Consider the following 46743-nt stretch of genomic DNA (forward strand, 5'->3'; position numbering starts at 1 on the left):
GCGAGCGGGAGATGCCGAGCCGGCCGATGCGATGGGTGCCGCCGAAACGGTCCTTGAACTCGAAGATCGTCGGCACGGCGGTGAGCGTGCGGCGGTCACCGCCGCGATCGACCACGACCGCGAGCGAGGCCCCCGCACTGGACCCGACGATGCGCTGCATATCGGAGAAGCTCTCGATCTCGCGACCATTGATGGTCAGCACGAGGTCGCCGGGCTGGAAACCCGCCTGTTCGGCGGCGCTGCCGGCAACGATTGTCTCAACCCGGGGTGAGGTGATCGGCTTGCCGAAGATGGTGAAAACGCCAGCGAAAATGATGATGGCCAGGATGAAATTGGCGATGGGGCCGGCCGCGACGATGGCGGCGCGCTGACCGAGCGTCTTGTGGAAGAAGCTCTGAGAGCGCTGGTCCTCCGTCATGGCATTGGCCGTGTCGAAATCCGGCGTCGAAGCGGCGTCCGCGTCACCATAGAACTTGACGTATCCGCCTAGCGGAATGGCGCAGAGCTTCCAGCGGGTGCCGTGGCGATCGTTGAAGCCGACGAGTTCGCGCCCGAAGCCGATGGAGAAGGCTTCCACACGCACGCCGTTGCGTCGCGCCACCCAGAAATGGCCGAGTTCGTGGACAAAAACCACGATCGTCAGAACGAAAAGAAACGGAATGATGGTCCAGATCAGGGTCTGGCCCCATCCGCCGAGTGCGGCAGCAGCGTTCATCGATCTGTCCCATGGGCACGGGCCCGGACGCGTCCGGACTCATACCCTCCCGATTTTCAAGATGCCGCAGCGGGCGCGTTAAGCATAGTGGCACGCGCCCGCTCTCTCGCGGCATGGTCAATCAACCATAAATCGTCCAATGTGGCCGGAGCGGGGCCATTGCCCTCGGCCTCGAGGACCGCCTCCACCACACCCGCAATCGCACCGAAACCGATGCGACGGGCGAGGAAAGCCTCAACCGCCACCTCGTTGGCTGCGTTGAGCACGGTGGGCGCCCTGCCGCCTGCCGCCATCGCGGCGATGGCGAGACGCAGGCAGGGAAACCGCACGAGATCCGGCTCCTCGAAGGTCAGCGAGCCAATGTCCGCGAGGTTCAGCCGCTTCGACGGCCCGTCGATCCGCTCGGGGAAGCCGAGGCAATGGGCGATGGGCACCCGCATGTCGGCAGCGCCCAGCTGGGCGACGATCGAGCCGTCACGGTAGGCCACCATGCCATGGACGACCTGCTGGGGATGGACCACGGCCTTCAGCCTGTCGGCCGGCAGGCCGAAGAGGTGGAAGGCCTCGATCAGCTCCAGCCCCTTGTTCATGAGGCCTGCCGAATCCACCGTCACCTTGGCGCCCATGGCGTAATTCGGGTGCTTGAGCGCGTCCTCGGGCCGCGCTGCGGCGATGGCGGCGGCGTCCCATGTGCGGAACGGGCCGCCCGAGGCGGTGATCCAGACGGTTTCGACGTCATCGAGGCGCGAGCCGGCAAGCGCCTGGAAGACGGCATTGTGCTCGGAATCCATCGGCAGGATGGTGACGCCGCGGCGCTTGGCCGCGCCCATCACCATGTCGCCGGCAGCCACCAGGCTCTCCTTGTTGGCAAGGGCGATACAGGTCCCCTGCCCGATCGCCGCCAGAACCGGCTCGACGCCGGCCGCCCCGGTGATGGCGCCGACGACGAGGTCGGCGGGGCGCGCAGCAGCTTCGGCGACCGCAGCGGGCCCGGCCGCCACCGCGATACCGGTGCCGGCGAGCAGGTCCTTCAGCCGACCATAGGCGGCGGGATCGGCAACAACCGCGAGCCGCGCGCCGTGCCCGCGGGCAATTGTCGCGAGCTTTTCAGCATCGGCATTGGCGGTGACCGCCTCGATACGGAATCGGTCGCGGTGCCGGCCGACGATGTCGAGCGTGCTCGTGCCGATGGAGCCGGTGGCCCCGAGCAGGGTCAGGGCGCGCATCGGCTCACCACAGCAGCAGGCCGGCGGCGGGATTGGCGGCACCGCCGCGCAGGAGGCCGAGCGCTGCCGCAGCGACGGCGGCGACGAGGAACCCGTCGAGGCGGTCCATCACACCGCCATGGCCGGGGATGATGGAACCGGCATCCTTGGCGGCAAAGCGGCGCTTGACCGAGGATTCGAAGAGGTCGCCGGCCTGGCTGAGCGCCGCGATGGCGAAGGTCGCAAGCGCAAGGCCGAGGGTTGGCTGGATGCCCACCACGCGGACGACGGCAAGGGCGATGGCGGTGCCGACGAGGGTGCCACCGATGAAGCCGGCCCAGGTCTTCTTCGGCGAGAGCTGCGGCCACAGCTTCGGGCCGCCGATCGAACGGCCAGCGAAATAGGCGGCCACATCCGTGCCCCAGACCACCGCGAAGAGCCAGAGGATGGCGGCAAAGCCGAGCGAATTGTCGTCGCGCAGGATCGTCGGCCCCAGCACGACGGCCGCCGCATAGAGAAGGCCAGCAATGGCCCATCGGCTGTGGCCGGCAGGGCTGAGCCGGATGGCGACGAGCGTCCCCACGCCCAGGGCGATGAGCGCGAAACCCGGATTGACGAAGGTGCGCTCGAAGGCGAGCGCCGCGACGAGGCAGGCGACCTCGGCCCAGTAGAGCGCCCGCGGCTGCTCCGGCAGGACGAGCCGGTTCCATTCGAGAAGGACGAGGCAGGCGCCCAGCAGCCAGAGCAGCGCGAAGGGCCAGTCGCCGAGCCAGGCGGTAAAGATCGCCACGGGAATGAGAATGAGCGCCGAGACGACGCGTTTTTTCAGATCCGGGTCGGAGAACGCCCCTGCGGGCTTCAGGTCTGGATCCATGTCAGCGGCCCGCGGCGAGGCCGCCATAGCGGCGCTCGCGGCGTCCATATTCGGCCAGCGCCTCCTCGAGCGCCTCGCGGCCGTAATCGGGCCAGAGGACCGGCTGGAAGATGAGCTCGGCATAGGCCGCCTGCCACATCAGGAAGTTCGACAGGCGCATCTCGCCGGAAGTGCGGATGACGAGGTCGGGATCCGGAATGCCTGCGGTGTTGAGCCGCGCCTCGATCGCCTCGGGCGTGATGCTCTGCGGCGTCCGCTCGCCGCGGGCGACCTCCTCGGCAAGCGTCCGCGCGGCGGCGGCGATCTCCTGGCGGGAGCCGTAGTTGAAGGCGACAATAAGGGTCTGACCAAGGTTCCGGGCGGTGAGTGCCTCGGCCTCGACGAGAAGGGCGCGGATCTCCGGATCGAGGGCCGTGCGGTCACCGGCGATCAGCACGCGAACATTGGCCTCGTGCAGTTCGGCGAGATCGTTGCGGATGAAGCGCTTCAGCAGGCCCATCAGGGCCGAGACCTCCGCCGGCGGCCGCGACCAGTTTTCCGAGGAGAACGAATAGACCGTGACGATCTCGATGCCGATGTCGCGGGCCGCCTTGAGCGTGCGGCGCAGCGCCTCGACGCCGCGCCGATGGCCCTCGACGCGCGGCAGGCCTCGCTGGGTGGCCCAGCGCCCGTTGCCGTCCATGATGATGGCGATATGGCGCGGCAGGGCGGCGGGCGCCGCTGCGGCCGCTGCCCCGGTGTTCTGCGCCAGTCCTTGTCGGTCCGCCATCGTCATGACCGGCCCGGGGCTCAAACCGTCATGATTTCTTTTTCCTTCTGCGCGACGAGCTGATCGACCTCGGCGATGTGCTTGTCGGTCTCCTTCTGGACCTGGTCCGAGGCGCGGACATGCTCGTCCTCGCTCATCGAATGGTCCTTCTCCTTGGCCTTCAGGATGTCCATGCCGTCGCGGCGGATGTGACGGATCGCGACGCGCGCGCCCTCCGCATATTTGTGCGCGACCTTCACCATCTCCTTGCGGCGATCCTGGGTGAGCTCGGGGATGCGCAGGCGGATGACCTGGCCCTCGGTCTGCGGATTGAGGCCAAGGCTCGACTCGCGGATGGCCTTCTCGACCGGGCCGACCATGGAGCGGTCCCAGACCTGAACCGACAGAAGCCGCGGCTCCGGCACGCTCACGGTCGCCACCTGGTTGACATGCATGGTCTGGCCATAGGCCTCGACCTGGATCGGATCGAGCAGGTTCGGCGAGGCGCGGCCGGTGCGCAGCGTGCCGAGTTCGTGCTTGAACGATGCGATGGAGCTCTGCATCCGCCGCGTGATGTCGGCGAGTTCGAAGGTTGGGGACGCGGCCATGGGGTACGCCTCTTGGGTCTTGCGCGGGGTTCCGCGGGAAAGAAGGGTCGCCGTCAGGCGGTGACGAGGGTGCAGCGGGCCTCGCCGGCCAGCACCGAAGCCACGGCGCCGGGGGCGTCGAGGGAGAAGACGATTATCGGAAGTCGGTTCTCCCGGGCAAGCGCGAAGGCGGCGGTATCCATGACCTTGAGGTCGCGGGCGATCGCCTCGTCGGCGGTCAGCGCATCATAGCGCACCGCCGAGGCGTCCTTCTTGGGGTCCGCCGAATAAATGCCGTCGACATTGGTGCCCTTGAGCACGACGTCGCAGCCGAGCTCGACCGCCCGCATGGTGGCGGTCGTGTCGGTCGTCAGAAGCGGCACTCCGATACCGCCGCCGAGGACGAGGATGCGTCCCGCGGCGATGTGGGCCAGCGCGTGGCGCACCGTGTAGACGTCAAGCGCCTCCGGCACCGGCTCGGCCGACATCGCGACCGCCGGATGACCGAGGGCGTTGATCTGGCCGGCCAGCGCGATGGCGTTCATGACCGTCGCCAGTCGCCCGATGGCATCGGCATCGACGCGGCCGAGGCCGATCCCGGCAATCTGCTTGCCGCGGAAGATGTTGCCGCCACCGACCACCACGACGATTTCAGTGCCGGCCTTCGCCGCGGCGATGAGGTCCTCGGCCACGGCACGGACGGTCTTCGGATCGAAGCCGAATTCCTGGTCCCCTGCGAGCGCCTCGCCGGACACCTTGACCAGCGCGCGCCTGTAGCCTCGGCCGGCCATGGCGTCCTCCCGATTCGTAGGGCCCCGCGGGGGCATTGCGGCAGCCCGTTTAGCGCAATGTCCCGCCTGCGCAAATGGGCGCGCCCGCTGGAACCGCCAATGTCCCCTGCCCGTCCCCTCCAATGGCCGATCTTGGCATAGTGCAGATACACGACATAGGCTTCCGATCCGCCGAGGAGGCCTGCATGCCCAAGACCCCCGCCACCGTCGCCATCATCGGAGCGGGCGACCATATTGGCGCCGCCATTGCCCGACGTTTCGCCGCCGGCGGATACACCGTCGTCCTCGGCCGTCGCAACGGCGACAGGCTCGCGCCCCTCGTCGAGGAGATCACGACGGCCGGAGGGCGGGCCATCGGCCACGCGCTCGATGCGCGGCGCGAGGACGAGGTCGCGGCCTTCCTCGACGCGGCCGATGCCGAGGCGCCGCTGGCCGCCTGCATCTTCAATGTCGGCGGCAATGTCCGCTTCCCCATCCGCGACACGACCGAACGGGTCTTCCGCAAGGTCTGGGAGATGGCCTGCTATGCCGGATTCCTCACGGGGCGAGAGGCGGCGCGCATCATGGTGCCACGCGGCGCCGGCTCGATCTTCTTCACCGGCGCAACGGCCAGCCTGCGCGGCGGATCGGGATTTGCCGCCTTCGCCAGCGCCAAGGCGGGCCTGAGGGCCGTGGCGCAGAGCATGGCGCGGGAACTCGGGCCGCAGAACATCCACGTTGCCCATCTCGTCATCGACGCCGGGGTCGACACTGCCTTCGTCCGCGAACTGAGGCGCCAGCGCACAGGCTCCGACGAGGTCGCCCCGGACGAGCTGATGAACCCGGCCTCCATCGCCGAGACCTATTGGCAACTCCACGCCCAGCCGCGCGATGCGTGGACCCACGAACTCGACATTCGGCCCTACAGGGAGACATGGTGATGCAGCCCATGACACAGGACGACGTGACGATGCCCCTGAGCGGACCGAAGGTCGTCGAGTTCCATTTCGATTTCGGCAGCCCGAATGCCTATTTCGCCCACAAGGTCCTGCCCGGGATCGTAGCGCGGACGGGGGGCAGCATCCGCTATGTGCCGGTGCTGCTGGGCGGCATCTTCAAAGCGACCAACAACCGTTCGCCCTTCGAGGCCTTTTCGGGGGTCAAGAACAAGCTCGCCTATGAGCGGCTGGAAATCGCCCGCTTCATCGCCAAGCACAAGCTCAACCGCTTCACGATGAACCCGTTCTTTCCCGTCAACACGCTGCTGCTGATGCGCGGCGCGGTCGCCATGGAGAAGGAGGGGCGGCTCGCCCCTTACGTCGAGGCGGGCTTCCACCACATGTGGGAGGAGCCGAAGAAGATGGATGACCCGGCAGTGTTCAAGGCGGCGATGGACGCGTCGGGTTTCGACGGTGCAGCCATCCTGGAAGCGACACAGGCCGCCGACGTGAAGGCGGGCCTCATGGCAAATACCGAGGCGTCGGTCGGCCGCGGCAGCTTTGGTGCGCCGACCTTCTTCGTCGGGCGCGAGATCTTTTTCGGCAAGGACCGGCTGCGCGACGTCGAGGACGCCCTCGCCGCCTGACCGCACGTAACAAAAAGGGGCGGTCGCCCGCCCCTTTTCAAAATCCCTGTGACGGAAGGCCTCAGGCCTTGATACCGGCCTGGGCGGCGACCTCGGCGGCGAAGTCGTTCTCCGCCTTCTCGATGCCCTCGCCGAGCGCGAAGCGGGTGAAGGCCGTCAGCTTGATCGGCGCGCCGACCTTGCCCTCGGCCTCCTTGACGGCCTGGGCAACGGTCTTGCCGCCGTCATGGATGTAGAGCTGGTCGAGGAGGCAGACCTCCTTGGCGTAGGTCTTGATGCCCGACTCGACGATCTTGGCGATGACGTTCTCGGGCTTGCCGGCGTTCTTCTCGGCGAGGATCGCCTTCTCACGGGCAACGACGGCCGGATCGAGGCCGGCAGCGTCGAGGGCGAGCGGGCTCGCGGCGGCGACATGCATCGCCACCATGCGGCCGAGAGCGGCGAGCTCGGCCTTGTCGCCGGTCGACTCGAGCGCCACCAGCACGCCGATCTTGCCGAGGCCCGGATCGATGGCGTTGTGGACGTAGCTGCCGACGACGCCGTCGGTCACCGACAGCACCGAGGCGCGACGCAGTGACTGGTTCTCACCGATCGTGGCGATCGACGACGCGATGGCATCTGCCACCGTGCCGCCGGAGGTGGCGGGCGCGGCGAGGATCGCGTCGACATTGTCGCCGGTCTTCAGCGCCACATGGGCGATGAGCTTCACCAGGCCCTGGAAGTGGTCGTTGCGGGCAACGAAGTCGGTCTCCGAGTTGACCTCGACCACGGCGGCCTTGGTGCCCTCGGTGAAGATGCCGACGAGGCCCTCAGCGGCGACGCGGCCGGCCTTCTTGGCGGCCTTGGAGAGGCCCTTCTTGCGCAGCAGGTCGACGGCCGCCTCGATGTCGCCGTTGGTCTCGTTCAGGGCCGACTTGCAGTCCATCATGCCTGCGCCGGTCATCTCGCGCAGTTCCTTGACCATCTGGGCGGTGATGTTCGCCATGGGTCCGTCCTCGAATTGAAAGTGGGGATGGGAAACGGCCGGTCCGCGGGAGCGAACCGGCCGGAACTCAAAAACCGATCCCTGCCGGACACGTCTTTCGTGTCAGGCAGATGACGCGGGGTGGCCGATCAGGCGGCTTCGGCGTCGACCAGGGTCTTGGCCTGGTCGATCCAGCCCTGGACGCGGCCCGGCAGGCCAACGCTGTCGCCGATCTCGGCGGCGTCCGACGGGGTGAAGGCCGCAACCTGCCAGAAGTGGAAGATGCCGAGGTCGTTGAGCTGCTTCTCGATGTCCGGCGACACGCCGGTCAGCTTGATGAGCTCGTCGGCCGGGCCGCGCGGGCCGGCGAGACGCTCGACGCCGGCGGGGGAGGCAGCCACCGGCAGCTCCTCGATCATCGGCTTCTCGGAGGCGCCGAGGTCCATGCCCGACGAACCCTGGGCGCGGCCGATGCCGTCGATGGCGGCGCGGGCGATCAGGTCGCAATAGAGGGTGATGGCGCGGCCGGCATCGTCATTGCCCGGGATCGGATAGGTGATGCCATCCGGATCGCAGTTGGTGTCGACGATGGCGACGACCGGGATGCCGAGGCGACGGGCCTCAAGGATGGCGATAGCCTCCTTGTTGGTGTCGATCACGAACATCAGGTCGGGAACGCCGCCCATGTCCTTGATGCCGCCAAGGGCGCGCTCGAGCTTGTCCTTCTCACGAGCGAGCGTGAGGGCTTCCTTCTTGGTGTAGCCGGCGCCGCCCGAACCCAGGGCCTCGTCCAGCTTACGCAGGCGCGAGATCGAGCCCGAAACGGTCTTCCAGTTGGTCAGCGTGCCGCCGAGCCAGCGGGAGTTCACATAGTACTGGGCGCACTGCTTGGCACCCGCGGCGATCGACTCCTGCGCCTGGCGCTTGGTGCCGACGAAGAGCACGCGGCCGCCCTTGGCCACCGTGTCGGACACGGCGACGAGCGCGCGGTGCAGCATCGGCACGGTCTGGGCGAGGTCGAGGATGTGAATGTTGTTGCGGACGCCGAAGATGTACTGGTTCATCTTCGGGTTCCAGCGATGGGCCTGATGGCCAAAGTGGCAGCCAGCTTCCAAAAGCTGACGCATGCTGAAATCGGGCAGCGCCATAAGTCTTCTCCGGTTGTGCCTCCGCGGACAATGGCCGACCCCGATGGGGATCCGTCACCACCGGAGCGGCAAAGGACAATCGTCCTCAGCCGCGGGTCCGCGTGTGGAATGGGCGGGGCACTACACGATCAGACGGGCGAGCGCAAGCCGCGGCGGGGTTCGCCAGGCTCAGGCGACGAGCCGCGCAACCTCGCCCGCCAGCTCCTGCGGCCGCGCGCACAGCACGCTTGCGCCGGCCTCCGTCAGCTCCTCCGCCCCACCATAGCCCCAGGTAACCCCGATGGAGGCCATAGCGTGCCGGCGGGCGGCGAGGATGTCGTGCTTGCGGTCGCCGATCATCACGCTGCGGGCGGGATCGACGCCGCGCTCGGCGATGATCTTGGCGATGATGTCCGCCTTGTCGTCGAGGCTGCCGTCCAGCGCCGCCCCATAGATACCGTCGAAGAAGCCGGCGAGGCCGAAGCGTTCGAGGATCGGCACGGCGTAAGGCTCGGGCTTGGCGGTGCAGACGAACATGCGGTCCGCGTGGTCGCGGAGGGTCGCCAGTGCCTCGACCATGCCGTCATAGACGGTGAGGTCATACATGCCGCCGGCGCCATAGTGGACGCGGTAGCGCGCGACCGCCGCTTCCGGATCCGCGCCCTCCCCCATCACCCGCGGGAAGGACAGGCGCAGGGCCGGGCCGATGATCCAGCCAAGGCTGTCGAAAGGCGGTGGCTCATGGCCGAGATCGACCAGCGCCTTGCGGAAGGAGCCGATGATCCCCGGTGCGGGATCGGTCATGGTGCCGTCGAGGTCGATGAGCAGGGTCGGGCGCATCCGGCCGTCCTAGGGCGTGGCGTCGCTCCCGTCCACGTCTGCCAGCGCAGATGCGCCGCGCAGGTCGCCGGCCGTGACAGGCTGCCCCGCCTCCGGCAGAAGGGCGGCAAGGGAGGACGCCCATGGCCCGCGTGATCTCGGTCAGCCTCGACCGTCGCCACCGCTTCTCCAAGGAAACGACGGAGCGCATTCGCCTCATCGCCGGCGAAGGGGTCGAGGGGGACGCCCATCGCGGTGTCACGGTGAAGCACCGCTCCCGCGCCCGCTTCAACCCGACCCTGCCCAATCTCCGCCAGGTCCACCTCATCCACGCCGAGCTCTTCGATGAACTGGCCGCCAAAGGCTTCACCGTCCGCCCCGGCGAACTTGGCGAGAACGTCACAACATCAGGCATCGACCTTCTCGGCCTGCCGACCGGCGCGCACCTCGCCATCGGCGGCGCGTTGATCGAACTGACCGGCCTGCGCAATCCCTGCATCCAGATGGACCGCTTCCAGGACGGCCTGATGCAGGCGACCCTCGACCGCGACAGCGAGGGCAACCTCATCCGCAAGGCCGGGGTCATGGGTATCGTGCTGGAGGGCGGCGACATCACGGTCGGCGATGCCATCGTCGTGACGCTGCCCGAGGGACCGCATCGCCCGCTGGAAAAGGTCTGACCCCGTCAGTCCCGCGGTCCAAGAAGGATCACCGCCGCGCCCACGAGGCAAATGGCGGCGCCCGTCACGTCCCAGCGGTCGGGCCGCTGGCCTTCGACCAGCCAGAGCCAGGCGAGCGAGGCGGCGATGTAGATGCCGCCATAGGTGGCATAGGCTCGGCCGGCGGCGCTCGCCTCGGCCAGCGTCAGCAGCCAGGCGAAGAGCGCCAGCGCGGCGAGCCCCGGTATGAGCCAGACGACCGGCCGTCCCAGCCGCACCACCGACCAGACGGCGAAGCAACCGGCAATTTCGGCCACGGCGGCAAGGGCGAACACGAGGGGCGAAGCGAGGATCGTCGGCATGGGCTCACCCTGCCACGGCCTCCGCCTGCGCGCGAGGGATCGCGCGCCTCCCCCGCAGTCCTGCCCCTTCCCCGCAGTGGCGCCGGTGATCTAGAACCCGGGGACAGCTGAACGAAGGAGATCATCATGGGCGCACTTGACGGCAAGGTCGCGATCATCACCGGCGCCGGACGCGGCATCGGCAAGGCCATTGCCCAGCGCTTCGCCGCCGAGGGCGCGAGCGTGGTGCTCTCCGACATCGACGCGGCCATGGGTGCGGCCACCACTGCCGAGATCGCCAGGACCGGCAAGGCCGCCTTCGTTCAGGCCGATGTCGGCGATGCCGCCTCGGTGGCGAACCTCATCGAGGGCGCCCGCAAGGCCTTTGGCGGCGACATTGACGTGCTGATCAACAATGCCGGCATCGTCCATTCCGCCGAGTTCCTCGACCTCGCCGAGGCCGATTTCGACAAGGTACTGCGGGTGAACCTGAAGGGTTCCTTCCTCGTCGGACAGGCGGTGGCGAAGCGCATGGTCGAGCAGGTGAAGGCCGGCAAGGCGCCGGGCGCCATTGTCAACATGAGCTCGGTCAATGCCCGGCTCGCCATCATCAACCAGATCCCCTACTGCGTCTCGAAGGGCGGCGTCAGCCAGCTCACCAATGTCATGGCGCTGGGCCTCTCCGAGCACGGCATCCGCGTCAACGCCATCGGACCGGGCTCCATCGCGACCGAGATGCTGGCCAGCGTCAACACCGACAAGGCCGCCCGCCACCGGCTGTTCTCTCGCACGCCGCTGCGCCGCCTTGGCGATCCCGACGAGATCGCCAAGGTCGCGGTGTTCCTCGCCTCGGACGCGTCGAGCTACATCACCGGCCAGACCATCTATGCCGATGGCGGCCGGCTCGGCCTCAACTACACGGTGCCGGTGCAGGATTGAGCCCGGCCCTCCCGCCAGCCCTGCGCGCCGCCCTCGAGGATCTCGCCGGGCGTTTTCCCGGCCGTGACCTCGCGGCGGCAAGCCGGCGGCTGACGGAGGACTACAAGGCCGGGCGGGGCTCGCGCCTGCCCTCGCCCGTCGATGTCGCGGCCTATGCCACGGCACGGATGCCGGCGACCTACGCGGCCTGCGCCAGCGCCCTCGCGCAGGCGCGCGAGCGGACCGACGCGATGCCACACACGCTTCTCGACATCGGCTGCGGGCCCGGCACCGCCGCCTGGGCCGTGACCGAAGCCTTTCCGGAGCTCGGCGCCGTCACGCTGATCGACGCCCATCCCGGCATGATTGCGCTCGGCCGCGACCTCGCCCGCTCGGGCCCTCCTGCCCTCGTGGCCGCGGATTGGCGCCGGGGCGGCTTCGCAGACGTCACCGCCGCGGCCGATATCGTCATCGCGAGCTATGCCCTGAACGAGGTCATCCCCGCCGAGGCGGCGAGGACCGCGGCGCGCCTCTATGGCCTCGCCGGCCAGCTTCTCGTGCTTGTCGAGCCCGGGACGCCGAACGGGTTCGCCGGCCTCGCGGCGGCCCGGTCGGCGCTGGTGAGCGCCGGTGCCCGCATCGCCGCCCCCTGCCCCGGCGAAAGCACGTGCCCGGCCATCGCGCCGGACTGGTGCCATTTCTCGGTGCGGCTACCGCGGCTTCGCGCCCACAAGGCGGCCAAGGGCGCCGATGTGCCCTTCGAGGACGAGCCATTCAGCTATCTCGTCGTGGCGAAACCCGGCGTCGCCGTCACGCCGGCCGGGGCACGGATCCTGCGGCCACCGCGCACCGGCAAGGCCGGGACCGACTTCGCTCTCTGCACGCCTCGTGGCGCGCTTGGCACAACCGTGCCGAGCCGTGACCGCGAAACCCACCGCTTGACGCGAAGGCTCGGCTGGGGCGATGCCTTTCCGCTCAGCCCGGAGGATCAGCCATGACCCGCCTGCTCGCCGCCTTTGTCATCGCCGCATGCGCCAGTTCTCCTTCTGCTGCCCAGAACGAGAACCTCTCCTTCTCGCAGCGGATGAGCATCTACCGCGCCTGCAAGCCCGACCTCGACGCCAAGTGCCCCAATGCGGGCACCGATTCGGCGCGCGTCTCGGCCTGCCTGCGTACCAACCAGTCACAGCTGTCGGACGGCTGCGTCACCGCCATCCGCCAGGCCGGCGTGCGCTGAGCCCGACAGCCCAGACCTGCAAGGCCGCCGATTGACCCATCGCCGCTCCCCGTCCCAATAGCGGGACACCGGGAGGGGACCGATGCTCGTCATGCCCTGGCTCTGGGCGGTCTTCACCGTCATCGCCGCCGCCGCGCAGACCGCGCGCAACGCCATGCAGCGCAGCCTGACCGAGCGGCTCGGCACGATCGGGGCCACCCATGTGCGCTTTCTCTATGGCCTGCCCTTCGCCATAGTCTTCCTTGGCCTTGTCCACGCCACCGTCCCGGCCCCGGCGCCGTCCATCTCCGGCACCTTCCTGGCATGGACCCTGTTCGGCGCCCTCTCCCAAATCGGCGCGACCGCGCTGATGCTGGCCGCGATGCGCGAGCGGTCCTTCGTCGTCACCACCGCCTACACCAAGACCGAGCCGGTCCTCGTGGCCCTGTTCGGCGTTGTGCTGCTCGGCGACCACCTCAGTCTCACCGCCTGGCTCGCCATCCTCGTCGCCACATCGGGCATCCTGCTGATGTCGTGGAAGCCCGGGACGCAGCAGTCGCTGCGCCCGGCCCTCCTCGGCCTCGTATCGGCGGCGCTGTTCGGCATGGCGGCGGTGGGCTTTCGCGGCGGCATCCGCACGCTCGACACGCCGAGCTTCGTCATGGCCGCGACGACGACGCTCGCTGTCGGCCTCGCCCTGCAGACGGCGGTGCTGACCGCCTATCTGGCGGTGGCGGACCGCGCCGGCCTCCTCGCGATCCTGAAGGCCTGGCGGCCGTCGCTGGTCGCCGGCTTCCTCGGCGCCTTCGCCTCGCAGTTCTGGTTCCTCGCCTTCGCGCTGGAGACGGTGGCGAAGGTCCGCACCCTCGCGCTGGTCGAGGTGATCTTCGCCGGCCTGGTCTCGGGCGCGATCATCAAGCAGGCGACCAGTCCGCGCGACGGCCTCGCCATCGCGCTCATCGTCGTGGGCGTCGCGATCCTGCTCAGCTTCGGCTGAGCGGCGACAGGCGCGTCAGGTGGCCCATCTTGCGGCCGTCGCGCTGGTCGCGCTTGCCGTAGAGATGGAGCACCGCGCCTTCTTCCGCCGCGATCCGCCGCCAGTCCTCGACATCGGCGCCGATGAGATTGTGCATCACCGCATCGGAATGCCGGAGCGTCGAGCCGAGCGGCAGGCCGGCAACTGCCCGCATGTGGTTCTCGAATTGCGAGCAATGGCAGGCCGCTTCCGTCCAGTGTCCGGAATTGTGGACGCGCGGCGCCATCTCGTTGAGCAGCAGCCGGCCGTCTGCGGTGACGAAGAGCTCCACCGCCAGCACACCGACATAATCGAGCTTCTGGGCGAGGACCGTGCCGACCAGCGCAGCCTTGGCAGCAAGAGACACGTCGATGGAAGCCGGCACCGTCGAGGTGCGCAAGATCCCGGCGCGGTGGACGTTCTCGACCGGGTCGTAATGGCGGATCTCGCCATCATGGCCGCGGACGATGAGGATGGAGATTTCGCGCTCGAAGGGCACGAAGGCTTCGAGAATGGCGGGCTGATTGCCGATAGCAGCGAGAGCCTTCGCGGGATCATCACCCTCGCGCATCACCACCTGGCCCTTGCCGTCATAGCCGAAGCGGCGGGTCTTCAGCACTGCCGACAGGCCGATCCGCTGGAGCGCCGCAGCGAGGTCCGCCACGCTGTCGATGGCGGCGAAATCCGGCACGTCGATGCCGCAGTCGCGCGCGAAGCTCTTCTCGATCACCCGGTCCTGCGACACGGTCAGCGCCATCGGGCCGGGCCGCACCGACAGGCGGCTCGATAGGAAATCGGCGGCCTTGGCCGGGACGTTCTCGAACTCGTAGGTGACGATGTCGACGTCCTCGGCAAAGCGCGCCAGCGCCATCTCGTCGGAATAGTCGGCCTCGGTGATGCGGCGGACGACGTCGAAGGCCGGGCTTTCCGGCTCCGGCGCATAGATCTGGCAGCGTAGGCCGAGCCGGGCGCCAGCAAGCGCCAGCATGCGCCCGAGCTGTCCGCCACCGAGAATGCCGATGATCTGGTCCGGCCCGACCGAACGATCAGATATCGTCACGGGGATGCTCCGCGATCGCCGCCGTCTGGCGGGCGCGATAGGCGTCGAGGCGGTCGGCGAGCGCCGGATCGTTCAGCGCCAGCACGGCGGCCGCCAGCAGCGCGGCATTGATCGCGCCCGGCTTGCCGATGGCGAGCGTGCCGACGGGAATGCCGCCCGGCATCTGGACGATGGAATGGAGCGAATCGACGCCAGAGAGCGCCTTGCTCTCCACCGGCACGCCGAAGACCGGCAGCGGCGTTAGCGCCGCCGCCATGCCGGGCAGATGGGCGGCGCCACCGGCACCGGCGATGATGATCTTGAACCCGTTGTCGCGTGCCGATTTGGCGAAGCTGTAGAGCCGGTCGGGAGTGCGATGGGCCGAGACGATCCGCGCCTCGAAGCCGACGCCGAGCCCGTCGAGAACCTCGGCGGCATGGCGCATGGTCGCCCAGTCGGACTGCGAGCCCATGATGATGGCGACGGGCTTCATCCCGTTCGCGGCCGTTCCCGGCATCGACGCCTCCCCCGCGCGTCGGGGACCGACGGCATCCAGAAAGAAGCGCCGGAGAATAGGCAGACCCGGCGCGGCGGGCAAGATGGCCCGGCTGCGACCTTGGTGGAGGGGTTTGGGGCCTGCCTGACCACCCGCCTCAGGCGATGATGTCGGGGGTCAGCAGGTCTTCGAGATAGGCGATCCGGTCGCGCAGAACGAGCTTGCGCTTCTTCAGCCGCTGGATCTGCAGGCGGTCGGCGACCTGCATCCGGGCGAGCGCGTCGATGGCGGCGTCGAGATCACGGTGCTCCTGCCTCAGCCGGTCAAGCTCGCTGAGGACCTCGCTCTCGTCGATTTCGCCGGATGCCATGATCGTGACCGCATGCTCTGCCGACGGCCAGGGACCCCGTCGCCTCGCACCATTATGCCGCCCGCGGGCGTGGATCGGCAAGGCGGTGCCAAACTCTGCCGGCCGTAACACAGCGTGATTTTACTTTGCCGTCGACAGGTCCACACTCGACTTCCGTCCGATGCGTTTCGGACTTTTTCCGAGGCTGTCGGCGTTCTCTGTCAGAAGGAGGAGTGGATGAGCCTGCAGTCGCATCTCGCGGAACTCGTGAAGCGCCACGAAGCGCTCGACCGGGAACTGGCGGCCATTGTCGCCCGACCGTCGGCAGCGGATGAGGAAATCGCTGCGTTGAAGCGCCGGAAGCTGCTTCTCAAGGACCAGATCGAGCGTCTGAAGGGGTCCTCGGTCCACTGAGGCCAGCAGTCAGGAAATGAATTCAGGTGGCGGGTCCGACGCGTGTATCGCCGGGCCCGCCATTGCCTTTTCAGGGCTTCTCAGCCCCACATTCGCCGGAACACGCCGTCCTTGATGACGACGAGGTGCATCAGCGCGGCGCCGACATGCACCAGCACGAGGGCGCTCATCAGCAGTGCCCCGCCGAGATGAACCTTGTAGATCGCGCTGCAGGTCGCCTCCGCACCGCGGAAGGGCAGCGTCACGTCGATCGTCCAGAACAGGTTGACCGGCCCGTAGCACATCGAGGTCGGCAGCCAGCCGGTGAACGGCACGAGGAAGATCAAGAGGTAGAGCAGGTGGTGGACGGCCGCCGAGGCCGCGCGCTGGAACCGCGTCAGGCTCGCCTCAGGCGGCGGCGTCCCCTGCGTGACCTTGAGGGCTACGCGCGCGATCGCCAGCAGCAGCACGATGAGGCCGAAGGACTTGTGCCACTCGTAGAGGCTGTCCTTCAGCGCCGGATTGGCGCCGGGATTGGGTGGATAGGGAATGCTCGCCATGAACATCCCCACCGGCACGAGTCCGATGATCAGGGCGGCGGTGATCCAGTGGACGATGCGATGCGGCGTGGAATAGACGTCGGACTGCGCCATGGCGACCTCCTGCCGGTGGGGCGGATCATGGGCGGCTGGCGCCGGCCTCGCAAGGGGCGGCTTGCGGCGGCCACGATCCGGTAACCTCCCAAGATCGGACGAGGAGACATCCGGCCCGATTGCTGCCACGATGAAGTCGGACGATTTTTTAGGCTCGCCTGATCCAAAAGGGCGAGATGGTACATACATGGATCGTGTCGTCGGCCGAATGCACGGCCTGTCGCGAACCAGGGCATGAGAGGCCCAATCTGACAATGGTAACTTCCGGAATTCTCGGCAGCGACGCCGATATCGTCCGGGCCCAGGTCGAGCGGGCCATTTCCGAGATGCGGGCGAGCCGCCCCGTCGTCGTCCGGCATGGTGACCGCGCGGTCATCGCCTACGGCGTCGACGGCATCGATATCGCTTCTGCCGAAGCCGCCGTCGCGCTCGGCACGGCCATGCCGCATCTTCTCCTTCCGGCCGCGCGCCTCCGCCGCCTCGGTCTCGATCGTACCCAGCCCGCGCGTGTCGCGCTGCCGCAGATCGCTGCTGCCCGTATCGAAGCCCTCGCCCTGACGATCGAGTCCCGCATCGACGCGCCGGTTTCCCCCGTCGACGACATCGACGAGGCAGCGCTTGAACTCGCCCGTCTCGCGCTGGTCGTCCCGGCTGTCGTGATGGTCCCGGTGCCGGCCGATGCCGTGCCGGCCCACCTGCTTGCCGTCGATGTCGACGGCGTCATGGCCTACCGCCGTCTCGAGGCGAAGGCGATCCGCATCGTCGGCCGCGCGCCGGTGCCGCTGGAAGGCGCGCCGGAGACCGATTTCGTCGTTTTCCGCGGTGGCGAGGGCCTGCGCGACCAGGTCGCCATTGTCATCGGCAAGGTCGATCCGGCCAAGCCCGTGCCGGTGCGTCTGCACTCGGCCTGCCTCACCGGTGACCTTTTCGGGTCGCTGAAGTGCGATTGCGGCGACCAGCTGCGCGACACCGTCCAGTGGATGGCGCGCAACGGCTCCGGCATCCTGCTCTATCTGGACCAGGAAGGCCGCGGCAACGGCATCGCCAACAAGATGCGGGCCTATCGCCTGCAGTCGCAGGGCTGGGACACCTATGACGCCGACGAGGTCCTCGGCTTCGACCTCGACCAGCGCCGCTTCGACTTCGCCGCCGAGATGCTGAAGCAGCTCGGCATTCGCTCGATCGACGTGATGACCAACAATCCCGTGAAGATCGCCGCCATGACCGAGGCGGGGATCGAGGTTCATGCGGAGCGCCGCGTCATCGGCCGCGCGACCGACGAGAACGTGCGTTATCTGACTTCGAAGCGGGACCGCGCCGGTCACGCCATCGACGCCGACGCGCTTCTGGCGAGCCTCGTCTCGCGCAAGTGACCGCCGGGACCTGATGTCTCGAAGACTGGCGGCGCCGGGGAGGCTGGGCTAAGACCCTGTCTCACCCACCGGCGCCGTCCATGCCCCTTGCCCCGCCCGCGCCCTTTCGCCTCACCGCCGCCCTGCTGCTCTTCGCGGCCGGCTGGCTGGTCCTCGGCTGGCCCTGGCTCTCCGGCGCCGTGACAATCCCCTGGGACGCCAAGGCCCACTGGTATCCGCATCTCGTCTTCGCGGCGCGCGCCATCCATGGTGGCCTTGGGGTGTCCTGGACACCGAACATTTTCGTGGGCTCGCCCGAGATCGCGGATCCCCAATCAGTCCTGTTCATTGCGCCGCTGATGGCGGTGGCCGCGCTTCTGCCACGGCCCGGCCTCCAGGCGATGGATATCGCCGTCTTCGCCATGCTCTTCGCCGGTGGCACGGGCCTTATCCTGCTCTTCCGTGACCGCGGCTGGCACTGGGGTGGCGCGGTCATTGCCGCGCTCGCCTTCGCCTTCGGCGCAGCGGCGAGCTGGCGCATCCAGCATCTCAGCCAACTCTTCTCCCTGTGCTGGTGGCCGATCGCCTGGTGGCTGCTCGACCGCGCCCTGCGCCGTAGCTCCATGTCCTACGGCCTTGCGGCGGGCCTCGTCGCCGGCCTCATGGTCCTCGGCCGCGACCAGGTGGCGATGCTGATCGCCTATCTCCTTAGCGCGACGGTCGTCGTCCATTGGGTGTCGGCCGAGAACAAGCTGCGGACCTTCGCGAAGAGCCTCGGCCCGCTGATCGCCGCCACGCTGGTCGGCACCGCCGTCGTCGCCATCCCCGTGCTCATGTCGGCGCTGTGGGGGGCGGAATCGAACCGCGTGGTCATCGACGAGATCGGCGCGGGCCGCGGCTCGCTCCACCCAGCCTCGCTGCTCACCTGGGCCGTGGGCAATCTCTACGGCGCCGCCGGACCGCTCATGGAGCACTGGGGTCCACCAAGCCCGACCTGGGGCGATACCGGCCTCTTCTTCGCCCGCAACATGGGCGTGCTCTATGCGGGCGCCCTGCCGCTCCTCCTGGCTCTCGGCCTCATCCGCACCGGCGCGGCCTTCGACCGCGAGATTCGTTTCGTCACGCTCGCCCTCGCGGTGATGCTGCTCTATGCGCTCGGCTGGTACACGCCGGCCTTTCGCGGCTTCTGGCATCTGCCGGGCGTCGATCTCTTCCGCCGTCCCGCCGATGCGGTCTTCGTCATCGGCGGCCTCTTCGCCATCCTCGCCGGCTATGGCGCGCACCGGCTCCTCACCGGCACGCTCGCCACGACGTGGCGGTGGGAGGCTCTCGCATCAGCAGGGCTCGTCACGGCGGCAAGCGCGCTGATCGTCGCCAAGGGTGCGCCAGCCTCGGCATGGGTGGCCCTCGCCACAGCCGCAGCCTCCATTGGCGTGAGCCTGCTTCTGCTCGGGCTCGCCCGGCGGATTCCACCTGTCGCCGTGACGGCGCTGCTCGCCATCGTGCTCACAGCAGACCTGCGCCTCACCAATGGCCCGAGCGAATCCACGGCCCTGCCCCCGGCGAGCTACGCCATCCTCACCCACGGCGCCGACGATCCGGCCCTCGCCCTCATCCGCCGTCTCACCGTGCGTGACGGCGAGCGGCGTGACCGCGTCGAGCTCATCGGGCTTGGCTATGAATGGCAGAACGCCGCGTTGTCTCACGACCTCGAAGACATGCTCGGCTTCAATCCCGTGCGCTCGGCGGCCTACGCCAATCTCGTCGGCGCCGAGGACATCGCGGCCTTGCCGAACCAGCGTCGCTTCCCGCCCGCTTTCCCGTCCTATCGCTCTGATCTCGCCGACATTCTCGGCCTGCGCTTCATCGTGACCCGCGGCCCGTTGAGCGCGGTGGATCATCGCGCGCGCGAGGCCGATTTCCCGCTCGCCGGCAGCGCCGGCGACATCCGCGTCTACGAGAACCGGCGCGCCCTGCCCCGTGTCTGGATCGCGCCGACCGCGATGGAGACCCCCGCCGACCTCGCGACATCAGGCGTTTCGGCCGGGCTCGACCCGCGCCGCACCGTGCTGCTGGAAGGACCCGTGCCGCGACCGCGCTCGGCCGGCGGCACGGCGCGCATCCTCGCCTATGGCAACGATACCGTCCGGATCGAGGCGCGCAGCACCGAAGGCGGCGTCCTTGTCCTCGCCGATGCCTGGCATCCCTGGTGGACCGCGACCGTGAACGGCCGCGAGGTACCGATCCGCCGCGCCTTCGGCATTGTTCGTGCGGTCGAGGTGCCGGCGGGTCTCGCCGAGGTCACCTTCACCTTCGAGCCGCTCGGCGGTCTCGTCCGGCAGATTCGCGAGCGCCTGGGCGCCCGCACTACCCCTCAGGCGCCGTAGACCTTCGCGCCCTTCGGCGTGACCAGCCCCTCGGCGACATCCTTCTCGACGGCCTTGCGGTCGCGCTTCACCGGATCGCCGATGCCGCCGCCGCCGGGCGTCATCACCACCAGACGGTCGTCGGGCGGAATGAGCTGGAAACCCTTGCCCTTCAGCACCTTCCCGGATTTCAGCGCCACCGCGCCGGCCGCGCCGTTCTTGCCGCCGTCGCGGCCGCGCGGCGGATGGTCGATGCGGTCATAGGCAGCGAGCAGATCAAAGGGCTTGCCGATGCGGCTACCAACCTCGATGACCTGGCCAAGGCCGCCGCGCGTCGTGCCGGCGCCGCCGGAATCGACACGGAATTCCTTGCGCCAGAAGATCAGCGGCGTGATGGATTCGGCGATCTCCACCGGCGTGCCCTTGACGCCTGAAGGGTAGGCGGTGGCCGACAGCCCGTCCTTCATCGGCCGGGCGCCGGTGCCCCCGTTCGAGGTCACCGCCATCATGAACCCGTAATTGCCGAGCCCCTCCTCGTCGGTCTGGCCGCGCACATTGAGGTTCCACAGGCAGGACGTGCCTTCAGCCGGCACCCGCTCGGGGATGGCCTGGCGCAGCGCGCCGAAGACCACGTCCGGGAGCATCTGGCCGATGATGTGGCGGGAGGCGACCGGCTTGGGTTTGAGCGCGTTGACGATCGTGTCGGGCGGTGCCGAGACGGTGAGCGGGCTCAAGGACCCCGCATTGTTCGGGATCTCCTTGCCGACGATACAGGCGAGGCCGAAGACGGTGTAGGCGGTGGTGTAGGCGAGCGGCACGTTGATGCCGCGCTTCGAGGCGGCGCCCGTGCCGGTATAGTCGACATGGATGCCGGCCTTGGTCACCTCCACGGTGCAGGCCAGCGTCACCGGCTCGTCGTAGCCGTCCACCGTCATGCTGTTGGACCACCTGCCCTTCGGCAGGCCGGCAATCGCCTCGAGCACCGCCGCCTTGGAGCGCGACAGGATATGCTTCGATAGAACGTCGAGGTCCTTCAGTCCGAACTCCTCCATCATCTCCGAGAGGCGCTGGCAACCGACATCGTTGCAGGCGGCGAGCGAATAGACATCGCCCTCCGTGTCGATGGGCAGGCGCGTATTGGCGCGGATCATCGCCATCAGCGTCTCGTTGAGCTTGCCCTGGTCGGCAAGCTTCAGCAGGGGGATGTAGAGCCCTTCCATGAAGACGTCGGTGCCATCAGGCCCGAAGCCGATGCCGCCGATGTCCATGATGTGGCTGGTGCAGGAGAACAGGCCCACGAGCTTACCGCGGTGGAAGGCCGGCGTTGTCAGCACGAAGTCGTTGAGGTGGCCGGTGCCCATCCAGGGGTCGTTGGTGACGTAGATGTCGCCCGGCTTCATCGACTCGACGGGGAAGGCCTTGATGAAGTGCTTGACGCTCTCGGCCATAGAATTGACGTGGCCGGGCGTGCCGGTCACCGCCTGCGCCAGCATGTTGCCCTCGCGGTCGAAGACACCGGCGGAGAGGTCGCCCGCCTCGCGCACGATGGGCGAGAAGGCGGTGCGCAGCAGCACCTGCGCCTGTTCCTCCACCACCGCGATGAGGCGGTTCCACATGACCTGCAGTTCGATCTCGGTCAGCTTGGCCATGGGTCAGGCTCCCTTCGCGGCGGAGCGCTTGGCCGGCGTGGCGGCCTTGCGGGCGGTGAGGACGAGGCCGAGCCCGGCATCAATGGAGGCATCGAAGCTCGCGGTGACGAAGGTGGACGTGCCGGCCTCGACGATGATGGCGGGTCCTTCGACGGATGCACCCGGCGCCATGGCGAGGCGGTCGTACATCGGCACCTTCACGGTCTTGCGGGCCTTGGCGTCATAGACCGGGCGGGTGCCGATCGGCTTCGGCGCGGCGTGCTTCTTCGGCTTGGGGAGAGACGGCGGCCTCGCCGTATCGGTCGTCACCAGCAACGACCAGGACAGGATCTCGATGGCGGCGCCGGGAATATGCCGGGCAAAGAGTTGCCGATAGCCCGCCTCGAAGCTCTCGCGCATGGCCGCGAGGTCCTTGGTTGTCAGCGCCCGGTTCGGCAGCGCCACCGCAATCTCGTGGCCCTGGCCGGCATAGCGCATGAAGGCGGTGCGGGTTTCCGTGAGCTTGCGGGAACCGGCGGCGGCCTTGGCAAGACCGGTCGCCTCGCCGCTCATCGCGGCAAGCAACGCGTTGGCCTCTTTCAGGTCGAAGCGATCGAGTCGCATGAACTTCGAATGGACGAGTTCATAGGCCGCCGGCGCCCTGAGGAACCCGACCGCCGAGCCGACACCGGCATCGGCCGGCACGACGACGCGGGCGATGCCGAGCTTCTCGGCAAGGCGCGCGGCGTGAAGCGGCGCGGCGCCGCCAAAGGCCACCATGGTGTGGTCGGCCACCACAACGCCGCGCTCCACCGAATGGACGCGGGCGGCGTTGGCCATGTTCTCGTCGACGATCTCGGCGACACCGTGGGCGGCCATGGCCGTGGACAGCGACAGTGGCGCGCCGACGCTGGCGTCGAGCGCCGCATCCGCCTTCTCCGGATAGAGCGTGATGGCGCCGCCGGCGAAACGTGCGGGCTCGATCTTGCCCAGCGCCACATCGGCATCGGTGACGGTCGGCAGCGCGCCGCCCCGACCGTAGCAGGCCGGTCCCGGAACGGAGGCCGCCGAATCTGGCCCGACGGTGATGCGCTTGAGGCTGTCGACGCGGGCGATGGAACCGCCCCCCGCGCCGATCTCCACCATCTCGATGACGGGAATGCGCACCGGCAGGCCCGAGCCCTTCATGAAGCGCGACTGGCGGTCGACCTCGAAGGTGCGCGCCTTGTAGGGCGTGGCGTCGTGAATGAGGCAGATCTTGGCGGTGGTGCCGCCCATGTCGAAGGAGAGAACCTTCGCCTCGCCGCGCTCGGCCGCGACGTGGGCCGCGAGAATGGCACCGCCCGCAGGCCCGGATTCGACGAGGCGGATGGGGAAGCGCGCGGCGGTCTCCAGCGTCGCGAGCGATCCGCCTGACGTCATGAGGTGGATGGGCTTCGCATAGCCCTCGGCGGCGAAGCGCGCCTTGAGGCGGCCGAGATAGCCGGCCATGAGCGGCTGGACATAGGCATTGGCCACTGCCGTGGAGGTGCGCTCGTATTCGCGCATTTCCGGGCAGACCTCCGACGACAGCGTCACGGCCAATCCGGGCGCCTCCTTCGCGAGGATCTCGCGCACCCGCTCCTCGTGGACGCCGTTGGCGTAGGAATGGATGAAGGCGACGGCGACAGCCTCGACCTTCTCCGCCTTCATCTGCTTCGCGACCTTGGCAACCGCCGCCTCGTCGAGGGCGATCCACACCTTGCCAGTGACGTCGATGCGCTCCGGCACGGTGAAGCGCAGCTGCCGCGGCACCAGCTGGCGCGGCTTGTCGATGAAGATGTCGTACTGGTCGTAACGCCCCTCGTCGGCAATCTCGATGACATCGCGGAAGCCGTCCGTGGCAATCAGCGCGGTCTTGGCGCCCTTGCGCTCGATCACCGCGTTCGTCGCCAGCGTCGTGCCGTGGACGAAGACATCGAGATCGGCAAAGCCAATGCCGGCCTGATCCAGCACCAGCCGCGTGCCCTCGACCACGGCCTCTTCAGGCGCGTGCGGTGTCGTCAGCACCTTGGTGGTGAAACGCGTCTCGCCGCGCTCCAGCACGATGTCGGTGAAAGTGCCGCCGATGTCGGTGGCAAGGCGCGTGATGGTTCGCTGCTGGGCCATGAATGCCGATCCGATCCCCTCTGCGCGCGGTCGCCGCCCCTCTGCGTGACCGTCGCCGTCGACACGGCTCTCGCCGACGCCGTGTTTGTCGCATGGCGCGGCACCTGCCGCGATCCCCAAGCGCGCCGGACCTGACATTCCGTGGGACCAATCCCCATGTCAACAATTCATCGACATTTCGTCTGCGAATTGGAGGCATGCACGCTGCACAGGCAGCCGGGATCGACCAGGGCGTGACGGGCTGCCACCATGCCCACCCCAGAGGAGAGAGCCCATGGCCGCGCCATCCGCCCCGACCGTCGAATGGACGAAGCTCACCGCGCCCGAACTCAATGCCCTCGCCGCGCTGGAGGCGACCGTTCTCCTGCCGGTCGCCTCGACGGAACAGCACGGTCCCCATCTCGGCACCGGCGTCGACACGACACTCTGCGGCGCTGTGTGCCGCATCGCTGCCGAAAAGGCGATGGCGCAACGGCCCGTGGTCGTCGCCCCGACGCTCTGGGTGGGGATGGCCGAGCATCACATGGCCCATGGCGGCACCTTCACCCTGGACATCCCGACCTATCGGGCTGTGCTGATCTGCCTCGTCCGCTCGCTGGCGCGCCACGGCTTCCGGCGGGTGCTGATCGTCAACGGTCATGGCGGCAACATGACCGCGCTCAATGCCTTCCTGCCCGACATCGAGCGCGAGACCGGCCTCGTTGTGGCCGCGACAACCTATTTCGAGCTGGCCCAGCCGGCCTTTGCGCCGATCCTCGAGGATCAGACGAGCGTGCTCCACGCCTGCGAGGCCGAGACGGCCATGATGATGGCCGTGGCACCGGAGGCGGTGCGGGAGGGCAAGCTCGCCGAGGCCGTTGGACCGCATTTCGGCGATCCGCGGGCGGTGCTGGCGCCGCCCGCCCAGCGTTTTCGGTCCTTCGCCACCCTGACGCCCTCGGGCGTGCTGGGAGACGCCCGGAAGGCGACGCGCGCAAAAGGCGAGCGCCTCTTGGCCGCCGCCACCGATGCCCTCGCCGACCTCATCGTCCACGGCGAACCCTGGGAGTGAGGCTCAGCGGATCTTCGCCAGCCACTTCTTGTCGAGCATGACGTGGATGCCCTTGTTGCCGTTGACGACCTGCGTCACGCGCACGTCGGCCACCAGCGACATCAGCGCGAAGGCCTCCTCGCGATCGAGACCGGACCGGGAAGACAGCAGGTCGATCATCGAGCGCAGCGCGATCTGCACCGCCGTATCGAGATCTGGATCGAAGGCCATGGTGAGGACGTGGGTCGGGGTCTCCGCCATGGGCCAGGCAAGGCTCATATCGTCACGAACGGTGAGCTTGAACGTACCGATGAGGCCGGTCTCGACGGCGGTGATGCAGACCTCGCCGTCCCCCTGCGCGCCATGGGCATCGCCGACCGAGAAATTGGCGCCGTCGACGAAGATGGGCAGGTAGAGGGTCGTGCCCGCCACCAGCTCCTTGTTGTCGAGATTGCCGCCGTTGCGGCGGGGCGGCAGTGTGTTGACGCGGCCCCATTCGGCGGGAGGCGCGACCGCCATGACGCCGAAGAACGGCCGGTCGAGAGAAACCTCGTGGCCCCAGGGCAGCTTTGCCACCTTCCGGGCGCGGTCGATGCGCGAATGGAAGACGCGCTTGGCCTTGAAGTCGTCGGGCAGCGCGCCGACCAGCGGGGCGACGAAGGTGTAGCCCCAGTCGTAATGCAGCTCGATCGCCTCGATATCGACCTGCAGGACCTGGCCAACCTTGGCGCCGGCGACCGCCACGGGGCCGGTGCAGATGTGACCGGGCAGGGTCGGCCCGCCGAAGCGGCGTTGGATGTCGAGAAGTCCGGGCGGATGGCCCCAATCCGCCGGCGGCAGCATCTCCGGTCCGCCCGAGACGGTGGAGATGGTGATGCGCTCGCCCGAGGCGATCGTGGCGCGGGGGGCGAGCGTCGCGTCGAAATAGCCCCAATGGGCAGTGTCGGCGCCAGCGTCGAGGCGGTGGGTCATGATGTGGTCCTTCAGCTCCGCAGACGAGTGTAGCGCCGCGGCGCGCCCTGCCTAGCCGCAGGCGCCGCAGGGCCCGCGATCAATTTCGCCGGCCCTGCATCCGATTGGGACGGATTTGCCGTATGATCCCTCAGAAGCGCAGGAGCCCCGCCATGCCGACCCGTCGCAGCCTCCTTTCCGCCGCAGCCGCCCTCCCCGTCCTCGCCAGCACGCGCCATCCGGCAGTCGCGCAGATCTCGACCGCCGCCAGTTCCTCGACCGCCTATGCCTTCTCGCTCGAGGGCCTCGACGGCAAGACGATCCGCCTGTCCGACCATGCCGGCCGCGTGCTCATGGTGGTGAACACCGCCTCGTCCTGCGGCTTCACTCCGCAGTTCGCCGACCTCCAGACGGTCTATGCGCGCTATCGCGAGCGCGGGCTGACCGTCATCGGCGTGCCCTCCGACGACTTCAACCAGGAGCGCGGCACGGCGGCCGATATCGCCGCGGTCTGCCAGGGCATGTATGGCGTCGCCTTTCCGATGGCCGCAAAGCACCGGGTCACCGGCCGCGAGGCGCATCCGCTCTATCGCTGGCTCGCCAGCCAGAAGCCGACGGACATCCCGACCTGGAACTTCCACAAGTTCGTCATCGGTCGCTCGGGCCGCGTCGTCGGCGCTTTCCCGGCCCGCGTCCGCCCGACAGATCCGCGCATCACCGCGCTCATTGAGGCAGAGCTCGCAAGCGCCTGACATCTTTCGCAACAGCGCGAGACTCCTGTAAGGAGGATGGTGATGCTCATCACCACCTCCTCCGATCTTGCCGCCATCTGCGCGCGGCTCGCCAGGCACCCCTTCGTCACCGTCGACACGGAGTTCCTCCGCGAGACGACCTTCTGGCCGAAGCTCTGTGTCATCCAGCTCGCCAGCACCGACGAGGCCGTCGCGGTTGACGCGCTCGCCCCCGGTCTCGACCTCGCCCCCTTCTTCGACCTGATGGTCGATCCCGCCGTGGTGAAGGTCTTTCACGCAGCCCGGCAGGACGTCGAGATCATCTGGCACCTGTCGAAGCGCATCCCCGCGCCGCTCTTCGACAGCCAGGTCGCCGCCATGGTCCTCGGCTACGGTGACTCGATCTCCTACGACCAGCTCGTCCAGCGCACCAATGGCACGCAGCTCGACAAGACCAGCCGCTTCACTGACTGGTCGAAGCGCCCGCTGAGCACGGCGCAGATCGACTATGCCATCGCCGACGTCACCCACCTGCGCGACATCTACCTCAAGCTCACCGGCGAGCTGGAGAAGCGCGGCCGCACGGACTGGGTCGCGGAAGAGATGGGCGTCCTCACATCGCCCGACACCTATCGGCAGGAGCCCGAGCGGGCCTGGGAGCGCTTCCGCAACCGGGTGCGCAAGCCGCGTGAGCTCGCGGTCCTCATGGAGGTTGCCGCCTGGCGCGAGCGCGAGGCGCAGTCGCGCAACGTGCCGCGCTCGCGCGTCCTCAAGGACGACGCGCTCTTCGACATCGCCCTCACGGGCCCGAAGACGCCGGAGGCCCTCGGGTCGATGCGCTCGATCCCCAAGGGCTGGGAGCGATCGCGCGACGGCCTCGCCGTGGTCGAGGCGGTCAATGCCGGCCTCGCCCGCGACCCCCGCAGCCTGCCGCCCATCGACAAGCACCGGCCGCAGACACAGTCGCAATCCGCGACCGTGGAGCTCCTCAAAGTGCTGCTGAAGATGGTGGCAGAGAAGCACCATGTCGCCGCGAAGGTCGTCGCGACCTCCGACGAGCTCGACCGCATCGCCGAGGACGACGAGGCCGATATCGGCGCTCTCAAGGGCTGGCGCCGGGAGATCTTCGGCGACAAGGCCCTCGCCCTGAAACATGGGCGCCTGGCGCTCGCCATCGAGCGCGGGCGCGTGACGACGGTCGAGCGCCCCCCAGCCGTCGTCGTGGCGGAGGCCTGACGCCATGAGCCGTCAGGACCCTGCCCTCGCCAAGGCGCTGGACCTCCTCGACCGGTTCATCCTTTTCGACGGCCATAACGATCTGCCCTTCACCATCCGCCGCGCAGCGGATGGCGATGTCGCGGCCTATGGCCTCGACCGCGTCCACCAGGAGAGCGACACCGACATCCCCCGCCTGCGCGAGGGCCGTGTCGGCGCACAGGTCTTCGCTGCCTTCGTGCCGACCTCGGTGCCTGATCCCGGCCGCTTCACCCTGGAGCAGATCGCCATCGGCCTCGACATCGAGACCCTGCACCCCGACGTGTTCCGCCCGGCGCGCCGCGCCGCCGACATCGCCGCCGCACGCCGCGCCGGCCGCATCGCCTCCGTCATTTCGGTGGAGAGCGCAGTCGGGCTCGGAGGCTCGCTGTCGCCGCTGCGCGTCTGGTACGCCGCGGGCGTGCGCATCCTCACGCTCTGCCACAACGAGACGCTGGACTGGATCGATTCGGCGACTGACGCCGCGCGCCACGGCGGCATCACCGCCTTCGGCCGGACCGTGGTTGCCGAGTGCAACCGGCTCGGCATGATCGTCGACCTTGCCCACGCCTCGCCTGCCGCCCAGCACGCCGTTCTCGACGTGACGACGGCGCCGGTCCTGTGGTCCCATTCCAACGCCGCCACGCTCTGCCCGCACCCGCGCAACGTCACGGACGACGTGCTCGACCGGGTCAAGGCCAATGGCGGCGTGGTGATGGCGACCTTCGTGCCGAACTTCATCTCGCGGAAGAGCCACGAATGGATGTCGCCGCTGCAGGTCCACGGCAAGACCCCGCCCGGCACCGACATCGACGCCGCCGTGGCGCGCCGCTCCGGTGAGGCGGGCCCCTGGCCGCGCGGCTCCATTGGCGAACTCTGCGACCATATCCAGTACATCGTGGGCCGCACCGGACTCGCCCATCTCGGCATCGGCTCGGACTTCTATGGCGGGCCCAACCCGCCGGACCTCGCCGATGCCTCGCGCTTCCCCCACCTCATCGCCGAACTGGTGCGGCGCGGCTGGTCGGACGCTGCGCTGAAGGGCCTGCTCTCCGGCAATGCGCTGCGCGTCTGGCGCAAGGTCGAGGCCGAGGCGAAGGCCCGCCGCACCGAGGCACCGCGGATCGCACGGGTGGCCGCCGAGACGATCGGCCGCCCGCGGCGCAAGACCTGACCGTCAGGGACCGACCCGCACCACCTTCGGGCAATGATCGCCGAAGCGCTTCTTGAAGTCGCGCGGGCTCTCGTCATCGGGAACCGGCGGCGAGAACTCGGCGTAGTCCCGGCCCCGAAGCCCGGGACCCAGCAGGATATAGTCGATCGACACGTAGCTGTGGCTCTCGATGGGCTGAGGCAGGCAGGCCGACGGCCGGCGAAACGGGAACCGGATCAGCCGGCGATCGTCGCCCGGCGCTGGCGTGTCGGCACCGGTGAGCCGCGCCAGCACTTCGTCCCGGTCGAGGTCGAGGCGACGGTTGAAGTCGCCAAGGATCACGAATGGGCCTGTCTGCGCGCGGCTCCAACCGTCGAGAAGCGGAATCTGACGGGCGAATGTGACGCAATGGGGCGAGCGCGAATCCGCCGATGGAGGATCGTCGAAACAGCCGCTTTTCAGATGGACATTGAGAAGCGTCAGCGTTTCGCCTCCCCGACTGAGCCGCGCCACCAGGCCCCAGCGCACGGGCCGCTCGACGCCGTCGTCATCGCGATGGGTGACGCCGAGTTCGGGAACATCGCCCGCCTCGACGGCGATTCCCGCTTCCTTGCGGACCGCAAAGGCCGTGAACTGGCCGGCGAGCGGCACAGCCGCGGGCGTGTCGTCGAGCGGGCCTTCCGAGACGCAGCGGGCCACCGGCGGGCGGCCCAGCTGCGGATAGGTCTGGTAGAACTGGCCAGAGATGCACAGCGTCCAGTCCCGAACGGGAAACACCGCAGCAAGAGCCGCCGGGCTGGCGATCTCCTGCAAGGCAATGACGTCACTGCGCAATCCACGACCCACCTCGGCGAGCATGGCGAGATCGGTGGGATTTCGCACATAGTCCTGGTTGGGGAAGACCTTGCGGCCGGGGCTCGCCAGGGTCTGGATGTTCCAGGTGGCGATCCGGAAATCGGCGAGACCGGGCCCGGTCGCGGCCAGAATGGCAAGGACCGCGAGGCCTACCGCGCCGATCATGTCGGCCGACCGATGCTGACGCAGAATGCGGCTCATGGGGCACTCCTTCGCACGACCTGTGGTTGCGGATCGCGCGAAGGTTAGCGCCCCTTCGTGACGGATCAATGCGCCATCAGCACCGGCACGGGCGAATATTGCAGCAGCGTCGTCGTCGTGCCGCCGAGCACCATCTGCCTCAGCCGCGAATGGGCATAGGCACCCATGACGATCATCTGCGCGCGGGTGTTCTGCGCGTGTTCGACGATCGTCTTCCCGACATTGCGGCTGTAGGGAAGGTTGGTGACGGTCACCTTCACGCCGTGATGGGCGAGCATCGGGGCGAGATCGGCGCCGGCCACGAGTTCGTCGGCATGGCGGTCACCGAGCACCGAGACGATCTCGACATGCCCCGCCTTGTCGATGAAGTCCGAGGCCGAACCGATCGCCCGGGCCGCGACCGCCGATCCGTCCCAGGCGACGACGATGGAGTTCGACGCCCGCGAGGGATCGAACCCGTCCGGCGCGAGAATGGTGGGGCGGCCGGTTGAGAGCAGCAGCGTCTCGGCGAGCTCCGTCGCCCAGACATCGTCAGGGCGGGGGCGACCGCAGACGCAGAAGTCATGCAGGCGACCGCGCTTGCCGATCCGCGCGAAGAGCGGATCGATAGCGTCGGTGATGACCTCGATCGAGGCGGCGACGCCGGCATTGGCGGCGGCGTGCCGCACCTCCTGGCACACCGCATCAGCCTTGTCGGTCCGGCCGTCATTCTCGTCCGCGACGATGGCCTGCACTTCCGCCACGCCGGAATAGACAACAACCGGCACCTTGATGGCGCCGACGACGACGGAAAGATGGGCGCCGTTGGCTGCGGCGAGCGAGACGGCGTAGTCGATTGCCCCTTGCGGCTTCGAACCGTCACCGGAGATGAGAGCGAGCAGTACCGACTTGATCGACATGAGGGGGGCTCCTTGTTCTGGAACGAACTGGCGAGACCTTCGCCCGTTCCCGATCATGCCGCATTGATGCGGATCAGACAAAGCCCCCTTGCGCCGGAGGGCCTGCCCCCACGAGGGCAAGCCGTCAGGCGCGGGATCGCCGCCTCAGAGCGGGATGTTGTCGTGCTTCTTCCAGGGCATGTCAGCCGCCTTGTGCTTCAGCAGAGCAAGGGCCCGGGCGACGCGCCGACGCGTCGAGTGCGGCATGATCACCTCGTCGATATAGCCGCGCTCGGCCGCGACGAAGGGCGACAGGAAGCGCTCCTCGTATTCCTTGGTGCGCGCCGCGATCTTCTCGGGATCGTTCATGTCGGCCCGGAAGATGATCTCGACCGCGCCCTTGGCGCCCATGACCGCGATCTGCGCCGTCGGCCAGGCATAGTTCACGTCGCCGCCGATGTGCTTGGAGGCCATGACGTCATAGGCGCCGCCGAACGCCTTGCGGGTGATGACGGTGACGAGCGGCACCGTGCACTGCGTGAAGGCGAAGAGCAGCTTGGCGCCGTGCTTGATGAGGCCGCCGTATTCCTGGCTCGTCCCGGGGAGAAAGCCCGGCACATCGACGAAGGTGACGATCGGGATCGAGAAGGCGTCGCAGAAGCGCACGAAACGCGCCGCCTTGCGGCTGGCATCGCTGTCGAGCACACCGGCCAGGACCATGGGCTGATTGGCGACGATGCCGACGGTGCGGCCCTCCATGCGGGCGAAGCCGGTGATGATGTTCGGTGCAAACTTGCCCTGGATCTCGAAGAAGTCGCCCTCGTCGACGGTCTTCGCGACCAGCTCCTTCATGTCATAGGGCTTGTTCGGATTGTCGGGGACCAGCGTGTCCAGCGACATGTCGATCCGGTCGGGCTGGTCGAAGGACGGGATTTCCGGCACGCCCTCGGTGTTGTTGGAGGGCAGGAAATCGATCAGGCGGCGCATCTGCAGCAGCGCCTCGAGGTCGTTCTCATAGGCTCCGTCGGCGACCGACGACTTCACCGCATGGACGGAAGCGCCGCCCAGCTCCTCGGATGTCACCACCTCGTTGGTGACGGTCTTCACCACGTCCGGACCGGTCACGAACATGTAGCTCGTGTCCTTGACCATGAAGATGAAGTCCGTCATCGCCGGCGAGTAGACGTCACCGCCGGCGCAGGGACCCATGATCAGCGAGATCTGCGGAATGACGCCAGAGGCGGTCACATTCCGCTTGAAGACTTCGCCATAACCACCGAGGGCATCGACACCTTCTTGGATTCGCGCACCGCCCGCATCGAACAGGCCGATGATCGGCGCACGGGCCTTCAGCGCCATGTCCTGGATCTTCGTCATCTTCGCGGCATGGGCCCCGGAGAGCGAGCCGCCGAAGACCGTGAAGTCCTTGGAGAAGACGAAAACGGTACGGCCGTTGACCGTGCCCCATCCGGTGACGACGCCGTCGCCGGGGATGTGGGACTTCTCCATGCCGAAATCCGCGCAGCGGTGCTGCACGAACATGTCGAACTCCTCGAAGGAGCCCTTGTCGAGGAGCAGTTCGACGCGCTCGCGCGCGGTCAGCTTGCCGCGGGCGTGCTGGGCGTCGATGCGCTTCTGACCGCCGCCAAGGCGGGCGTCGGCGCGACGCTGTTCCAGCTTCTCGAGCACGTCCTTCATGAACTCTCGGGGGTTTTCCCCCGCCCCTCACAGGCCTGATTGGTCCGCTGCGATAGCACGCAAGTTGTGCGCCAACCAATGAGACTGTCGGCGGATGCATCCAAGGGGCGTGATGGCGTCACGCGGGCAGTGTGCGGCCCTGGTTATATCTCCAGATGCCGACCGCCAGAGCCAGCGTGGTGATGCCGGCAACCAGCACGCTGAGCGGCGTCGCCCCCAGCTTCTCGAACCACTGCGTGTAGAAGTGGATGGCGCCGAAGACGGCCGCGAGGTTCAGCACCCAGGGGCGGTTGGCCCGGGCAGCCCAGATACCGGCGCCGACGATGGCGACAAGCCAGACGATGGAAAAGGTCCAGCCCGGGATGACCGGCGCCCAGTGCGACGTGGTGGACGGCTCGACGAACCAGGTGAGCCTGTCGCCCCAGAGCGAGCCGATCCAGAAACCGAAATTGACGAGGAGCAGCGCGGTGCGCGCCGCCACGATGGCGAGCCGCGAGAGGTCCGCCTTGAGCCATTTGGAGGCCTGGTAGGCCGCAATGGCGAGACCGGAGAACAGCGCCACCGTCACTGCGGGCTGGCTGATGGCGAGGAAATAGGTCGCATGCATGTAGCCGGTCCGCGCACCGATCGTGGCGGACAGCGCCAGCACGGCGAGCGCGATAAGAAGCCCAGAGCGGGCGACGACACCGGCGCCGACAAAGATCGCCGTGACGGCGAACAGGGCGGGCACCGATCCCTTGGTGAGGAACATGACGCCGCCGGCCAGCAGCAGGGCACCGGCGAGCAGCACGATCTGGGCGAGCACCGCCCAGGCCTTGTCGCCCTTCAGGACGAAACCGAGACCGACACTGCCGAGCAGGCCGCCGAGGACCACCGCCACCATGGGCTCCGGCACGAGGCCAAGCGCGCCGAGGGCGACGGCCACCACACCGAATCCGATCAGCATGTTCATGGCGAGCGAGCCCGTACCCTCCGCCGCCAATGCGATCAGGCGCTTGGCCTCGTCGGGGGTGAGGCGTCCCTCCTCCACCAGCTTGCCGACGTCGAGCGTGATCTTCATGGCGCAACTCCAGGCCGGTCGGATGACCGGCGAGCATGGCGAAGGCATGGCGCCCTGCCGTTTCGCCGTTTTGTCACAAGGCCGCGAGGATGGTTGCTGCGGCGTCGAACTCACGGCGGCGCTGGACGCGCCGCTCGGTGGCCTCCGCATCCTCGCCCCATTGGGAGATCTGGAAATCCTCGTCGACATGGGCCGCGGCCCAGACGGCGTCGCGGTCGAGAAAGCCGTTGAGGAGCGCCACGGCGAGGAGCGCCGAACCGGTGAGCGTCGTCACCACATGGGCCGCGCCGATGCGCCAGCCGTCGCCTGCGGGAAGCGCGGCAGCAACGGCATCGAGGGCCGACTGCGGCTGCTGCACGAACATCACGCCCTCGGAGAGGATCAGCCGCGCGCCGCGCGCGTCGCGGAACCAGGCCAACACCGGGTCCCAGGCTGCCGCCTGCCGGTCCACCAGCCCCTGCGGGCCGTCGGCCCGGTAGCAGAGCAGGTCCGAGCCGGCATAGCGGACGATCTCCGCCGCCACAGGCGCCGGATCCGGCAAGACGCCGTCGATGATGGAATTGGCGATGCGGGTGATGGGCATGCGCAGCGGCTCGATGAACTCGTCCAGCGCCTGCCATTCATCGGCGACCGCCTGGGCGAGCCGCTCCGTCGGGAAGCCCAGCCCGTTGCGACCGGGGGTCTTCGCCGGCCTCCCGTCGAGGAGCAGGCGGAAACCCTCATCGGACGGACCGACGGAGGCCTCCTTGCAGAAGCGCTTCGGATAGGTCGGCTTCATCGCCTGGCGAGCGGCCGCCACCGGATCATAGACCGCAGGGTCCATGTCCCGCGCGAACCAGTCGTCGAAGATGCTCTTGCTCATCCGCGCGATGTAGAGGCTCGGGCCCTCGATTTCAAACCGGCGGCGCGACAAACCGCAGGAAGACCTCGCGGGCATCCGGCATCGGCACGCCCCGTGGCTCAAAGACGTGGCGGGCGAGGAAATAGCCGGTGAGGCGGAAGCCGGCGGCGACATCGCCCGGGCCGATGCCCGTCTCTCCACGCAGGAAGGCCGGCAACGGCAGGAGCCGGTCCTTCCAGGGCTCGCCAGCGGCACGCGACACCGCGCGTCCCGATTTCGGCGAGACATAGACCAGGTCCTCGGTCGCCCCGCTCGATGCGCATTCGGAGAGATCGACGCCGAAGCCGAGCAGGCGCAGCACTTCCAGCTCGAACCGCACCAGCAGCGGCGCCGCCACGCTTACCTCGGGCAGGGCATCGGCGATGAGCTCGATGGCCTCGTACAGACCCTCATGCGTCTCCCGCTCCGGCATGAGCCGCGCCAGCGCCGCAAGGAGCGTGATTCCTGCGACGCCCTCGCGGCTCTCCATCAGCCGGGCCGCGCGGGAGGCCGAGGCCTCGATCGCATAGGCGCCAAGATGCTCGTCGAGCCGTGCCGACCAGGTGGCGTGGACGGTGTTGCCGGGCTGGATCACCGGCTGCTGGCGGCGCGAACGGCCGCCGCGCACCAGACCGAGATGCCGGCCGTGATGGCGGGTGAAAAGCTCAAGGATGACGCTCGATTCCCCGTAGGAGCGGGCCCCGAGGACGATCCCGTCATCCACCCACTGCATCGGTTCAGAAGTCGGAGAGCTTAAGGTCCGGCGAATATTCCACGTCCTCGACCTCCTTGACGATGGCCTGGCCGCAGATGACGCGGCCCTGCGCCGCGTCGAACGTCAGGGTCGGATGGCCGTAGAGCTGCCAGCCCTTGTTGATCGCCGCGGAGATGCGGTGACAGAAGGCCGAATCGTCGGGGCCGGTGATGTAGCGATAGAGGGTCGTGGTCTTCTTCGGTCGCACGGACAGCATGGTTCACCTGCCTTTCGGATAGTCCAGCCCCATGCGCTCGTAGCGCTCGGGGTCGTCGCCCCAGTTCTCACGCACCTTCACGAACAGGAACAGGTGCACCTTGGTCTCGAAGAGCTGCGAGAGTTCCTCGCGGGCAGCGGTCGAGATGCGCTTGATGCTGTCGCCGCCCTTGCCGAGCATGATCTTCCGCTGGCCCTCGCGCACCACATAGATCGTCTGCTCGATGCGGATGGAGCCGTCCTTGCGCTCCTCGTAGCTCTCGGTCTCCACCGTTGCATCATAGGGCAATTCGTCGTGGAGCCGGTGGTAGAGCTTTTCGCGGGTGATCTCTGCGGCCAGCATGCGCGCCGGCACATCCGAGATCTCGTCCTCCGGATAGTGCCAGGGTCCGGCCGGCAGCGCCGTGGCGAGATGGCGCTTGAGATCCTGGACGCCCGAGCCGGTGCTGGCCGAGATCATGAAGGTCTTTTCGAACCGCGCCCGGCTATTGAGGTCCGTCGCAAGGTCGAGCAGCTTCGGCCGCTCGACGAGATCGACCTTGTTGAGCACAAGGTCCTTCGGCTGGCGCACGTCGCCGAGCTTTTCCAGCATGGCCTCGACCGGCTCGTCGACGCCCTTCTTGGCATCCACCAGCACCATGACGCGGTCGGCATCCGCCGCCCCGCTCCAGGCAGCCGTGACCATGGCGCGATCAAGACGGCGGCGGGGGCTGAAGAGGCCGGGCGTGTCCACCAGGATGATCTGGGCACCGCCCTCCATGGCGATGCCGCGCACCAGCGTGCGCGTCGTCTGCACCTTGTGCGAGACAATGGTCACCTTGGCGCCGACCAGAGCGTTGACCAGCGTCGATTTGCCGGCGTTCGGGGCGCCGATGATGGCGACGAAGCCGCAGCGTGTAGTCTCATCCGTCACGGCGCGGCCTCCTCGTCGCGGGCCGTGCCCCAGACGCCCTCGCGCAGCAGGACCTCCGTCGCAGCGGCGATCTCGGCCTGGCGCTTCGCCGAACCCTCGCCGACACCGTCCTCGAGGCCGGGGATGACGACCGCCATGGTGAAGACCGGCGCGTGGTCCGGCCCGGTGCGGCCGATGACGCGGTAGACGGGGGTGGCAAGACCCCTGCCCTGCGCCCATTCCTGCAAGGCGCTCTTGGCATCGCGATGATAGGCGGGAAGCGCGGTCAGCCGGTCGCTCCAGTTGCGGGCGACGAAGGCTTCAGCCGCCGGCCAGCCGGCGTCGAGATAGACGGCGCCGATCACCGCCTCGCAGAGGTCGGCCAGCACACCGCCGCGCTTCGCAACCGAGGTCTGGCTCTCCGAGGGACCGACCTTCACGCCCTCCCCGAGCCCGAGGATCGCGGCGATCTCGGCACAGGTCTCGGCGCGCACGAGATCGGACAGGCGGCGCGACAGCGCACCCTCGTCCTCGTCCGGCATGGCGCGGTAGAGCAATGCCGCAACGGCGAGGCCGAGGACCCGGTCGCCGAGGAATTCGAGGCGCTGGTAGGAGCCGCTGCGCTTCTCGATGCCGTTGACGGCGCTCGGATGGGTGAGCGCGCGGGCGAGCAGGGTGCGGTCGGTGAAGACGTGCCCGATCCGGGCCTCGATCTCCTCGAGGCTGGCGCGCTGTGCCTTCGCCTTGCGTCCCGGCGCCACCGTTGCGTTCACCTCACAAGGCTTCCGAAACGGTTCCAGCGGATCGACCAGGGCCAGCGCCAGAAGGCCCAGGCGCGCTCGCCCTCCTCGATGGAGAAGAACAGGATCTGCGCCCGGCCGATCAGGTGGTCGAACGGGATCGGACCGACCTGGCTGAGCACGCGGCTGTCGGTGGAATTGTCGCGGTTGTCGCCCATGACGAAGACGTGGCCGGCCGGCACATCGTAGACGGGTGTGTTGTCGTAGAAGCCGTTCTCGTAGAGGTCGAGCGTCGTGTAGCTGACGCCGTTCGGAAGCGTCTCACGGAAGCGGCGGGTGCGGACGGTGCGGCCGTCCTCATTGTCCATGAAGTCCTCGACGCGCTCACGCGGCACGGCGACGCCGTTGATGTGCACCTGGCCATTGATCATCTGGATCTTGTCGCCGGGCAAGCCGATGACGCGCTTGATGTAGTCGACGTCGGGCTCGCGCGGCAGGCGGAAGACGACGACATCGCCGCGGTTCGGGACCGAGCCCATGATCCGGCCCTGGAAGAGGTCCGGCGAGAAGGGGAACGAGTACTTGGAATAGCCGTAGGAGAATTTCGAGACGAAGAGGTAGTCGCCGACGAGCAGCGTATCCTTCATCGATCCCGACGGGATGTTGAACGGCTGGAACAGGAACGTGCGGATCACGAAGGCGATGAGCAGTGCGTGGATCACCACGCGGACCGTCTCGCCCAGTCCGCCCTTGTTGTCATCGGCCACGCGCGTCGAACCTCATGTCGCAGGAGCCCGCCCTATAGCCCGCCGGTGGGCACCCGTGCAACGTTCCCGCCGGTCAGCTGCAGTTCGTCACCTGGTTGGCGCAGATGCCGCGCCACCAGCCACGATGGCCGCCGATCTCCACGAGGCCCCAGGCGCCGGAGCAGGCATGGAGCCGCTGCACGGGGTCGCCGGTGCCGATCGGGCTGTCCTGAAGGGTCACGTTGGCATGGGCGGAATAATCGTTCGGTGCCTGATGGAGGCGACCGGCCGGCAGGCTGCCATTGGCCAGCGCGGCTCCAACAAGGCGGGCGGACACCCAGCCCTGCCCGCGCGGTGCCTGGGGCAGATTTCGCGGATAGCGCTCGCCATAGGCGACGCCGGGCGCGGTGATATCGCGCACGAGGAACCATCCATTGCGATAGCCGATCACCTTGAACTGGGAGCGATAGGTCTCACCCGTGTCTCCATTGCGGTCGGTAGCCTTCCAGGGCGCGGGAATGCGGCCGACAACCCGGGCCTGTGCATTGGGCGCTGCGCGCAGGTTCATGCCGGCCGAATCGGTGTCTGCCGACCATGCGCTGAGGTCGCAGGGCTCAGTGCCGGCAGGCAAACGCCTCCCGGCACGGCGCTGCTCCTCGGAATCTTCGACGAACCCGGTCCATTCTTCGGTGTCCTGCGCGAAATGCGCCTCGACGACGCGCGAGCCCGTCGTCACGAACCGATCGCCTTCAAGAGCGAGATCGAATTCGATGGCCCGCCCTTCATCCGAAGCGCTGCCAGGGCGGGCGGGATCGTCGGCTCCATCGCGGAACAGCGAAATATAGCCCTTCATCCGGTCAAGATCGACATTGCGCACCGGTCCCGGGACCCAACCAGCGGGGGGAGCGATGCGAGGCGCGCTGAGAAAGGCGTGCGTATCGATCCGGCGGAGCTCATCGCCGGCGACGAGATAGGCGCGGCTCACGCGACGATCCAGCTGGAGAATGGCGCCGTGGCGCGTCTCGACGATGCGGCTGAAATATTTGGGCTCGTCACGCGACACGTCGTAGGGTTCGAGCGTTCGTCCGATGACGGGCCCGGCCCCGTCGGCGCCACGCGAGACGACGAAGAGATTGACGGACTGCTGGATGCCGTCGCCGCCACTGCCGGTCACCTCGAAGATTTTCGCTCGCAGGACATGCACAAGCTGACCGGCCACCGTCCATGTGCCGGCATCGACCGTCTTGCAGCGGAGCTCCCCGACCCTGTGCCCATGTTGCGAGGGATGCCGGCTCGCCTGGAACACGGGATCGAGCCGCCAGTCCGTGTCGCCCAGGCTGCATGGCGGCAGGACCAGTGACCCCTGAGCGAAGGATGGCGACGCGCAGCCGACACAAGCTGCGACAGCCAGGGCAATGCGGGTGATGCGAGCAGAACGGAACATGGCGGCTTCCTCTCGCCCTGTCCTATCGGGCAGCGATGCTGCCCGCCGATCCCACCGCAATACCGGCTGTGTTTCAGCCGGTCAGAACTGAACTTCCTGCCGGTTGCGGATGGTCCGGCCCGTCGTGTCACGCAGCTCCGGTGCGATGATCGGCGGCGGCGTGCCAGGTCCCGTGGGATCGCGCGCGACGTTGGAGCGCACCCGCGTCGGCTCGCGGTTGCGATCCACCGTCGTGGGGATGACGCTGGTCGACTGACCGCTGACGATGGTACCGCCCAGGGGGTTGCCGCCTGTGGGCGCCCCTGTCGAGACGCGCGACACATTGGTCAGGCTGGCGCTTTCGCGCGCGCCGGGCGCGGTGCGCATGCCTTCGGTTTCGAACCGGGTCGGCCCCGCAATCGGCCGCACCGTGGTCGCCGGCACCGCGGCGACGACCGTGCCGCCGGTCGCCGGGAGAGGAGAAGACTGGACCTGCTGCACCGGAACCGGCTGGACCGCGGGAGCCTGTGATGCCACGGGGGCGTCACCGCCGCCCATGCAGCCGCCGAGAGAGCCGCTGGAAGCCAGCACGGCGAGGAGGGCGAAACGGGAAAAGCGGCGCGTCATGGACTGTCCGTCGGATGGTTCAGGCCGCAGGGGCGGTCGGCATCATGGCATAGGGCGGCTTCCAGCCCGGCAGCGCGGCGATCCGCTCGCGCCAGGCATGGATGTTTGCATGCGAGGCGGCGAGGTCGTAGCCGGTCTCCTCGACGGGATAGAACATGTAGCCGGCCAGCGACAGGTCGGCGATGGTCGGTGCCGACCCGACCACGAAGTCGCGTCCCTCGAGATGCCGGTCGAGGATGGCGAGCGCGCCATCGACACGCCCGCGGAAGAAACCCAGCACGGCGGGATCGGCAGGCTTGCCCGACAGCGACAGCATGAATCGGTGGGTGGCGAAATAGCTGGTGAACTTGTGGTTGTCGAAGAGGATCCAGCGCAGGATCTCCAGCTCCTGGTCCTCACCGGCGGGCCCAAACAGGCCGGTGCGCCGCGCCAGATAGGTCAGGATCACGCCGGACTGCGTGAGGCGCTTGTCGCCATGTTCGAGAACCGGCACCTCGCCCATCGGATTGACGTCCGAGCGCCAGGCGGGCTCGCGAGTCGCCCCGCCGAAAAAGGGCACGAGCACCGGCTCCCAGTCGAGCCCGGAGGCCGACAGCATCAAGGCGACTTTGTAGGCATTGCCGGACTGGGCGAAGCAATGCAGGCGATAGTCGGCCAAAGGATCCTCCGGGGAGCGTCACGGCGTCGCATTCAAGGGTGGCGCCGTGTCGAAAAGGAGGCGGCTCAACGGTTGCGCTGGCGTCGTCCCTGCTGGCTGTCGCCCTGGTTCTGCGTCGCATGCGAACCGAGCGCCGGATCCGGCGGAAGCGGCGGCGGCGTCGCATTCACCACCGGCGGTCCGGGCGGCGGTAGCGGCGCGGTCTGGGCGCAGGCGCCGAGGCCCACGGCTGCGGCGATGGTCAGGCCGCGGATGAACCAGGCGGTCATGGCTGTCTGTCTCCCTGCCAACGCAAGCCCTTTACCGGCGCAAGCGGGGTTTCGGCAAGTCGTCCGTAAGCCGGCAAGGCCGCGGCAACCTTAAGCAACTCTTAGGTGGCTGCCGTTACCATCAGGCACAGTTCGCGCGCATCGTCGGAGTGATTGATGGATATCGGCACAATCCTGGGGCTGGTTGGAGCCGTTGCCGTCATTGTCATCCTGATCATGATCGATGGCGGCAACTTCGCCCAGTATTACGACAAGCACGCGGTCATCGTGATTTTCGGCGGCGCCTTCGCCGCCACCCTCCTGCGCTATCCGCTGAACGTGGTCATGCACGGCATCCCCATGGGCTTCAAGGCGGCGCTGGGCATGCGCTCGATCAGCCCGCGCCAGCTGGTCGAGGAGATCGCCAACATTGCCGACGTCGCCCGCAAGCAGGGCCCGACGGCGCTGGAGAAGCTCACCATCTCCGATCCGGTCCTCGCCCAAGGCGTCCGCTACATCGCCGATGGCTACGACGCCGACTTCATCCGGCAGACCATGGAGACCGACAAGGACAAGGTCTATGCGGAGCTCGACGAGGCGCAGAAGATCTATCGGTCCATCGGCGACTGCGCCCCGGCCTTCGGCATGATCGGCACGCTGCTGGGCATGGTGAACATGTTCGCCAACATGACCGACCCCTCCAAGCTCGGCCCCATCATGGCCATGGCGCTGATTGCGACCCTCTACGGCGCCGTCGTCGCCAACATGGTCTGCATGCCCATCGCCGACAAATGCCACCTCAAGATGGCCGAGGAGGACATCTGCCGTTCGATCATCATCGACGGTGTCATCCAGATCCGGAACCAGAAGAGCCCGCAGGTCGTGAAGGAGATGCTGCTCGCCTACCTGAACGAGCACGACCGCCACGAACTGGCCGAAGCGGCCTGAGGCGACCATGGCAAAGCGCAAGGCAGACGGTCACGCGGGCGGTCACGGCTGGTTCGTGACCTTCGCGGACCTCATGGGCCTGCTCATGTCCTTCTTCGTCGTGCTCGTCGCGACCTCGAACCAGGACGAGCGCAAGAAGCACATGATGACGGGCTCGTTCCGCGAGGCCTTCGGCACGACGAGCAACACCCAGCTGACCGGCATGATCGAGCTCCACGGCATCCCGACGCGGCCCTTCATCCAGAACCTCTCGGCCAATGCCGATTCGCCGACCGACCGGCCCGCGCCGCGCACCGACGAACGCAACCCGGATGCGCTCTCGGCGCTCGCCGACCGGCGCATGGCACTCGCCGCGGCAAGCCTCCGTCAGGCGCTGCAGGCCTTCCCGGAGATCGCCGAAATCTCCAAGAACATCATGATGGAGGAACGCCCCGACGGTCTCGACCTCCAGATCGTCGACCAGGACGGCCGCGCCATGTTCCCGCCCGACGGCCGCGAGCCCTATGAGCGCACGCGCCGGCTGATCGCCGCCCTCGCCCCGGCCCTGCGCCAGCTGTCGAACCGCATCACGATCACCGGCCACACCTCCGGCAACCGCGTGCTGGGGCGGCCGGGCTACGGCCCCTGGGACCTCACCGCCGACCGGGCCAATGCCGTGCGCATGGTGCTGGAGGATAACGGCCTGCCCTCCGACCGCATCTTCGCCGTCACCGGCAAGGGCGATAGCGAGCCAATGTTCCCCGACGATCCGTTTCTCGCGGCGAACCGGCGCGTTTCAATCCTCATCATGAAGGAATCGCCGGTCGCGCCGCGCTCCTTCCTCGGCAATTGATCAGCGCCAGCCGATCTCGCCGAGGAACCCGTCCACCAGCGCGTTGAAGATCGCCGCGCGCTCGAAATAGACGGAATGGCCAGAGACGGGCACGCTGACGAAGCGGCCTTTCGGGAACCGCCCGGCGACGAGCTCGACCCCCCGCGGGCAGATCAGCAGGTCTTCTTCACCGGTGACGAAGAGCACCGGGCAGGCGATCCTCGCGGCGTCCTCGGGCCTGCGCGTGCGCATGGCGCGGATTCGGTTGCCGATCTCCACCTTGTCGAGGCCGAGCGAAAGCCGGTCCACCGCCTGGTAGAGGGCATGGAGGGCGGATTGTTCCTCCGCCATGCGGGCACCCGCGGCGCGATGAATGCCGCGCTTCGCCAGCGCGTCGATCGCCGCAGGCGCCGCCTTGCGCCAGGCCGCAACGCCTGCGTCGCCGAAATGGTCATAATCGAATGAGCCGGAGGTGCAGGCCATCACCAGACCCGCGACGCGGTCAGGGGCGGCGAGCGCGGTCTCGGCACAGGTCCAGCCGCCCATGGACTGCCCGACGATCACCGCCTTGTCGATGCCGAGATGGTCGAGGAGCGCCACGAGGTCACCGGCATAGAGCTGCGGGTCGGGCACGCCCGAGGCCACCGTGGAGGGCCAGAAGCCGCGATGCGAAAAGGCGACGACCCGGTGCCGCTCGGCGAAGACGGGAGCAGACTGCCACCAGCTCAGGTGGTTGCCGCCGAGGCCGTGGGCGAAAACGACAGCAGGCCCCTCCCCGCCCGTCTCGTAGTGGATGACGGCGCCGTCGGGCCGCGTCAGGCGGCCGGCGGTGAGGGCGGGGATGGACGTGACCATGGCGAACTCCCTGGAGGCGCCGGAGACTAGACCCGCCGCTTCACCGATTGGAAGCGCGGCGGGCGCAGGGCCACTCCCCCGCCCGCGCGCTAGGCGCGGGGCACGACGCGGGCCATGATCGCCCCAACGATAAAGGAGGATCCCCATGGCTCTGGTCGATGCTGATCGGCTGAAGGCGCTCGTCGCCACCATCTTCGAGAAGGCCGGATGCGATGCCGACGAAGCCCGCCTCATCGGCCATTATCTCACCGAAGCCAATCTGACCGGCCATGACAGCCACGGCGTCGCCCGCGTGCCGCGCTATGTCGACTGGCTGAAGGAGGGGCGCGTCGAGGCCAGCAAGAGCGTCACGGCCGTCGTCGATACACCCGCCATCACCGTCCTCGATGGCCATTACGGCTTCGGCCAGACGGTTGGGCCGCAGGCCGTGCGCGTCGGCATCGCCAAGGCCAAGCAGCATGGGCTCTCCGCCGTCGCCCTGCGCAAGGCCGGCCATCTCGGCCGTATCGGCGACTTCGCCGAGATGGCGGCGGCCGAGGGCCTCGTCTCCATCCACTTCGTCAATGTCGTCGGCTCGATCCTCGTCGCCCCCTATGGCGGCGTCGACCGGCGCCTGTCCACCGCGCCCTATTGCGTCGGCGTGCCGCGACCGGGCGCCCCGCCCCTGCTTCTCGACTTCGCCACCTCGCTGGTGGCCGAGGGCAAGGTTCTCGTAGCCTCGCTCGGCGGCAAGCCGATCCCCGGCGACGCGCTGATCTCGCCCGACGGCACCAAGAGCAACGATCCCGCCGTGCTCTACGGGCCCTATCCCGCCGGCCCCGGGCCGCGCGATCCGATGAACGGACCCGGCGCGATCCGCGCCTTCGGCGAGCACAAGGGCTCGGGCCTCGCCTTCATGTGCGAGATCCTCGGCGGCGCCCTGACCGGCGCCGGCGCGACCGGCCCCGACAAGCGCTTCTGCAACGGCATGATGTCCATCTATATCGACCCCAAGGTGATCGATCCGGACGGGTTTTTCCCCGGCGAATGCGCCGATTACGTCGCCTATTACAAGAGCGCCAAGCCGGTGGAGGCGGGCGGCGAGGTGCTGGTGCCGGGCGAGGCAGAGACGCGTGCCCGGGCGAAGAAGCAGGCCGAAGGCGTGCCGCTCTCCGACGGCACCTGGGACGCCATCGCCGCCACCGCGGCCTCCCTCGGCATCGGCGACAATGTGATCAAGGCGGCTTTGCGCTAGAGCCTAGATCGCGTTGAAATCGCCGCCGCGGCCCTTGCCCGAAGCGAAGCGGCCGGCTCCTGCGATGCCCTCCTCCACCGCCATGGCGGCGGAGTTGCGCCATTCGTTGCGCAAGGCATCGTTCATCGGCATGTCCCACTGGGCGAGCGCCGAGGCGCGATCGGCGCGCAGGCACCCCTGCGGGAAGCGCGCGATGTCATGGGCGAGAGCTTCCGCCGCCTCGCGCGACTGGCCATGCGGCACGACGCGGTCGGCAAGGCCGATGCGCAGGCATTCCTCCGCCTCCACCTTGCGGCCGGTGAGGATGAGGTCCATGGCCCGCCCTTGGCCGACGAGCCGCGGCAGGCGCACCGTGCCGCCATCAATCAGCGGCACGCCCCAGCGGCGGCAGAAGACGCCCATATAGGCATCCTCCTCCATCACCCTGAGGTCGCACCACAGCGCGATCTCCATGCCGCCGGCGACCGCCGGGCCGGCGATGGCGGCGATGACCGGCTTGGACAGGGAAAGCCGGGTCGGCCCCATGGGCCCGCGCGGCCAGGCGTCATCGCCATCGGGGATGTCGAGGTCGCCGCCGAAGGGCGTCCCGCCTGGTGCGGCGGCGGCGTGCTTCAGGTCGAAACCGGCGCAGAAGGCACCACCCGCGCCCCAGATCACGCCGACGCTCGCTGTCTCGTCGGCCTCGAAGGCAAGCAGCGCCTGGGTGAGCGCCACCGCCCCTTCCGGGTTCATGGCGTTGCGGGCGGCCGAGCGCGTGCGGATGAAGGTAACGACGGGGCCGGAGCGTTCGACGACGAGATCAGTCATGATGGGGTCCTTCAATCGACGATGCCGGGGGTGTCCACCACCATCATCGTGGCGGTCATCATGGCGATGAGCTTGCGCTCGCCATGGGTCTCGGCAAAGCACTCGCCGAGCGTGACCATGATGGTCTTGCCGGGACGGATGACCTTGCCGACGCCAAGGAACCGTTCGCCCTTGCCCGGCGACATCAGGTTCATCTTGAACTCCACCGTCAGCACGCCGGTCCCCTTCGGCATGAGGCTCATGGCCGCAAAGCCGCAGGCATTGTCGACGAGCGCGGTGAGCGCGCCGGCATGCACAAAGCCGTGCTGCTGCAGGATATGCGGGGCGAAGGGCATGGCCATCGTCACCTCGCCGGGTGCCAGGGCCTCCAGCGTCACGCCGAGGGTCTGCATCAACGGCTGACGGGAAAAGCTCGCGCGGCCCCGCGCTTCCCAATCAGGATCGCGGGGCTGGTGAGCGGGCCGGTGGGCAGCCATGCGAACTTCCTTCGTTACAAAGCCCTCGGACAATCGCAGACTGCGTCAAACCGCCACAAGCCATCCGGTCGGTCGAGGTCCCCCGCTTGTTCCACTGGTATTTCCCCCGCTTCACCGAAGCCGCCTTCCGGGCCTCGGCCGTCTCGGCCACCACTGCCGTTGCCGCCTCGGTCACCATCGCCCACCGGATGATGCTGATGTCGGACCCCACCGCCTGGACCGCCGGGACCCACAAGGAAGCCATGCGCATGGTGTCGGAGAAGGTCGATGCCATCACCGAAGGGAGCCTCGACGCTGCCGCGGAGGCTGGCCGTCTCGCGCTGCGCAGCGCCACCGGCGCGCTGAGCAGCGACGATGTCGCCCATGGCCTGCTCGCCATCGGCGTCGCCGCCACCAAGCCGGCTGTGCGCGCTGCGCGCGCCAATGCCACGCGGCTGAGCCTCTAGCTCAACAGGTTCACCAGCCAGAGTGCCAGCGCCGGGACGGCGACGACGAGCCCGAGGCGTAGCACGTCGGCTGCGACGAAGGGGATGACGCCGCGATAGGTCGCGACGATCGGCACGTCCTTGGCGATGGCCGAGACCACGAAGACGTTGAGCCCGATCGGCGGCGCCGTCAGGCCGATGCCGACCACCATCAGCACGAGGATG

53 protein-coding genes (1 of these 53 cut by a window edge) are annotated in these 46743 nt (G+C 68.2%); 18 read left to right on the plus strand and 35 right to left on the minus strand.

Annotated elements, in window-relative coordinates:
- The 6 genes in view from rseP to pyrH are tightly spaced (at most 56 nt apart) and all read right to left on the minus strand, a layout consistent with a single transcriptional unit that may run on beyond the window.
- Nucleotides 1-715 carry the 5' portion of an RIP metalloprotease RseP gene (rseP, locus tag O9344_RS15720; RefSeq protein ID WP_298479311.1) on the minus strand. 428 nt of this gene lie to the left of the window's left edge, so 715 of the gene's 1143 nt are visible here — the first part of the coding sequence; the start codon lies at nucleotides 713-715; its stop codon lies beyond the left edge, outside the window.
- A gap of 56 nt (nucleotides 716-771) precedes the next feature.
- The gene (dxr, locus tag O9344_RS15725; protein ID WP_298479314.1) at nucleotides 772-1941 is read right to left on the minus strand and encodes a 1-deoxy-D-xylulose-5-phosphate reductoisomerase; all 1170 of its coding nucleotides are present in this window, start codon (nucleotides 1939-1941) and stop codon (nucleotides 772-774) included.
- A gap of 4 nt (nucleotides 1942-1945) precedes the next feature.
- Nucleotides 1946-2794, minus strand: coding sequence for a phosphatidate cytidylyltransferase (locus O9344_RS15730; RefSeq protein WP_298479317.1), 849 nt, complete (start codon nucleotides 2792-2794; stop codon nucleotides 1946-1948).
- Nucleotide 2795: 1 nt separating this feature from the next.
- Nucleotides 2796-3563, minus strand: coding sequence for an isoprenyl transferase (locus tag O9344_RS15735; RefSeq protein WP_298479320.1), 768 nt, complete (start codon nucleotides 3561-3563; stop codon nucleotides 2796-2798).
- A gap of 20 nt (nucleotides 3564-3583) precedes the next feature.
- Nucleotides 3584-4150 (minus strand): ribosome recycling factor, encoded by a 567-nt coding sequence (gene frr, locus O9344_RS15740; protein ID WP_298479323.1) that lies wholly within the window; start codon nucleotides 4148-4150, stop codon nucleotides 3584-3586.
- 53 nt (nucleotides 4151-4203) lie between these two features.
- On the minus strand, nucleotides 4204-4920 hold the full coding sequence (gene pyrH / locus O9344_RS15745) for a UMP kinase (protein ID WP_298479326.1): 717 nt from the start codon (nucleotides 4918-4920) through the stop codon (nucleotides 4204-4206).
- A 185-nt stretch (nucleotides 4921-5105) separates the two neighbouring features.
- Between pyrH and O9344_RS15750 the strand changes: the two genes are divergently transcribed.
- Together O9344_RS15750 and O9344_RS15755 are read left to right on the plus strand one after the other, a co-directional pair.
- On the plus strand, nucleotides 5106-5840 hold the full coding sequence (locus tag O9344_RS15750) for an SDR family NAD(P)-dependent oxidoreductase (protein WP_298479329.1): 735 nt from the start codon (nucleotides 5106-5108) through the stop codon (nucleotides 5838-5840).
- Nucleotides 5840-6484, plus strand: coding sequence for a 2-hydroxychromene-2-carboxylate isomerase (locus tag O9344_RS15755; protein WP_298479333.1), 645 nt, complete (start codon nucleotides 5840-5842; stop codon nucleotides 6482-6484). Before O9344_RS15750 ends, O9344_RS15755 begins: the two co-directional genes overlap by 1 nt.
- A 61-nt stretch (nucleotides 6485-6545) precedes the next feature.
- On the opposite strand, the gene tsf is transcribed toward O9344_RS15755, so the two are convergent.
- From tsf to O9344_RS15770, 3 genes are all read right to left on the minus strand, one after another.
- A complete protein-coding gene (tsf, locus tag O9344_RS15760; RefSeq protein ID WP_298479336.1) occupies nucleotides 6546-7469 on the minus strand; it encodes a translation elongation factor Ts in 924 nt (307 codons plus the stop codon).
- 128 nt (nucleotides 7470-7597) lie between these two features.
- A complete protein-coding gene (locus tag O9344_RS15765; RefSeq protein WP_298479339.1) occupies nucleotides 7598-8596 on the minus strand; it encodes a 30S ribosomal protein S2 in 999 nt (332 codons plus the stop codon).
- A gap of 168 nt (nucleotides 8597-8764) precedes the next feature.
- Nucleotides 8765-9415 (minus strand): HAD hydrolase-like protein, encoded by a 651-nt coding sequence (locus O9344_RS15770; RefSeq protein WP_298479342.1) that lies wholly within the window; start codon nucleotides 9413-9415, stop codon nucleotides 8765-8767.
- A gap of 122 nt (nucleotides 9416-9537) precedes the next feature.
- Here O9344_RS15770 and O9344_RS15775 point away from each other — a divergent pair, with 122 nt between their 5' ends.
- Nucleotides 9538-10074, plus strand: coding sequence for an MOSC domain-containing protein (locus O9344_RS15775; RefSeq protein ID WP_298479345.1), 537 nt, complete (start codon nucleotides 9538-9540; stop codon nucleotides 10072-10074).
- A gap of 5 nt (nucleotides 10075-10079) precedes the next feature.
- On the opposite strand, the gene O9344_RS15780 is transcribed toward O9344_RS15775, so the two are convergent.
- On the minus strand, nucleotides 10080-10415 hold the full coding sequence (locus tag O9344_RS15780; RefSeq protein WP_298479348.1) for a YnfA family protein: 336 nt from the start codon (nucleotides 10413-10415) through the stop codon (nucleotides 10080-10082).
- 126 nt (nucleotides 10416-10541) lie between these two features.
- Between O9344_RS15780 and O9344_RS15785 the strand changes: the two genes are divergently transcribed.
- The 4 genes from O9344_RS15785 (at nucleotide 10542) to O9344_RS15800 (ending at nucleotide 13525) form a co-directional block, all read left to right on the plus strand.
- The gene (locus tag O9344_RS15785) at nucleotides 10542-11333 is read left to right on the plus strand and encodes an SDR family NAD(P)-dependent oxidoreductase (RefSeq protein ID WP_298479351.1); all 792 of its coding nucleotides are present in this window, start codon (nucleotides 10542-10544) and stop codon (nucleotides 11331-11333) included.
- Nucleotides 11330-12310: a small ribosomal subunit Rsm22 family protein gene (locus tag O9344_RS15790; RefSeq protein ID WP_298479354.1), complete on the plus strand. Its 981-nt coding sequence runs from the start codon at nucleotides 11330-11332 to the stop codon at nucleotides 12308-12310. The genes O9344_RS15785 and O9344_RS15790 overlap by 4 nt, the downstream gene beginning before the upstream one ends.
- Nucleotides 12307-12549 carry a cysteine rich repeat-containing protein gene (locus O9344_RS15795; RefSeq protein ID WP_298479357.1) on the plus strand — a complete coding sequence of 81 codons (243 nt, stop codon included), beginning with the start codon at nucleotides 12307-12309 and terminating at the stop codon, nucleotides 12547-12549. Before O9344_RS15790 ends, O9344_RS15795 begins: the two co-directional genes overlap by 4 nt.
- Before the next feature lie 82 nt (nucleotides 12550-12631).
- A complete protein-coding gene (locus tag O9344_RS15800; protein WP_298479360.1) occupies nucleotides 12632-13525 on the plus strand; it encodes a DMT family transporter in 894 nt (297 codons plus the stop codon).
- Here O9344_RS15800 and O9344_RS15805 read toward each other — a convergent pair.
- The 3 genes from O9344_RS15805 to O9344_RS15815 all read right to left on the minus strand — a co-directional run bounded on the left by O9344_RS15805 (nucleotide 13512) and on the right by O9344_RS15815 (nucleotide 15448).
- Nucleotides 13512-14603 (minus strand): 5-(carboxyamino)imidazole ribonucleotide synthase, encoded by a 1092-nt coding sequence (locus tag O9344_RS15805; protein WP_363321945.1) that lies wholly within the window; start codon nucleotides 14601-14603, stop codon nucleotides 13512-13514. The two genes, O9344_RS15800 and O9344_RS15805, sit on opposite strands and share 14 nt — an antisense overlap.
- Nucleotides 14590-15099 (minus strand): 5-(carboxyamino)imidazole ribonucleotide mutase, encoded by a 510-nt coding sequence (purE, locus tag O9344_RS15810; protein WP_298479363.1) that lies wholly within the window; start codon nucleotides 15097-15099, stop codon nucleotides 14590-14592. Before purE ends, O9344_RS15805 begins: the two co-directional genes overlap by 14 nt.
- A gap of 136 nt (nucleotides 15100-15235) precedes the next feature.
- Nucleotides 15236-15448: a DUF465 domain-containing protein gene (locus O9344_RS15815; protein ID WP_108176880.1), complete on the minus strand. Its 213-nt coding sequence runs from the start codon at nucleotides 15446-15448 to the stop codon at nucleotides 15236-15238.
- Nucleotides 15449-15664: 216 nt separating this feature from the next.
- Between O9344_RS15815 and O9344_RS15820 the strand changes: the two genes are divergently transcribed.
- Nucleotides 15665-15841 carry a DUF465 domain-containing protein gene (locus tag O9344_RS15820; protein ID WP_108176882.1) on the plus strand — a complete coding sequence of 59 codons (177 nt, stop codon included), beginning with the start codon at nucleotides 15665-15667 and terminating at the stop codon, nucleotides 15839-15841.
- An 80-nt stretch (nucleotides 15842-15921) separates the two neighbouring features.
- On the opposite strand, the gene O9344_RS15825 is transcribed toward O9344_RS15820, so the two are convergent.
- Nucleotides 15922-16473 carry a cytochrome b gene (locus O9344_RS15825; protein WP_298479369.1) on the minus strand — a complete coding sequence of 184 codons (552 nt, stop codon included), beginning with the start codon at nucleotides 16471-16473 and terminating at the stop codon, nucleotides 15922-15924.
- Nucleotides 16474-16727: 254 nt separating this feature from the next.
- On the opposite strand from O9344_RS15825, the gene ribA reads away from it, so the two are divergent.
- Both ribA and O9344_RS15835 read left to right on the plus strand, forming a co-directional pair.
- Nucleotides 16728-17846 carry a GTP cyclohydrolase II RibA gene (gene ribA, locus O9344_RS15830; RefSeq protein WP_298479372.1) on the plus strand — a complete coding sequence of 373 codons (1119 nt, stop codon included), beginning with the start codon at nucleotides 16728-16730 and terminating at the stop codon, nucleotides 17844-17846.
- Nucleotides 17847-17926: 80 nt separating this feature from the next.
- Entirely contained in the window at nucleotides 17927-20212 is a 2286-nt protein-coding gene (locus O9344_RS15835; RefSeq protein WP_298479375.1) for a hypothetical protein, read from the plus strand.
- On the opposite strand, the gene O9344_RS15840 is transcribed toward O9344_RS15835, so the two are convergent.
- Nucleotides 20200-21840, minus strand: coding sequence for a hydantoinase B/oxoprolinase family protein (locus O9344_RS15840; RefSeq protein ID WP_298479378.1), 1641 nt, complete (start codon nucleotides 21838-21840; stop codon nucleotides 20200-20202). The two genes, O9344_RS15835 and O9344_RS15840, sit on opposite strands and share 13 nt — an antisense overlap.
- A 3-nt stretch (nucleotides 21841-21843) precedes the next feature.
- Nucleotides 21844-23967, minus strand: coding sequence for a hydantoinase/oxoprolinase family protein (locus tag O9344_RS15845; protein WP_298479381.1), 2124 nt, complete (start codon nucleotides 23965-23967; stop codon nucleotides 21844-21846).
- Nucleotides 23968-24241: 274 nt separating this feature from the next.
- Between O9344_RS15845 and O9344_RS15850 the strand changes: the two genes are divergently transcribed.
- Nucleotides 24242-25018: a creatininase family protein gene (locus O9344_RS15850; protein WP_298479384.1), complete on the plus strand. Its 777-nt coding sequence runs from the start codon at nucleotides 24242-24244 to the stop codon at nucleotides 25016-25018.
- Between the two features lie 3 nt (nucleotides 25019-25021).
- On the opposite strand, the gene O9344_RS15855 is transcribed toward O9344_RS15850, so the two are convergent.
- Nucleotides 25022-25969, minus strand: a complete 948-nt coding sequence (locus tag O9344_RS15855; RefSeq protein WP_298479387.1) for an acetamidase/formamidase family protein — start codon at nucleotides 25967-25969, stop codon at nucleotides 25022-25024.
- A 152-nt stretch (nucleotides 25970-26121) separates the two neighbouring features.
- Between O9344_RS15855 and O9344_RS15860 the strand changes: the two genes are divergently transcribed.
- The 3 genes from O9344_RS15860 to O9344_RS15870 are packed head-to-tail and all read left to right on the plus strand — an operon-like array spanning nucleotide 26122 to nucleotide 29107.
- Entirely contained in the window at nucleotides 26122-26700 is a 579-nt protein-coding gene (locus O9344_RS15860; protein ID WP_298479389.1) for a redoxin domain-containing protein, read from the plus strand.
- 39 nt (nucleotides 26701-26739) lie between these two features.
- Nucleotides 26740-27915: a ribonuclease D gene (gene rnd, locus O9344_RS15865; RefSeq protein WP_298479467.1), complete on the plus strand. Its 1176-nt coding sequence runs from the start codon at nucleotides 26740-26742 to the stop codon at nucleotides 27913-27915.
- Between the two features lie 4 nt (nucleotides 27916-27919).
- Nucleotides 27920-29107 (plus strand): dipeptidase, encoded by a 1188-nt coding sequence (locus O9344_RS15870; RefSeq protein WP_298479392.1) that lies wholly within the window; start codon nucleotides 27920-27922, stop codon nucleotides 29105-29107.
- Nucleotides 29108-29110: 3 nt separating this feature from the next.
- On the opposite strand, the gene O9344_RS15875 is transcribed toward O9344_RS15870, so the two are convergent.
- From O9344_RS15875 to O9344_RS15940, 14 genes are all read right to left on the minus strand, one after another.
- Entirely contained in the window at nucleotides 29111-30142 is a 1032-nt protein-coding gene (locus O9344_RS15875) for an endonuclease/exonuclease/phosphatase family protein (protein ID WP_298479395.1), read from the minus strand.
- Between the two features lie 65 nt (nucleotides 30143-30207).
- Nucleotides 30208-31041, minus strand: a complete 834-nt coding sequence (locus tag O9344_RS15880) for a universal stress protein (protein WP_298479398.1) — start codon at nucleotides 31039-31041, stop codon at nucleotides 30208-30210.
- Nucleotides 31042-31185: 144 nt separating this feature from the next.
- Nucleotides 31186-32718 carry an acyl-CoA carboxylase subunit beta gene (locus tag O9344_RS15885; RefSeq protein ID WP_298479401.1) on the minus strand — a complete coding sequence of 511 codons (1533 nt, stop codon included), beginning with the start codon at nucleotides 32716-32718 and terminating at the stop codon, nucleotides 31186-31188.
- A 118-nt stretch (nucleotides 32719-32836) separates the two neighbouring features.
- A complete protein-coding gene (locus tag O9344_RS15890) occupies nucleotides 32837-33778 on the minus strand; it encodes a hypothetical protein (RefSeq protein ID WP_298479404.1) in 942 nt (313 codons plus the stop codon).
- 73 nt (nucleotides 33779-33851) lie between these two features.
- Nucleotides 33852-34640, minus strand: a complete 789-nt coding sequence (locus tag O9344_RS15895; protein ID WP_298479407.1) for an ATP12 family protein — start codon at nucleotides 34638-34640, stop codon at nucleotides 33852-33854.
- Nucleotides 34641-34671: 31 nt separating this feature from the next.
- Nucleotides 34672-35391, minus strand: a complete 720-nt coding sequence (gene recO / locus O9344_RS15900) for a DNA repair protein RecO (RefSeq protein WP_298479410.1) — start codon at nucleotides 35389-35391, stop codon at nucleotides 34672-34674.
- Nucleotides 35392-35395: 4 nt separating this feature from the next.
- On the minus strand, nucleotides 35396-35629 hold the full coding sequence (locus tag O9344_RS15905; RefSeq protein ID WP_108176910.1) for a DUF1737 domain-containing protein: 234 nt from the start codon (nucleotides 35627-35629) through the stop codon (nucleotides 35396-35398).
- Between the two features lie 3 nt (nucleotides 35630-35632).
- Nucleotides 35633-36541, minus strand: a complete 909-nt coding sequence (gene era, locus O9344_RS15910) for a GTPase Era (RefSeq protein ID WP_298479415.1) — start codon at nucleotides 36539-36541, stop codon at nucleotides 35633-35635.
- Complete coding sequence (gene rnc / locus O9344_RS15915) at nucleotides 36538-37293, minus strand: ribonuclease III (protein ID WP_298479418.1); 756 nt, start codon at nucleotides 37291-37293, stop codon at nucleotides 36538-36540. Before rnc ends, era begins: the two co-directional genes overlap by 4 nt.
- Nucleotides 37290-38027 (minus strand): signal peptidase I, encoded by a 738-nt coding sequence (gene lepB, locus O9344_RS15920; protein ID WP_298479421.1) that lies wholly within the window; start codon nucleotides 38025-38027, stop codon nucleotides 37290-37292. Before lepB ends, rnc begins: the two co-directional genes overlap by 4 nt.
- A 73-nt stretch (nucleotides 38028-38100) precedes the next feature.
- Complete coding sequence (locus O9344_RS15925) at nucleotides 38101-39450, minus strand: hypothetical protein (protein WP_298479423.1); 1350 nt, start codon at nucleotides 39448-39450, stop codon at nucleotides 38101-38103.
- Between the two features lie 81 nt (nucleotides 39451-39531).
- On the minus strand, nucleotides 39532-40056 hold the full coding sequence (locus tag O9344_RS15930) for a hypothetical protein (protein ID WP_298479426.1): 525 nt from the start codon (nucleotides 40054-40056) through the stop codon (nucleotides 39532-39534).
- Nucleotides 40057-40075: 19 nt separating this feature from the next.
- Nucleotides 40076-40714, minus strand: coding sequence for a glutathione S-transferase (locus O9344_RS15935; protein WP_298479430.1), 639 nt, complete (start codon nucleotides 40712-40714; stop codon nucleotides 40076-40078).
- Between the two features lie 65 nt (nucleotides 40715-40779).
- Nucleotides 40780-40983: a hypothetical protein gene (locus tag O9344_RS15940; RefSeq protein WP_298479433.1), complete on the minus strand. Its 204-nt coding sequence runs from the start codon at nucleotides 40981-40983 to the stop codon at nucleotides 40780-40782.
- 156 nt (nucleotides 40984-41139) lie between these two features.
- Here O9344_RS15940 and O9344_RS15945 point away from each other — a divergent pair, with 156 nt between their 5' ends.
- Together O9344_RS15945 and O9344_RS15950 are read left to right on the plus strand one after the other, a co-directional pair.
- On the plus strand, nucleotides 41140-41910 hold the full coding sequence (locus O9344_RS15945) for a MotA/TolQ/ExbB proton channel family protein (protein ID WP_298479436.1): 771 nt from the start codon (nucleotides 41140-41142) through the stop codon (nucleotides 41908-41910).
- 7 nt (nucleotides 41911-41917) lie between these two features.
- Nucleotides 41918-42742 carry a flagellar motor protein MotB gene (locus tag O9344_RS15950; RefSeq protein ID WP_298479439.1) on the plus strand — a complete coding sequence of 275 codons (825 nt, stop codon included), beginning with the start codon at nucleotides 41918-41920 and terminating at the stop codon, nucleotides 42740-42742.
- Here the strand turns inward: O9344_RS15950 and O9344_RS15955 are convergent, their stop codons facing one another.
- Nucleotides 42743-43576, minus strand: coding sequence for an alpha/beta hydrolase (locus O9344_RS15955; RefSeq protein ID WP_298479442.1), 834 nt, complete (start codon nucleotides 43574-43576; stop codon nucleotides 42743-42745).
- Between the two features lie 145 nt (nucleotides 43577-43721).
- On the opposite strand from O9344_RS15955, the gene O9344_RS15960 reads away from it, so the two are divergent.
- Nucleotides 43722-44810 (plus strand): malate/lactate/ureidoglycolate dehydrogenase, encoded by a 1089-nt coding sequence (locus O9344_RS15960; protein ID WP_298479445.1) that lies wholly within the window; start codon nucleotides 43722-43724, stop codon nucleotides 44808-44810.
- 3 nt (nucleotides 44811-44813) lie between these two features.
- Here the strand turns inward: O9344_RS15960 and O9344_RS15965 are convergent, their stop codons facing one another.
- Complete coding sequence (locus tag O9344_RS15965; RefSeq protein ID WP_298479448.1) at nucleotides 44814-45617, minus strand: crotonase/enoyl-CoA hydratase family protein; 804 nt, start codon at nucleotides 45615-45617, stop codon at nucleotides 44814-44816.
- A gap of 11 nt (nucleotides 45618-45628) precedes the next feature.
- Nucleotides 45629-46093 carry a PaaI family thioesterase gene (locus O9344_RS15970; RefSeq protein ID WP_298479451.1) on the minus strand — a complete coding sequence of 155 codons (465 nt, stop codon included), beginning with the start codon at nucleotides 46091-46093 and terminating at the stop codon, nucleotides 45629-45631.
- Between the two features lie 86 nt (nucleotides 46094-46179).
- Here O9344_RS15970 and O9344_RS15975 point away from each other — a divergent pair, with 86 nt between their 5' ends.
- On the plus strand, nucleotides 46180-46539 hold the full coding sequence (locus O9344_RS15975) for a hypothetical protein (RefSeq protein WP_298479455.1): 360 nt from the start codon (nucleotides 46180-46182) through the stop codon (nucleotides 46537-46539).
- On the opposite strand, the gene O9344_RS15980 is transcribed toward O9344_RS15975, so the two are convergent.
- A partial coding sequence (locus O9344_RS15980; RefSeq protein ID WP_298479458.1) for a TRAP transporter large permease subunit occupies nucleotides 46536-46743 on the minus strand: 208 nt, incomplete at its 5' end. The two genes, O9344_RS15975 and O9344_RS15980, sit on opposite strands and share 4 nt — an antisense overlap.

Origin of the sequence: Phreatobacter sp., from assembly GCF_027532945.1 — a bacterium.
GTDB lineage: Bacteria > Pseudomonadota > Alphaproteobacteria > Rhizobiales > Phreatobacteraceae > Phreatobacter.

What these genes read in the sequence shown, in the direction of transcription:
- dxr (WP_298479314.1), bottom strand. Translation starts at nt 1,941, where the DNA reads ATGCGCGCCCTGACCCTGCTCGGGGCCACCGGCTCCATCGGCACGAGC.
- O9344_RS15730 (WP_298479317.1), bottom strand. Translation starts at nt 2,794, where the DNA reads ATGGATCCAGACCTGAAGCCCGCAGGGGCGTTCTCCGACCCGGATCTG.
- O9344_RS15735 (WP_298479320.1), bottom strand. Translation starts at nt 3,563, where the DNA reads ATGGCGGACCGACAAGGACTGGCGCAGAACACCGGGGCAGCGGCCGCA.
- frr (WP_298479323.1), bottom strand. Translation starts at nt 4,150, where the DNA reads ATGGCCGCGTCCCCAACCTTCGAACTCGCCGACATCACGCGGCGGATG.
- pyrH (WP_298479326.1), bottom strand. Translation starts at nt 4,920, where the DNA reads ATGGCCGGCCGAGGCTACAGGCGCGCGCTGGTCAAGGTGTCCGGCGAG.
- O9344_RS15750 (WP_298479329.1), top strand. Translation starts at nt 5,106, where the DNA reads ATGCCCAAGACCCCCGCCACCGTCGCCATCATCGGAGCGGGCGACCAT.
- O9344_RS15755 (WP_298479333.1), top strand. Translation starts at nt 5,840, where the DNA reads ATGCAGCCCATGACACAGGACGACGTGACGATGCCCCTGAGCGGACCG.
- tsf (WP_298479336.1), bottom strand. Translation starts at nt 7,469, where the DNA reads ATGGCGAACATCACCGCCCAGATGGTCAAGGAACTGCGCGAGATGACC.
- O9344_RS15765 (WP_298479339.1), bottom strand. Translation starts at nt 8,596, where the DNA reads ATGGCGCTGCCCGATTTCAGCATGCGTCAGCTTTTGGAAGCTGGCTGC.
- O9344_RS15770 (WP_298479342.1), bottom strand. Translation starts at nt 9,415, where the DNA reads ATGCGCCCGACCCTGCTCATCGACCTCGACGGCACCATGACCGATCCC.
- O9344_RS15775 (WP_298479345.1), top strand. Translation starts at nt 9,538, where the DNA reads ATGGCCCGCGTGATCTCGGTCAGCCTCGACCGTCGCCACCGCTTCTCC.
- O9344_RS15780 (WP_298479348.1), bottom strand. Translation starts at nt 10,415, where the DNA reads ATGCCGACGATCCTCGCTTCGCCCCTCGTGTTCGCCCTTGCCGCCGTG.
- O9344_RS15785 (WP_298479351.1), top strand. Translation starts at nt 10,542, where the DNA reads ATGGGCGCACTTGACGGCAAGGTCGCGATCATCACCGGCGCCGGACGC.
- O9344_RS15795 (WP_298479357.1), top strand. Translation starts at nt 12,307, where the DNA reads ATGACCCGCCTGCTCGCCGCCTTTGTCATCGCCGCATGCGCCAGTTCT.
- O9344_RS15800 (WP_298479360.1), top strand. Translation starts at nt 12,632, where the DNA reads ATGCTCGTCATGCCCTGGCTCTGGGCGGTCTTCACCGTCATCGCCGCC.
- purE (WP_298479363.1), bottom strand. Translation starts at nt 15,099, where the DNA reads ATGCCGGGAACGGCCGCGAACGGGATGAAGCCCGTCGCCATCATCATG.
- O9344_RS15815 (WP_108176880.1), bottom strand. Translation starts at nt 15,448, where the DNA reads ATGGCATCCGGCGAAATCGACGAGAGCGAGGTCCTCAGCGAGCTTGAC.
- O9344_RS15820 (WP_108176882.1), top strand. Translation starts at nt 15,665, where the DNA reads ATGAGCCTGCAGTCGCATCTCGCGGAACTCGTGAAGCGCCACGAAGCG.
- O9344_RS15825 (WP_298479369.1), bottom strand. Translation starts at nt 16,473, where the DNA reads ATGGCGCAGTCCGACGTCTATTCCACGCCGCATCGCATCGTCCACTGG.
- ribA (WP_298479372.1), top strand. Translation starts at nt 16,728, where the DNA reads ATGGTAACTTCCGGAATTCTCGGCAGCGACGCCGATATCGTCCGGGCC.
- O9344_RS15835 (WP_298479375.1), top strand. Translation starts at nt 17,927, where the DNA reads ATGCCCCTTGCCCCGCCCGCGCCCTTTCGCCTCACCGCCGCCCTGCTG.
- O9344_RS15840 (WP_298479378.1), bottom strand. Translation starts at nt 21,840, where the DNA reads ATGGCCAAGCTGACCGAGATCGAACTGCAGGTCATGTGGAACCGCCTC.
- O9344_RS15845 (WP_298479381.1), bottom strand. Translation starts at nt 23,967, where the DNA reads ATGGCCCAGCAGCGAACCATCACGCGCCTTGCCACCGACATCGGCGGC.
- O9344_RS15850 (WP_298479384.1), top strand. Translation starts at nt 24,242, where the DNA reads ATGGCCGCGCCATCCGCCCCGACCGTCGAATGGACGAAGCTCACCGCG.
- O9344_RS15855 (WP_298479387.1), bottom strand. Translation starts at nt 25,969, where the DNA reads ATGACCCACCGCCTCGACGCTGGCGCCGACACTGCCCATTGGGGCTAT.
- O9344_RS15860 (WP_298479389.1), top strand. Translation starts at nt 26,122, where the DNA reads ATGCCGACCCGTCGCAGCCTCCTTTCCGCCGCAGCCGCCCTCCCCGTC.
- O9344_RS15870 (WP_298479392.1), top strand. Translation starts at nt 27,920, where the DNA reads ATGAGCCGTCAGGACCCTGCCCTCGCCAAGGCGCTGGACCTCCTCGAC.
- O9344_RS15875 (WP_298479395.1), bottom strand. Translation starts at nt 30,142, where the DNA reads ATGAGCCGCATTCTGCGTCAGCATCGGTCGGCCGACATGATCGGCGCG.
- O9344_RS15880 (WP_298479398.1), bottom strand. Translation starts at nt 31,041, where the DNA reads ATGTCGATCAAGTCGGTACTGCTCGCTCTCATCTCCGGTGACGGTTCG.
- O9344_RS15885 (WP_298479401.1), bottom strand. Translation starts at nt 32,718, where the DNA reads ATGAAGGACGTGCTCGAGAAGCTGGAACAGCGTCGCGCCGACGCCCGC.
- O9344_RS15890 (WP_298479404.1), bottom strand. Translation starts at nt 33,778, where the DNA reads ATGAAGATCACGCTCGACGTCGGCAAGCTGGTGGAGGAGGGACGCCTC.
- O9344_RS15895 (WP_298479407.1), bottom strand. Translation starts at nt 34,640, where the DNA reads ATGAGCAAGAGCATCTTCGACGACTGGTTCGCGCGGGACATGGACCCT.
- recO (WP_298479410.1), bottom strand. Translation starts at nt 35,391, where the DNA reads ATGCAGTGGGTGGATGACGGGATCGTCCTCGGGGCCCGCTCCTACGGG.
- O9344_RS15905 (WP_108176910.1), bottom strand. Translation starts at nt 35,629, where the DNA reads ATGCTGTCCGTGCGACCGAAGAAGACCACGACCCTCTATCGCTACATC.
- O9344_RS15925 (WP_298479423.1), bottom strand. Translation starts at nt 39,450, where the DNA reads ATGTTCCGTTCTGCTCGCATCACCCGCATTGCCCTGGCTGTCGCAGCT.
- O9344_RS15930 (WP_298479426.1), bottom strand. Translation starts at nt 40,056, where the DNA reads ATGACGCGCCGCTTTTCCCGTTTCGCCCTCCTCGCCGTGCTGGCTTCC.
- O9344_RS15940 (WP_298479433.1), bottom strand. Translation starts at nt 40,983, where the DNA reads ATGACCGCCTGGTTCATCCGCGGCCTGACCATCGCCGCAGCCGTGGGC.
- O9344_RS15945 (WP_298479436.1), top strand. Translation starts at nt 41,140, where the DNA reads ATGGATATCGGCACAATCCTGGGGCTGGTTGGAGCCGTTGCCGTCATT.
- O9344_RS15950 (WP_298479439.1), top strand. Translation starts at nt 41,918, where the DNA reads ATGGCAAAGCGCAAGGCAGACGGTCACGCGGGCGGTCACGGCTGGTTC.
- O9344_RS15955 (WP_298479442.1), bottom strand. Translation starts at nt 43,576, where the DNA reads ATGGTCACGTCCATCCCCGCCCTCACCGCCGGCCGCCTGACGCGGCCC.
- O9344_RS15960 (WP_298479445.1), top strand. Translation starts at nt 43,722, where the DNA reads ATGGCTCTGGTCGATGCTGATCGGCTGAAGGCGCTCGTCGCCACCATC.
- O9344_RS15965 (WP_298479448.1), bottom strand. Translation starts at nt 45,617, where the DNA reads ATGACTGATCTCGTCGTCGAACGCTCCGGCCCCGTCGTTACCTTCATC.
- O9344_RS15970 (WP_298479451.1), bottom strand. Translation starts at nt 46,093, where the DNA reads ATGGCTGCCCACCGGCCCGCTCACCAGCCCCGCGATCCTGATTGGGAA.